We start from the raw sequence: 57671 nt of genomic DNA on the forward strand, positions 1-57671 counted from the left end.
TGTTTAATTCGTCTGATCACAGATACTTTATAAAGCATTTTAATACTTTTTTGAATCTGTCAATGCGTAAGTCCTATTGATAATACTTGAAATCTAAAAAATGAATTACATATTTTGTAAACAATTCAGTGTTAAATGCTGATGAATAAGCTCATTTTTTGATGCATATCCAGTGGAATTTATGATCATGGTGCGGTTTTAAGTTGCTAAAACCGCATCTAACACTTGTTGTTCCAACTGCGCAAATGCAATAGTTTTCTTACGTGGTCGTGGTAAATTCACTTGAAATTGATGTGCAATATGTCCTTGATCTAGCAAAATAATTCGATCTGCCAATTGTACCGCTTCACTCACATCGTGTGTGACCAAAATTGCAGTAAAACCTTGTTCTTTCCAAAGGCGTTCAATCAGGCTTTGCATTTCTAAACGTGTGAGAGCATCTAGCGCCCCTAAGGGTTCATCCAGTAATAAAATACGTGGTGCATGAGAAAGTGCTCTGGCTAATGCGGCACGTTGACGTTGACCTCCAGAGAGTTGAGTTGGCCACTGTGTGGATTTGTCTTTTAAGCCTACTTTTTCTAATAAATTTTCAGCAAGTAGGTGTTGATCTTTTGGTAAACCTAATTGTACGTTGTGTAAAATATTTTTCCATGGAAGTAAGCGTGGATCTTGAAACATAACGCGAATATCATCGTTTGTGATGCCTTCACGAAAGTTTCTTGCGGATTGAAATTTAATCTCGCCATAGCTTGGTTTTTCAAGTTGGGCGATTAAGCGGAGTAGGGTGCTTTTACCACAACCACTGCGACCTACTATGGCGACAAATTCACCTGCTTGAATATTTAAGTCTAAGTCTTCAAGCACTTTGACTTCACCATAAAACTTATACAGTTGTTCAATCAGAATATTTGCACCATTGCTATTGCTTGCAGTAGTCGATGCTTCAGATTCGCCAAGGGGTTGAATCAAGGGATTTTCATAGAAATTTAAATTTAGATTACTCATATAGTTGACCTTTTTATTTTTGATAGCCTGCATGCCAACGTAATAAATATCGCTCTAGTGCTCGTGCCAATACATCCGCTAATTTTCCAAGTATGGCGTAAAGTAAAATACCGACCAAAACGATATCGGTTTGCAAGAACTCACGTGCATTCATGGTCATATAGCCGATTCCTGCTTGAGCGGAAATCGTTTCGGCCACGATGAGCAATACCCAAACCAAACCTAAAGCAAAGCGTAGTCCAACTAAAATAGAAGGCATTGCTCCGGGTAGAATGATCTCTTTATACAATTGCCAGCGATTGAGTCCGTAACTTTTACCCATTTCAATCAACTGAGGGTCTACTGAGCGAATACCATGATAGGTATTGATGTAGATTGGGAAAAATACACCTACTGCGACTAAAAAGAGTTTGGCTGTTTCATCAATACCAAACCACAAAATTACCAGCGGAATGAGTGCTAGTGCAGGGATATTGCGGATCATTTGCAATGTGGTATCAAGTAAGGTCGATGCAATGCGTGATGAACCATTAAGTAGTCCTAAAAGTAGTCCGAGACCACCACCGACCAACAAACCAAGCAGGGCACGACTTGCGCTGACTTTGACATGGTGCCAAAGTTCACCACTGATCAGTAAGTGCCAAAAAGCACTCACTACAGCAGTTGGAGCAGGTAATACACGGCTCTGTAATAGACCTGAACTTGAAGCAGCTTGCCAAATCAGTAGCAATAAAACTGGAAACAACCACGCCAAGAGACTTTTGCCTATTTTTTGTGTTCCACGTGAAACATTATTTAGAAATGGTGTTGTACTCATGCCTCCTCCTGAACCAACGCTTTTGGTGTTTTGACCTCAGGCACATAGTTATTGGCAATGATTTCACCAAAAGGACCTGTGAGATGTGGTTGTGTCAGTTTCTCACGAGTTTTGAGTGGCAGAAGTGGAAATACTAATTCAGCAAAGCGGATCGATTCTTCCAAATGTGGATAGCCAGAGAAAATAAAGGTATCAATCCCCAAGTCAGCATATTCTTGAATACGTGCAGCAACAGTTTTTGGATCGCCGACTAAAGCTGTACCTGCACCGCCACGAACTAAACCGATACCTGCCCATAAGTTTGGTGAGACTTCTAATTGATCTTTGCGTCCGCCGTGTAAAGCCGCCATGCGTTGCTGCCCGACCGAGTCCATTTGTGCAAATTTTTTCTGCGCTGCTGCAATAGTCTCATCATCTAAATATTGAATGAGTTCATCCGCTGCAGCCCAAGCTTGTTCATTGGTTTCACGAACAATCACGTGCAATCGGATACCATAATTTAGAGTACGTCCTTTGGCTGCTGCCTGAGCACGTAAATGATTAATTTTTTCTTCCACCGCAGCAGGTGGTTCACCCCAAGTTAAATAAGTATCAACCTGTTCAGCGGCAAGTTCAGTTGCTTCTGTTGATGATCCACCAAACCATAAGGGAGGATAGGGCTTTTGCACAGGTGGATAAAGTAATTTTGCTTCATCGACACTGAGTCGTTCGCCATGAAAAGTAAAAGATTCACCTGTATGGGAGCGAGTCAGAATCTCACGCCAAATTTTGACATATTCAGAGGCAGTCTGATAACGAGTGCTGTGATCTTCATATAGACCATCGCCCTTGAGTTCCTGCTCGTCACCGCCTGTTACAAGATTGAGTAAAATACGACCATTGGAGAGGCGATCAAAGGTAGCAGCCATGCGTGCCGCCAATGCGGGGGGCGTAATTCCGGGACGTAGCGCCACCAAAAACTTTAATTGTTTGGTTGCATCAATGAGGCTGGCTGCTGTGATCCATGGATCTTCACAAGAACGACCTGTTGGAATCAATACACCAGCATAACCAAGGTTATCGACAGCAACGGCGATTTGTTTCATATAAGCATGATCGACCTGACGTGCGCCCTTGCTGGTGCCTAAGTAACGGCTGTCACCATGAGTGGGGATGAACCAGAAAATATTCATGTCGATATTCCTTATGAAGAATGAGATCATGTAAATGAGACAGATTGCATCGTGTTTTAGATTGCAATCTGCATGAGGGATAAAGCACTTTGATTGATCACAATCAAAACCAATGAGAAATTACCTAAAGTAGACTCTCAATTATTGAACTTGGTTTTTTAATACAGCATCTGCAATGACCAGTTGCTTTGGAATTAATTTCTGAGCAAAAAAGGCATCAGCTACGTACTGCTGTTCTTTTGTGACTTTTTCAGAAATTGGCTGAACGCCAAAACCCATCCGAGAAATTGAAGTTTTTAAAACATCGAGTTCAAGTGCGGTTGGTTTTTCGAGTAATTTTGCAGCATCATCAGGATGGATCTTTACCCAATCCGTGGTTTGATTCAATGTTGTCACCAGTGTTTTTAGAACTTCGGGATGTCCTTCCGCAAACTTACGATCAGCTAAATAGAATTGATGATTGCTGACCAAATGCTCGCCGTTTGCGATCACACGTGCATGGATTTGGTGCTCTGCTGCTGCGAAGAATGGATCCCATATCACCCAAGCATCGACTGCGCCTTTTTCAAATGCTGCGCGAGCATCTGATGGTGGTAAATAAACAGGCTGAATATCGTTTAAAGTTAAATTATTGGCTTCTAGTAATTTCAATAAAAGATAATGAACGTTTGAGCCTTTGTTCAATGCAATACGTTTACCTTTCAGGTCTTGTACAGATTGTATTGGTGAATCTTTTTGAACGATTAAGGCTTCTGCAGTAGGTGCTGGTGGCTGATTTGCAACATAGACCAAGTTAGGATTTGCTGCTTGAGCAAAGATCGGAGGCGCTTCACCGGCCTCACCAAATACGACACTACCTACATTTAAGCCTTCTAAAAGTTGGGGGCCGGCTGGAAATTCAACCCATTTTACATGGACGCCCTGAGCAGCAAGATTCTTTTCTAATTCACCTTTTGCTTTGACAATCGGCAAAATGCCATACTTTTGAAAGCCGATATTTAATGTGGTGGTTTCTTGTTTTGGTGTTGCTTGCTGTTCAGGTTTTTTTGCACAACCTGCAACGCCCATTACGCTAGCAATAGTTGCTGCGATGATGGTTGAAGTTGCCCATGAGCGATTGATAAAAATAGCCATGTTGATTGTACTCCCCAGAAAATTACAATATCTAAATAAGTTGAGCAATTAAGCTAAAACTTTTTTTAATGCATAAAAAATAAATAATTGGGCTTTGCTTATGATGAAAAGTGCAAAATAGAAAAATAGATAATGTTATTGAGAAGATGAATAAGCATTGAAATTTAATTAGTACTTAAGTTTCTGTTTTATATTTTTATTTTTAAAAATTCAGTGCGCTTATTTTTCTAATGAGCTGAATAAAAATAAAAATGAAAGAAGTCAAAAGATATCTTTATCAGAAATAAAGATATCTTCAGGTCAAATATAATTAGAACAAAACTTTTTTGAAGACTAAGGAATTACGCTGATAATTGTACAGCGCTTGTCGAGCATTCGGTAAATCATCAACACTTGCTGGGCTGAAACCCTGCTCTAAAAACCAATGTGCGGTACGGGTTGTGAGAACAAACAGTTGTTGAATACCTTGTTGTTTCGCTTTGGTTTCCAAAAATTGCAAAATTTGGCTACCACGGTTCGATTTACGATAACTCGAATCGACAGCGACACAGGCAATTTCAGCAGATTTAATTTCACCTGATTCAGCAGGAATAGGATAGAGCGCTGCACAGGCTAAGATCATGCCATCTCGTTCAATCACCGCGAACTGTTCTATTTCACTTTCAAGACGTTCACGTGAACGATAGACTAAAATACCTTCCTGTTCGAGTGGACGTAATAGGTTGATTAAACCGCCAACATCATGAATATTGGCAATGCGTACTTCTTCATAGTGGGCATCTGTGATTAAAGTGCCAATCCCGTCGCGTGTAAATAGTTCTTCAATTAAGGCACCATCATAAGTATATGAAATGAGGTGAACACGATGCACCCCAGATAATGAAGCTTGTTGAGCTTGTTTGAGGTGTAAGGCGAATTCTGGATATTGTGTTTGGTATTGTTGAATATAAGGTTCAAGTTGATACGAGCTTAATTCACGTAATAATTGTTGTTGCTCATTCATTAATCCTTGTTTTTCACCTAAGAAAATCAATTTATCGGCTTGTAATGCAGTTGCTGTTTTGGTCGCGACTTCTTCCGCCAATAAGTTAAATACTTCTCCAGTGGTTGAATAACCTGTAGGTCCTAGTAACACAATATTGTGATTATCTAAGTGGCGTTGAATCGCATCGGTATCAATTGAACGGACTTCACCTGTGAGCTGAAAATCAACCCCATCCCGAATGCCATAGGGTTTAGCCGTTACAAAGTTACCCGAAACGACATCAATACGGGCACCATACATGGGTGAATTGGCCAAGCCCATTGATAGAAGAGCTTCAATTTCTAAACGAATCGATCCAACTGCATTCATGATACTACGTAGTGATGCACGAGTTGTCACACGACGACTTTGATGAAAAGGCGTTTCAATTTGGCTTTCACGTAGATTTTGATTAATTTGTGGGCGTGCGCCATGCACCAAAATCAAACGAATCCCTAAAGAATGCAATAGGGCAATATCATGAATAATATGCTGAAAGTTTTGGTGTAAGACGGCCTCACCACCAAACATAAGCACAAAAGTTTTATCACGATGGGCATTAATATATGGTGCTGAGTGGCGAAACCAATGCACATAATCTTGCGTTGTGCTATGTGAAGTTTCAGTCATTTGGTTCGCCATGTTCATCTCAGATATACATCAATTTATCTGATTCTAACGAAAAAAATAAAAAGATAAATCTATTCCTAAAACAACGCTTCAACTTTGTACAGTCATCGTCCGAGAATATGTTTAGAACCCCATGATTCGGATAATACTATTATCATCAGAATTGACTAAAATAAAATCATTATTGATTTTATACCATTGCTCATTACGACCAGGGCGTGGGAGATTATTATATTTATAATCAACTTTGTAGCCGTTTCCGCGATAATGCTGTGGCATGACGTAACCTGCTTGCCAGCGATGTTGTTTTAAACGCTCAACACCACGTTCTTCACGCATACGACGTTCACGCATACGGTTTTCATCATCTGGACGATCAAAGTTACGACCTTGCCAGCCCCCACCGCGTGAGTCATCATCACGATCAAAATGTGGACCTGCAAAACTACCCATACTACTCAATAGGGTTGTTGAACCTAAAACCAAGATAATGAAAAATTTTTTCATGATGCACCTTATGGACTTCGGATGTCTCTCATGTGAAAACTGTACCTTAAAAATGCAGAGAAACTGTGAAGATCAATTCATTATTCCATTAAAAAGATGGAGATCCTTAAGCAATTTCTCTAGAAAAGTATCATCGAAGCCCGTATTTAATATAGTTTAAATTTATTATATTCAATTGGTTAAGATTGAGCGTCAATACTTTTTCCATTCATATCTAAACTATCATCACCCATCAAATAAAGATAAGCAGGCATAATACTATCTGGCGTTGGAAGAATTTTTGGATCTTCTTCTGGGTAAGCCTTCGCACGCATCGCTGTACGGGTACCGCCTGGATTAATACAGTTAAAACGAATGTTTGGATAGGTGTTTTCTGCTGCAAAGATCTTACTCATTGCTTCGGTTGCAACTTTAGAAACAGAGTATGCTCCCCATAAAGCACGAGCTTCACGACCTACACTCGAACTGGTAAATACCACTGAAGCATGTTCAGATTTTTCAAGCAGTGGTAATAATGCTTGAGTTAATGCGAAAGGTGCACGTAAATTTACAGCCATGACATCGTCCCAAACATCAACAGGGTAATCCGCTAGTTCAACTCGATCACCTAACATGCCCGCATTATGTAAAATGCCATCCAAGCGACCAAATTGTTGCTCAAGCGTATCGACAAGGAGCTCATAGTCATGACTGGATGCAGTTGAAAGCTGTAATGGCAATATTGCAGGCTGTGGTGCACCTAAACCTTCAATTTCATCATAAATGACTTCAAGTTTATTCAGGCTACGTCCATGCAAAACCACAGTTGCACCATGAAGGGCATAACTAAGAGCAGCAGCTCGACCAATTCCATCACCTGCGCCCGTGATGAGAATGATACGATCTTTGAGTAGATCTGGACGAGGTTGATATTCTGAATATTTCATTGTTATGCCTCATAGTTCTTATGTTGAATGTTTAGCTCATCATACCCTGATTTTCTGATAAAGCAGAGATTTTCTGTTTGAGCAGTTGATGTAACTCAGTCACAGTTTGGATAATTGCATCTGCTTGCCAAGCGTTCAGATCATCACGAGACTCTATTGGTAAATACCCGTAAGCTGCCAAAATGGTATACATCTCTGCATTTCGACCTGCATCAATATCACGTGGGTGATCCCCCACATAGATAATGTCTTTGGCATCCAGATTCAACTGTTTCGCCGCTAGATACATCGGTTCAGTATCGGGTTTGGTATGTGTGACATCTTCAGGACAAACCAAAACTGCACAGCGTTCGGTTAAATTTAATTCAGCCAATAATGATTCACTTAAACCACGTGGTTTATTGGTGACAATTCCCCAAGGAATCTGGTTTGCCTCAAGTTCTTCGAGCAGAGCATACATCCCAACAAATAAATCCGTATCCACCACAATATTGTCACCGTATACATCTAAAAAGCGCTGGCGATGGGCGAGAAAGATGGGATCGGTCACATCCAATTCTGGATACACCAATTTGACCATTGCCCGTGCGCCTTCAGATACTTGAGTGCGAATGGTTGCCGCATCAACAACAGGACGCTGTTCATCACGGCACATTTGTTGAATGATGCGAATAAAATCAGCAGCAGTGTCGATCAAAGTACCATCAAGATCAAATAAAACGGCTTTCATTAGGCACCTGTATTTGTGGTATGAACCATATAATTCACATCTACATTGGGTGCTAACCAATAATGCTTAGTGATAGGGTTGTAATGCAGGCCAGTCATTTCCTTTAAGGTAAGACCTGCATTGCGGATGTCATGCGCCATTTCCGATGGACGAATGAACTTATGATAATCATGGGTGCCTTTTGGCAGTAGGCGCAGCACATATTCCGCACCGATAATCGCAAACAAGTAGGATTTGGGATTACGGTTAATGGTGGAGAAGAACACATGACCACCTGGCTTGACCAAGCTTTGGCAAGCCTTGACGATGGAGGCTGGATCAGGAACATGTTCCATCATTTCCATACAGGTCACTACGTCATATTGTCCTGCATGTTGTTGCGCCAACTCTTCGACTGGGATTTGACGATATTCAATATTTTGCACATTGTCTTGCTGTGCGTGTAAACGTCCTACAGCCAGCGGTGCTTCACCCATGTCGATCCCTAAAACATCAGCGCCACGACGAGCCATACTTTCTGCCAAAATACCGCCACCACAGCCCACATCAAGTACTTTCTTACCTGCTAAGCCACCAACACGCTCATCAATCCAGTTTAAGCGTAACGGGTTGATTTGATGAAGTGGGCGGAACTCAGAATGTTGGTCCCACCATTTAGCAGCCAATGCTTCAAATTTTGCGATTTCTTGTGGGTCAACATTCAATTGTGCCATGGAAATACCTCTATATTAGGATGATTATTTCGGTTTAATCTGTTGTTAGTGTAGCGCTTCTTGAAAAAAAAGCGATAAATCCAATAAAAAACTTCACACAAGCAAAACGAATTAGTCGTGTTTGATTTATATTTAGCATATAAACTTACGAAAAATGCTTAGAGGAAAAGCAAACTCAATGAAAAAGTTAGTATTAGGTGGTTTAAGTGCAGCTGTAATGGCATTTTCGATGAATGCAATGGCTGCTGATTTTGTTGCTGGTAAAGACTATACCGTGGTTGCCAATCCGGGTAAAACAGCTGCGCCAGCGGGAAAAATTGAAGTACGTGAATTCTTCTGGTACGGTTGCCCGCACTGCTTTAAGCTTGAACCGCATATGCAAACGTGGTTAAAGAAGATTCCAAGCGATGTATATTTCCTCCGTACGCCTGCAGCGATGAATAAAGTATGGGAGCAGGGTGCTCGAGGTTACTATGTGTCTGAGGCACTAGGTGTACGTAAGAAAACCCATATTCCATTGTTCCATGCCATCCATGACGGCGGACAACAAATTTTTGATCAAGCATCACAAGCAAAATTCTTTGCCCGTTATGGCGTGCCTGAACAGAAATTTAACAGTATGTTTAACTCTTTCCCAATCACTGCAAAAGTGGCTGAGTCAAATAAATTGGCACAGCAATATCAACTTACGGGCGTACCTGCCGTTGTTGTAAACGGTAAGTATGTTGTGCAAGGTGAAGATGGAAAAGTGACACAAGTTGTTGATTACTTATTAGAAAAAGAACGTAAAGGGAAATAGTTCATACTATGAGCAATAAAAAAAGGACTGCAGTGGCAGTCCTTTTTATTTAGTTTTGATCGATTTGTAAATCTTTTAAATCGATTTGAACTTTTTGTGTCGGTAAAGACAGAGCTTGGTTTACATACAGGTTAATCAGCTTCTCACGAGAACCAATTGAACGCTGATAATAGCTTGAATTCAAGAGCAAAGCTGCGCCGTAAGTCAGAGACCAAATATAAGAAAGATAATCACGAATCGACATATCATAATTCTGTGATTTTAAATATTTTTCAGTCATATCTTTGAGCGAAATAATACGCTGTTGGCGGATTGCATAAAGCTCATCGAACAGATGTTTGAGCTTGGACTCAGTCATCGTCAGATGTTCTTCTAACTGATGCAGTAAAATCGTACGACTCGGTGAGGTTAAATGGTAAAGCATATAGCGAGGCGCATATTCTTTAACATCAGTGTTATATTTTTCTGAAATTTTTAGGATTTCTTTTTCATTTTGAATAATCAGTTCCAACAGTAATTCATTTTTACTGCGGAAATGTTTATATAAAGTACCTTTAGCAATATCTAGCTCGGCAACCAGTTCATCCAAGGTCATTTCTTGGTTGTTTTCTAATAAAAGTTTTTCTGCAACCTGCAAAATTTTTTCTTTACGAATTAAGAACTGAGTATGACGATCAGGATTCATGATGCTTATAGGCTCCTCATAGTGTTCTAAACGGCATTTGCATTAGTGTGTTATTAATCATAACGCTAAGCAATGCTTTTATATATCAAACTTTAGCTTTGATAAGATCAGGCGTTTTGTGGTTCCCAGTTCGAGATACCTCGGAAAAGTAAGCGGACTTGGGTCGCTGCATTGTCAATAAATAAGTTTTGTTGTTCTAACAAACGATCAATTGCAAATTGTTTCGGTAAGTTGATCCACGTCATTGCCCATGTAAATGACATATTAATCAGAATCGTTGATAACACTTGTAAATCTTTGGCTTCTCGAATGTGTTTAAAGGTCTCGAGTTTGCATAAATCGATTGCGAGATCTTCAATCAAAAATTCAATCTCACGTGCAATCGCAATACGAACAGTTTCGGAGCCGCCCCAACGTTCTGCAATCATAAATTGCCATTGCTGAGGGCTATGATTGACAGCCTGTACAAACAGTTCAATGCTTGTCCGTGTTTTAGCAGATCCGCTATGTTTTAAATAGCTTTGCCCCAATTGATGAATCAAGCTTTTTAAATGCAAAGACACTTGGTCAACCAGTTCTTGCCCTAATGCCTCCATATCTTGGAAATGACGATAAAATGCCGTTGGGACTAAGCCAACTTCACGTGCAACTTCACGCAAACTAATACTACTAAATGAACGCCCAGAAGTACTGAGGTGGAGCGCTGCATCAAGTAAAGCCTGACGACTCTGTTGTTTTCGTTCATCTCTAATCGACATGAATAAGATCCATTAAAACCATACGGTAGAGTCTAGCAAAAAAAACATCATTTTTTTAGCCCTAATCCAGAGCTAAATCAGACACATTTCCAATTAGACAAAGAAATATCAGCAATCGCTTTTGGCGTGGTGAAGCCTAAGAATAATTATTTTATTAATATTTCTAATTACTTATAAAAAAGCATAAAAAATTTTCAAAAAATAGTGAACAAGTGTTGACTCAGTGAACACAAATAAATATAGTGTACATATGTTCACTACAAGAACATTTGTTCACTCAAAATAAATAGCCAGATACAAAACGAGGAACGTATGAACGCAGAGTTAAGTTATCAGCCACATTGGATTCGCGAAGATTTTGTTGATTTTGTTTTGCAAAAAATAAAGCCAACGTTTGCTTGGAAACGCATTCTTGCAGAAGTTACCGTTGTAAAGTCGTTAAGCTCAGATATGGTTTTACTCACCATAAAACCAAACCACAACTTTGATTTAATTGAAGTTGAAGCAGGTAAAAGTGTTTTGATCACGCTAATGATCAATGGGGTTTATCACCAACGTAGCTATTCAATTGTCGATATTACTAAAAATGGTGAAATTCGATTAGGCATTAAAGTACAGGGCTTGGTGTCAAGCGCAGCACAACTTTTGCATGTGGGCGACAGTATTGAAATTTCGCAGGCACAAGGCGATTTTGTGCTACATCAAGGACAACAACCTGCGCTGTTAATTGCATCAGGTTCAGGGATCACTGCAATTTACTCATTGTTAAAACAGGCAGTTGCTCAAAAGCTTAAAGAAATTCATGTCGTGTATTTTAACCGCGCTGAAGTGTTCCATCAGGAAATATTGGCTTTAGCAGAACAATATCCACAACTGAAATATCACTTTTTTAATACAGCACAGCAAAAGCAGCATTTAGATACCGCTTTATTAGAAAAGTTAGTTCCGAATTTTAAAGAATTACAGGCATATGCTTGTGGGCATCACAGCATGATGCGCCAAGCACAAGAGATTTATGCTCAACAGGATGCAGCATCGAATTTTCATCAGGAATTTTTCCAACCTGTACAAATTGAGCAGTCTAACGAAGCTCAACCGATTACTTTCCGCCGTGCACAACAGAATTTTATTGCAACGACCAATCTATTAAGTAGTGCGGAGCAAGCAGGTTTACGCCCACAGCATGGTTGTCGCATGGGGGTATGTAATCGCTGTAGCTGTACCAAAGTTAGTGGTGTAACACAGAACGTGATTACGGGTGAGATTGATGATCAGCCTAATCGTGCGATCAAGTTATGTGTAAGCCAAGCCCTTAGCCCAGTCACGATTGACCTATAAAAACAAATATTGAGGATAATTGAAATGAATATGGCATTAGAATTTAAAGCAGCATCAAAGTCAGCACATTTAACGCCAGAGCAAGTTGAAGCATTTGGTCGTCGTGTCGAAGAAATTCGTCTAGCTGTGATGCAGAATTTAGGCGAAGAAGATTCAAAATATATCTATAAAGTCCGTAATTTTGTGCGTTATACCGAGATTGCATCTCGTGGCATGTTGATGTTCGGTGGTTGGATTCCGCCTGTATGGTTAGTGGGTACAGCAATGTTAGGTGTATCTAAAATCGTCGAAAACATGGAACTTGGACACAACGTTATGCATGGTCAGTTTGACTGGTTAAATGATCCAAGTTTACGTGGTGAAGATTATGATTGGGACAATACCTGTTCAGGCAATGATTGGCGTTTTACCCATAACTATATGCACCATACTTATACCAATATTGTGGGCAAAGACCATGACGTTGGCTATGGCATTTTACGTGTCACGGAAGACCAAAAATGGGAAGTTCGTCATTTGGCAAATATTCCATTGGCATTACAGTTAATGTTCTTTTTCCAATGGTATGTGGGCGTACAAAACCTACATTTAGAAGATGCTTTGGTCTACAAAACTAAAACATGGAAACAAGTGTGGGCAGATGCAGCCGAGTTTCGTAAAAAAGCGACTCGCCAAGTCCTCAAAGATTATGTGTTTTTCCCTGCGATTGCGACCATTAACTTTATCCCAGTATTGGCAGGCAATGCTGTAGCCAATGTGATTCGTAACTTATGGTCTTCGGCAGTGATTTTTAATGGTCATTTTACTGAAGATGCAGAAACCTTTGAAGCCGATAATACTGATAACGAAAGCAAGGCTGAATGGTACTTACGTCAGATCCGTGGTTCGAGCAACTTCACAGGTGGTAAGTGGATGCACTTTATGAGTGGTAACTTAAGCCATCAGATTGAGCACCATTTGTTCCCAGATATGCCAGCCAATCGTTATGAGCAAGTGGCACCACAGATCAGAGCTTTATGTGCTGAATATGGCGTGAACTATAACGAAGCGAATTTTATGAAGCAATTTTGGACAGTTTGGGTGCGCTTAGCAAAATGTTCATTGCCAAATGATACGTCGGCACAATTGGCGCAAGGTTGGACAAATTTAAAAGCGAGATTTAAATTTGCTTAAAGGATTGCTTATTCGTGGAATTGTAACGAATAAGTAAAACTGAAAGCACGTGTAATTGAGCTATACTATGGCGCAATCATATTTGTGCCATAGTTTTAAGGAATCGTTATGCGTATTGACCAAAGAGCATTAGACCAATTACGTGAAGTAAAAATCACACGTAACTATACCCGTTACGCAGAAGGTTCAGTTTTGGTTGAGTTTGGTCATACCAAAGTGTTGTGTACAGCAAGTATTGATAACTCAGTTCCACGTTTCTTGAAAGGTCAAGGGCAAGGTTGGGTGACTGCTGAATACGGTATGTTGCCACGTTCGACGCATACACGTAGTGACCGTGAGGCAGCGCGCGGTAAGCAAACAGGACGTACCCAAGAAATCCAACGTCTCATTGGTCGTAGTCTTCGTGCCATGGTGGATTTGAAGAAGTTGGGTGAGAACACGATTACGATTGACTGTGATGTCATTCAAGCAGATGGCGGTACGCGTACAGCAGCCATTACAGGCGCAGCGGTGGCTTTAGTTGATGCCATGAATGTGTTACTGAGCAATAAAAAGATTAAACAAGACCCATTAAAAGGTCTCGTAGCAGCAATCTCAGTAGGAATGTACCAAGACGAAGTCTTACTCGATTTGTGTTACGAAGAAGATTCAAATTGCCAAACGGATTTAAACGTGGTGATGACGCAGGCGGGCGAATTTATTGAGATTCAGGGAACGGCGGAAGAGAAACCGTTCACTCGCCAGCAGTCTAATGCCATGTTAGAGCTTGCAGAAAAAGGAATCGCAGAATTGATTCAGAAGCAACAGCAGGCACTCGGTTGGTAATCTCCAGTTGATAGTGTGGGCGGTCTGGTATGTTTAGACCGCCTTTTTTTTATTTATCAATTTAGATGCTAATGAAGCATAAACCTATAAATACCCAGAAAAATGAGTATAAACCAAGTCAAAAGTCCAACCATAGCATATCAACACGAACTTGTTGCCAAGGGCTGTAACAGCAAGTAACGAAATAAACAGATCAATTTATTTCTCAACATAAAATCAAACAATCTTTGCAGTTTGTCACATAACCCATTTATTTGAATCATTTTGCTTTGATAGATTAGAAAAATGAAAAATAAAGAAGGACGGGAAGCATGGTACAAGTTTTTTTGGTTTTATTAACGGCAGTGACTTTTGTTTTAATGGCTGCGGATCCAAGACCAACAGATTTGACACAAGCTAAGTCAGCATGGAGTGAAAAAGCCGAAGCATCTATCGATACTTCGACTCATAAGCATTCAACTGAGATAGATGATGTCTAAGCATTAAAACGCATAGATAAATCGACAGCTCTCACATCCTTAGTGAGTACACCCATTGAAATATAGTCGACGCCAGTTGTTGCAACTTCGCGTAAATTTTCAATGGTAATATTGCCTGAGGCTTCTAATTTGCAACGCCCTGCAACATGTTTAACCGCGTCAATCATCTGTTGTTGGCTGAAATTATCTAGCATTACAATATCTGCACCAGCTTCAAGTGCTTGGTTTAACTCGTCCCAAGTCTCAACTTCTACTTCGACAGGTTTACCCGGTGCAATGTCATGTGCCTTAGCAATTGCTTGAGCAATACCACCCGCTGCCATGATATGGTTTTCTTTAATTAAGAATGCATCAAATAGACCTAGACGATGGTTCTGTCCACCACCCACAGCAACTGCATATTTTTGTGCAATACGTAGACCGGGTAAGGTTTTACGTGTATCAAGCAATTTGGTATTTAAACCCTCAAGATGTTGCACATAATTTGCAGTTTTAGTCGCCACAGCAGAAAGAGTTTGAATAAAGTTTAAAGCAGGGCGTTCCACAGTCAGTAAACTACGTGCAGAACCTGCAAGTTTTAAAAACGCCTCATTTGCCGCTACACGTTCACCCTCTTGCTTTAGCCATGTAATTTGAACATTACTGTCATATGCTTGAATGAGTGCATTCACCCAAGGCTGACCCGCCAATACCATATCTTCACGGGTAATAATCGTTGCGGTTGCTTGCTCTTCTTCAGGGGTAAGCATTGCGGTAATATCACCATCCCCAATATCTTCTTGTAATGCTTGTTGAATATTGATTTGAATAGATTGTTCAAGCAAAGATTGAGGAATACTCATACCCGTTCCAGTAGATGTTGACCAAAAAACTTGTGCGATATATTAGCACCCTCCTCATAAAAAATAAGTATTTCATCTCGATTATTCCTGATAAAGCATGTCAGAATGCAGTAAATAAACATTAAATTGCTGATTCGGGTCATAATGCAACAGACTAAATTTACTCAAGTGCAAGATGGAAAATTAATCGGTGCGACCCAGATTGCATCACCTAATTTTAATACTCGTCCTGATGATACAGATATTCAACTAATTGTTATTCATAATATTAGTTTGCCACCTTCACAGTTCGGTGGAGGCTATATTCAGCAGTTTTTTCAAAATAAATTAGATTGGTCTATCCATCCATATTTTCAGACCATTGAAGGGATGCAGGTATCCGCACATTTGCTGATCTTGCGTACGGGAGAGGTCATTCAATTTGTAAACTTTAATGATCGTTCATGGCATGCAGGACGCTCGAGTTATCTGGCTCAAAAAGAATGTAATGATTATTCGATTGGGATCGAGTTAGAAGGCAGCGATAATTTGCCTTTTGAAATTGAACAATATCAGGCTCTCGTAGAAGTCGTATCGGTACTGCGACAGGCCTATCCAAAAATTCAGAATCATATTGCAGGTCACTCTGATATCGCCCCAAAACGTAAAACTGATCCCGGGTTATATTTTGATTGGCAATTATTCCGTCAATTACTATCTAAAAAAACTTCGTCGAATTTATGATTTCACAACGAAATCTATTTTGACTTTCATTACAATAACGCTTTTTAAAAGATAAGCCGTAGGTGAATGCGATGGCATTGTGGCGATCGACTGTCATTGTCAGTGCAATGACGATGTTATCCCGAATTTTGGGATTAGTGCGTGATGTTGTGCTACTCAATGTATTTGGTGCGGGCAAGGACTTCGATACTTTCGTTGTTGCCTTTCGTATTCCCAACTTTTTTCGGCGTTTATTTGCGGAAGGGGCATTTTCTCAAGCCTTTATTCCTGTTCTAACAGAATATAAAACCAGTCGTGCGCATGCCGAAGTTCAGATTCTCATCAGTCGAGTTTTTGGTTGTCTACTCACAGCCATGTCATTATTGACGTTTGTTGCAATGGTTGCTGCACCTGCAATTATTTATATCTACGCACCTGGATTTCATAACGATCCTGAGAAATTTGACCTTGCCGTTGATATGTTTCGTCTTACGATTCCCTATCTGATGTTCATGTCATTAACGGCTTTTGCCAGCAGTATTCTCAATAGCTATGGTTCATTTGCATCACCTGCTTTCTCGCCTGTATTACTCAATGTCGCAATGATCGCAGGGGCGTGGTGGCTAACGCCGTATATGGCTGAACCGATCATGGCATTGGGTTGGGCGGTAGTTGTGGCGGGTATTTTGCAGCTTGCCATCCAGATTCCAGAGTTATGGAAAAAGAATCTACTGATTCCACCCAAGGTTGATTTTAAACATGAAGGTGTTGACCGTATTTTAAAACTGATGTTACCTGCTTTATTTGGTGTATCAGTCACGCAGATCAACTTATTGCTGAATACGATTTGGGCTTCATTCATGCAAGATGGTTCAGTGTCATGGTTATATAGTGCTGAACGTATGACAGAGCTGCCATTGGGTTTAATTGGCGTAGCAATCGGTACAGTGATTTTACCTTCGTTATCAGCACGTCATGCCGAACAGGATCAGGCCAAATTCAGGAGCATGATTGACTGGGCTGCCAAGATCATTATGTTGGTGGGCATTCCTTCGAGCATTGCATTATTTATGCTGTCGACACCGATTATTCAAGCCTTGTTCCAACGTGGTGAATTTACGTTGGAAGATACACGAATGACAGCATTAGCCTTGCAATGTATGAGTGCAGGGGTGATTTCATTTATGTTGATCAAAGTATTTGCACCTGGGTTTTACGCTCAGCAAGACACCAAAACCCCTGTTCGTGTCGGTTTGATGGCGGTGGCTGCCAATGCGATTTTAAACGTCGTTTTTATCGGTTTCTTTAAATTAATTGATTGGCATGCAGAACACATGGCTTTAGCTTTAGCATCATCAGGCTCAGCTTTGGTGAATGCAGGCATGTTGTATTTCTATTTGCACAAACGCAATATCTATCGTTTTGGAACGCACTGGAAGAAACTAGCGCTCCAATATGCAATTGCGAACATCACTATGATTGTCGCGCTTTGGTATGGTTTAAGTTGGTATCAAGGCGATGTTTCACAATGGTTACGCATCGCTGAAGTGGCTGGTTTATGTGTAATTGGTGTGGTGGCCTATGTGATTGGATTATTGATTACAGGTTTTAGACCAAGACAACTTAAGCATTAATATAAAAAAACCTCCTGTACAGGAGGTTTTTTCTTATTTTACTTCTAGTAATTCAATATCGAAAATGAGTGTGCTATTTGGCGCAATCACATCGCCTGAACCCACTTCGCCATATGCTAAATTTGCTGGAATAAAGAAACGACTCTTACCACCCACTTTCATGGTTTGAACGCCTTCAGTCCAACCTGCGATGACTTGGTTAAGTTTGAATTCAACTGGATGATTTCGTGCAATTGAACTATCAAATACCGTATCGTCTAAGAGTCGTCCTTCGTAATTTACTTTCACTGTTGAAGTTGCTTTAGGTGATTTACCTTTGCCTTCTTGGATCACTTGGTACTGTAAACCTGATTTGGTGGTTATAATCTCAGCTTTCTTTGTATTTTCAGCTAAAAACGTTTTTCCAATTTGCTCATTTTTTTGAGCAAGTTCCTGAAATTCTATCAGTTGTTTTGCTTCGAGACGCTTTTTATATTGGCTTAATAGGTTAATCATTTCTTCATCAGTTAACGATGCAGACTTACCTTGTATCGCTTCTTCTAGACCTTGTGAGATTGTTGCAATATCAAGATCTTTTAATGTCTCTGCGTAACTCTTACCAATTAAATAACCGTAACTATATCCTAACTGATCTTTTTGTGGGCTTTTTAAAGTAATGGGTGCTGCATGTGCTGTGCTCATCATTGAGACAATTAAAATCAAACTTAGTTTTTTCATTATTTCTTCCAAAATAAAGGAGAGCGTATGCTCTCCTTGGTACTAATTATTTTACAGCGATTAATTCGACATCAAAAATTAATGTGCTATTTGGTGGAATAGAACCAGGAACACCTTGTTCTCCATAAGCAAGTTGAGAAGGGATATAAAGCGTTGCTTTGCCACCTTCTTTCATTAATTGTAAACCTTCTGTCCAACCGGGAATGACTTGGTTGAGTGGAAATTCGATTGGCTCACCACGGTCATAAGAACTGTCAAAGACCTTACCATCGGTTAATTGACCTTTGTAGTGAACTTTCACAACAGAGGTTGCAACAGGTTGTTTGCCAGTACCTTCTTTAATAATTTTGTACTGTAAACCGGAAGCCGTTGTTTTTACACCTTCTTTTTTCTCATTCTCAGCTAAAAAACTATTGTTTGTGGTTTCAGCTTTTTTGGTTTCATTAAGTTGTTTTTGTTGAAGTTCCTTTTGGAATTCCATATAAGCAGCTTGTAATTCTTCTTCGGTGTATGCAGCAGGCTTTTTGGCATGCCCATCACGGAAACCTGTGATAAATGCAGCTGTTTCCAATTCAGGTGGTGTTTGTTTTGCAACTTCATAGCCTAAGGCATAACTGATTTTTGCAACAGGTGCTGCATTCTTATCCACTTTTGATCCAAGTTCAGTCGTTGGGTGCTGGGTAGCATAGTAAACAGGAACAAGGGCTGCGCCACCTAAAACGACTGCTGCAATGACAGGTAAAGCTTTACTCATGAGATGTCCGAAGTAAGATTTTAATAAAAAATATGGTCATGATCTTAGCATGTCTAAGCTTAAGCATTGAATAACTCAGCTAAAAAATGCGTGTATTTTTTATATAGTTTCTGTGTTTATCAATAAAAAGCCAGACTATGAGATCTGGCTTTTTGATATGACTGTTATGATGGATTTTTAATCATCTTTATTTGCTTTGTAAGCATATGAATAATTGTACCCATACCCATACCCATACCCATACCCATACCCAGCACCAGCACGTTGAATATCATTTAAAATGAAGCCATTTACTTTGACATTCGCTTGTTCAAAGCGACTTAAACTTAGTTCAAGCTCTTTCATTTGTGATTTAGCATAGCGTGCTACAAGTAAGTTCACACCCGCATATTGAGAAATGATAATTGCATCGGTTACAGCAAGTACAGGTGGTGTATCAATGATAATATGATCATATTCTTGGCTTAATTGATTAAGTAATAATTCAAACTGCTCAGATCCTAACATTTCCGATGGATTCGCTGGACTTTTACCCCGTGTAATAATACTTAAGCCATCTACTTCAGTTGTATGAACTACTTGGTTTAGATCAGCTTGATGACTTAAAAATTCAGATAAACCAGGCTTTACATCTAAATTAAAATATTTATGCATATAGCCACGACGCATATCTGCATCAATCAACAAAACTTTCTTGTTAGTTTGTGCAAGAATAGTGGCCAAATTGGTTGAAATAAATGATTTACCAACTTCAGGAGAAGGACCTGCAATAACAATAATATTATTCTTCGCATTTACGAGTGCAAAATGAATCGCTGTTCGAATACTACGTAAACTTTCGATCGCAATATCATCATTATGCTTAACCGCAAGGATAGGAATACTCTTCTTTTTCTTTAAAATACTGATACGTGTCTCTTGAATCGGAGAGCGTGGTACAGTTGCGTAAACAGGTAAATTAAATTCATTTTCAATTTGCCCACTATCTTTGATACCCGTACGCAACATATTACGTAACAAAGCAATAAGTGTACCAATGAATCCACCAAAGAAAATAGCAAGAATAAGTACTTGTAATTTCTTTGGCTTAATTGGTTCAACAGGTTCAACCGCAGTATCTACAATACGAACATTACCAATTTCGCCTGCTTTGGCAATTCGAAGTTGTTGATACGAATTCAATAAAGCAGTGTAAAGTTGGGTTTTTACTTCAACTTCACGATACAGTTGCAAGTATTGTCTTTGGATGTCTGGAAGTTGTTTTAATGTACTATTTAAATCACCAATTTGTTTATTAATTGCAGCAATTTGAGCATTAATTTCTCGCATCGCTGGATGTTCAGCAGTGTATTTTGCTGCCAAATCTGCTTGTTGTTGTTGCAACTCTATTCTTTTTGTTTCTAAAGTGATGCTTTGGGTAAGGTAAAGCTCAGACTCTTTGGTGACATCAACAGTATTATGTTTTTGGCGAAATTTATTAAATTCACGTTCTGCATTATCAAGTTGTTTCTTTAACTCTGGTAGTTGTTCATCTAGAAACTTAAGCGTTTGGGCAGTTTCAGCAGAACGGCGGGCTACATTTTGGGCACTATAAGCTGATAATATTGCATTTAAAACGTTAGTAATATGTTGTTTATCTTGACCTTGATAACTTAAACCAAGAATTCCAGTCATTTTTCCTCTTTCTGCAACGGTATAATTTAAACTAATAGCATTGACAGCAGCGGGTAAAGATTTCTTATGAATTCGGTATGCACTGGTTAAAGTATCTTTTGTAAAAACACTTATTTTCCATGCGCCATATTTATTCTGAATAGAGTTTGATTGATTAATCATGCCAGTAAATATAACCTGATCATTTTTTGGATCGACTAAGAAAAAGTCCCGATTTTTGAAAGTAAGTGTAAGTCCTTTATCAATAAATTGATTTGGTATTAGAAAATCTCGGACTTCAAACTGCTTGGTATTATCTTTAAAGATGACAGATTTAGGATTATATTCGGTTGCGTAATGTGGTTTTTTCAATAAACGATTACGTAAAGTATCTTCTGTACTTGAAATATTGAGATCAAGATGAAGTGCTTGAATTACTGATCCTAAAACTAAACGGGATTTTAGAATTTCGATTTCAGACTGAGCGGGTGATTTTTGTTCAATCATTTGTGATAAATCACCCAATAAAGCAGCAGAAGCCCCTTTACTGTCTTCAACTTGAACTAAGGCATCAACTGAATAGGTATCAGGTGTTGCACGAAGGTACAAAAGTGCACATACAAGACTAAGAATAATAAATAAAGCGATTAATTTCCATTGAGCAATAAGAGAGAAAAAAAGCTCTTTCAAGTCAATTGTGTCTTCAGTATTGGTATTTTGGCTCATAATCTTAATCTAAAAGTTAAATATAATTTTTCCAATCAGTGACACACTGTTGAATAAGCTGACATGTCTCATCGAAAAAGGCCTGATCATGCTGATATGGGTCTGGCACATTTTTATTTTGCCAATGGCCTAAGCGGAAAACTTTTCCTTTAGCAAAAGGCCAAGTTTGTTCAATATGAGCTTGCTGATTTTTGCTCATAACGAGAATTAAATCCGCTTTTTTTAAATGTTCAGCATTTAATTTCTTAGCGATATGCCCACTCATATCAATACTTAAATGTTGCATACATAATTGTGCTTTGTCATCGGCAGGGTGACCTGAAAGTCCAGAAATACCAGCTGATTCTATTGATAGATGAGGGTAATCCTGTTTTAGTAGGTATTCTGCCATAGGGCTACGACAAATATTACCAACGCAAACCACTAAAATACTTCGAATCTGCATGATTACTTACCTAGCTGATCAAAGCTATAAAGTGCACTCGAGAACGGTACAATCTGGTTCATAACACGTTGCCAGCGAGTTAAGCCTGTTGCATCAATATATACAATATCATTACTACGCAAATGGAATTGATTTGCCAACCCAAAGTCACCAAGGCTCATTAAATTCAAATGATAAAGTTCAGTTCGTCGATCATTTGCGTTAGTGCGTAATACATAAATTCGGCTAGCACTTGCGGATAAAGGATTCAAACCTAAACCTTCACCTAGAGCATCGCTCAAAGTCATGCCCTGATCGCGCATTGGCAGAGCTTGGTTTTTACCAGACTCACCCATAATATATATTTTCTGATTGTCTTTAGTACTTACATAAATTGTATCGTTTGGTTGAATTAAAAGTTTGTGTAGCGAATAGCCTGCTTTTTCTAATTCAAGTGTATTGAGATTATAAGTAGTACCATTACGTACTAATTGTATATAAGTATTATCACCTAATTCAGATACACCACCAGCCATACCAAGAGCCGTATATAAATTGATAGGTTGGTCATTTAAATAAAATTGACCACCTTTTCTTACACTTCCTTGTACAGAGTAACGTTGCCCTTGATAGTTTAAGACTCTGACAATTACGTCAGGGGTTTTTAAATAATGAGCAAATTGATTTCGTAATTCTGAATTTAATTGACTTAACGTTTTACCAGATGCCTTGTATCGACCGACTAAGGGCAATTGGATGAATCCATTATAATCAATAGGGTATCCATTGGCTTGAATCGATTGATCATTCGACAGATTGTTTACAGGTGGAGTGATTTCAGGGTATGCCCAAAGTTGAATGGATAAAACATCACCAGGACTTAAACGATAAACACGCTGTGGTTGATTAAATAAAGAAGTATAGTTTTGTTGGTAGTTTAACTGGGTTGGTTTTATAGACTCTAAAGTATCTTGTGTAATTTTTATCACACTTACAGTTGTCCCAAGATCAGTCTTATAAACTCCCTCACTTGGAATGTCGTACGTTTGAAGACCAGAAGTGACAGCACATCCAACAGCACTTAAGCTAATTGCAAGGATGGAAAATAATTGATAATGCTTCACAATTTACCCTTGAATATTTATAAAATTTATATCAGCTTAGACACAAACATCTGTGTTTAGACTTAGAATTTTGCTTATTCTAGCTCAAAAAACCTAAAAAATCACCGACAAATCCGTTGGCTTTGTATGCTAAGTTTATCTCATAAAAAGTAACAGATTTGTTAATTATTGATAATATTGCATTTTAGTAAAATTTATGAATAAATCAGCTTAAAAGAAAAATACGTTATACAATTTCGTTATAGTGTATAGCAAAACTCTGCTATATTGTGCGCAGAAAAATTGATGGTTTTTATGTCTTTCATTTAAGTTTTTAAATATATTTTAGGGATTAAGGCTAATTTTATGAAACTTGCCGAATTAAAAATAGCAATTATTGGTTTGGGTTATGTAGGTTTACCGTTAGCCGTAGAGTTTGGAAAAAAGGTATCCGTTGTTGGCTTCGATATTTCGAGCAAACGAATTGAAGAACTAAAAAATGGGCAAGACCATACTCTTGAAGTCTCTCCAATTGAATTACAACAAGCCGTTCAATTATCATTTACTTGCGATTTAGAAAAATTAAAAGAATGTAACTTTTTCATTGTCACTGTTCCAACCCCTATTGATGATTACAAGCAACCGGATTTAACGCCGTTAATTAAAGCATCGACAAGCATTGGTCAAATTCTGAAAAAAGGTGATATCGTCGTTTATGAATCGACGGTTTACCCCGGTGCTACAGAAGAAGTCTGTATTCCTGTTCTAGAAAAGGTATCAGGTTTAGAATTTAATACAGATTTTTTTGCAGGTTACAGCCCAGAGCGGATTAACCCTGGTGATAAGCTTCATAGAGTAACCAATATTTTAAAAATCACCTCAGGTTCTACTCCAGAGGTAGCTGAGTTTATTGATGAAATTTATAATTTAATTATTGAGGCTGGAACTCATAAAGCTTCAACGATTAAAGTGGCTGAAGCTGCTAAAGTAATTGAAAATACCCAACGTGACGTTAATATCGCTTTAATTAATGAGTTGGCATTGATTTTTAATAAGATGGGTATCGATACTGAAGATGTTCTGAAAGCCGCTGGTACGAAATGGAACTTCTTGCCATTCCGTCCTGGTCTGGTTGGTGGTCATTGTATCGGTGTTGATCCATATTATTTAACGCATAAAGCCCAGTCTATTGGCTATCATCCAGAAATTATTTTAGCTGGCCGTCGATTAAATGACAGTATGGGAGCTTATGTTGTTACTCAACTTGTTAAGAAAATGATTAAGAAGAAGATTCAAGTTGAAGGTGCTAAAGTTTTATTATTGGGATTAAGTTTTAAAGAAAATTGTCCTGATATTAGAAATACTAAAATTATTGATATTGTGAAAGAACTTGAAGAATATCACATAGAGGTTGATGTTTATGATCCTTGGGTTGATTCAGCAGAAGCAGAGCATGAGTACAATATTCGACCTATAAATGCCCCTAACTCAGCAGAGTATGATGGCATAATTTTAGCTGTTGCCCATGAGCAATTTAAACAAATGGGGGCTAAAGAAATACGAAAGTTCGGTAAAGCTGAGCATGTCTTATATGATCTGAAATATGTACTCACACAGCAAGAATCTGATATTCGTTTATAATTTTATTGGGGTAACGTTATGACTCAATTTGTTCAAGTATGTGAAGAATTAAAAAATAATCCTAAAACATGGTTGATTACGGGTGTTGCTGGTTTTATTGGATCCAACCTTTTAGAAACATTATTATTACTCGATCAAAAAGTAATTGGTTTAGATAATTTTGCGACTGGTTTTCAACATAATTTAGATGAAGTCCAAAGTTTAGTATCAGAACAGCAATGGAAGAATTTTACCTTTTTTGAGGGTGATATTCGTTTATTAGAAGATTGTCAAAAAGTATGTGCTACTGTTGACTATGTATTACACCAAGCTGCTTTAGGGTCTGTACCACGATCAATTGCAGATCCTATTATGACAAATAGTGCTAATATTACAGGTTTCTTGAATATGTTGGTTGCTGCTCGAGATGCTAATGTAAAAAGCTTTACATATGCAGCGAGTAGCTCGACTTATGGAGATCATCCTGCGCTACCTAAAGTAGAGGAAAACATCGGTAAGCCTTTGTCGCCGTATGCAGTTACTAAGTATGTGAATGAGCTTTACGCAGATGTTTTTGCGAAGACGTATGGTTTTCAAACTATAGGCTTACGTTATTTTAATGTCTTTGGTAAACGTCAAAATCCAAATGGTGCTTATGCTGCAGTGATTCCTAAATGGACCTCGGCGATGATCCAAAATCAAGATGTTACTATTAATGGTGATGGTGAAACTAGTCGAGATTTTTGTTATATAAAAAATGCAATACAGGCTAATATTTTGGCTGCAACAACTGAAAATGCGGATGCTAAAAATCAAGTCTATAATGTCGCTGTTGGTGATAGAACAACACTAAATGATTTATTTAAAGCTATTCGTGAAGAGCTAAATGAAAATAATGTTGTTTATAATAAAGATGCATTATACAAAGATTTTAGAGCTGGTGATGTAAGACACTCGCAAGCTGATGTAAGTAAAATAAATAAAAACTTGAGTTACGATGGGCAATACAATGTACTTCAAGGGATTAAAGAAGCAATGCCTTGGTATGTTACATTCAATAATAAGGTTTCCTAATAATAATGACCATAGAAAGACCTGATGCTGACTTATTGAATAGCAGAACAAAGCAATCTGTAAAGTGGGCATATGCTTTGTTGATATTGAAGCATGCAGTTACTTTTTTAACAATGATGATAGTTGCTAGAACTGTTTCACCGCATGAAACAGGTTTAGCAAATATCATGGTCACATTTATATCATTTCTAGTGCTATTAGATTTAGGTGTTAGTTGGATTACTGTTCAAGAAGAGACCATCACAGAAAAAATTGTGAGTAACTTTTTTTGGATTGGTGCTGCTGTTGGTAGTGCTATATACCTTATATGCGTACTACTAAGTGGATATATTTCAAAACTTTATGGTTATCCTGAGTTAAAGCTGATCATTATAATTGGTGCATTAAGTCCTTTTTTTAATAGTTTAAGTACACAATTTGCAAGCGTACTTAAAAGAAAAATGTTGCAAAAGAAAAACAATATTATAGATACAGCTGCTTTTGTTCTATCGAGCTTATTGTCAATAGCTCTAGCTTTAAATGGTGCTGGTTATTGGGCTATTATATCTCAATTGGTTTTTTTTCAGTTTTTAAGGCTCATTCTTTTAATAAAAAATAAAGAATTTAAATTGATGAAACCATCCATAAACATGGATGTACTGAAATTGTATTTCAAGGGGTTGAGTAGTTCGCTGAATAACTATATAACTTTCTTTCAATTATATGGAGGAACACTTTTAATTAGTTATTTTTATTCTCCAGAAAAACTTGCATACTATTTAAAAGCAAGTGGTTTGAAAAGTTTACCAACGACTTATATCTGTATGGTTTTGACAGACATAATGATATCTAGCCTTGCAGCTATTAATATTAATAAAAATAAAGAAGAGTTTGAAAAAAAATATCATATGGCTTTATTTAAAGTGGCTTTAATAGCATGTCCTTTAAGTGCATTTCTTTTTCCACTATCAAGTGAAGCTGTTATGTTTTTTTATGGGAAAAATTGGAGTTCATCTGTTGTTTTGCTAGAGTGGATGAGTATTGTTGGGGTGATGCTTCCTTTATCGACAAGTGTGATATGGCTCTATATTTCTACTGGGAATTATAAACATCAATTAAATATTAATGTTTTAATTACACTTTTGTCATTAATTATATATTCTTTTGTGTTTGTTTTTTTTAGAAGTTTTGAAAATATAATTGCTTCTGAAATAATAATATATGCATTTATTATACCAGTTCTAACCTTGATTCACTCACATAAATTGTTAAATATTAGCCTAATAAAAACTGTTGGAATTTATACTCCTATATTGGTGTCCAGTGTAATTTCTTCAATTTTAATTAAATTTTTATTGTCCTTTAATTTTGATTTTAATTATGTTGTGGTTTCGGTTTTTTCGGTTTTTTTGGGGCTATTTTTTTATGCATTGATGATATATCCTTTGTATCGGAAAACTTATTTGAGATTAATTTGGTGAGGTTTTAATGTCTAAGTTTTTTTGTATATACTCATCGATTATTTTGACTTTAAATAACTTCTTTTTTGATGAGAGATATATCTATTTGATTATCCTTCAAATAGTATTATTTATATTTTCTTTGAAGAGAATTAATGGTTTATTTTTATTGCTAAATCCTGGATTTTGGTTTGGTCTTACTTGGGGTTTGGCATTAATATCTTATTGTTTTTTAGATGCTTATGATTATGTTCCTGTTAAAAACATGGATATGCTAAGTTGGTTGTTTAATATTGTTATTTTTTCTAATTTTTTATTTTTTGTATTTAGTGTGTTTGTTAGAAAAAAAGAAGGTACTGATTTTTTTAATAATATTAAAAATACGGGTAGTGACCAGTTTTGTATGATTATAACAATAGTTGTTTTCTTGGGAGGGCTAATTAATTGGGTTGGAGTAGGTATGCCAATCGCATATGATGATCAGTTACGCCAAAACTGGTTAACTCAGATTCCCAGAGTAACGGCTATTACATGGTATCTGATTTTCCTAATTTTCCCTTTGGCATTTTACAAAGGATTAAAATTTTTTGATGAAGTAGGTCGTAAAAGAATCATAAACATATTATCTATCGCTGTGCCCTGTATATTATGGATGTTGTCTACAGGTGGGCGGCAATTTTTCGGGTTTGTAATATTATATTATATTATTGGATTAGCTGTGGGATTGATTTTACAATCTAATAAAACTGATTTCAAAATAATAGCTAAAAAATTCTTTGTTTCTATTTTTCTAATAGTTTTTAGTTTTGGATTAATGGCATCATTAACTACAGCGGCTCGATTAGAGCAACAAAATTCTGAAAATACAAAAATGTTTGAGACTAATAAAATCTTAAGTATTTATGGTTATTTTATATACTATATGGGGGGGACTATTATGACTACCCAAGCATATGGCACTCCTACTCTTAGAGATAATAAGGCTGTTGGAATAGTTTCTTTTAACGGTGTGTTGGATATATTTGGTCCTCTATCACTATATAATGTATTTGGTGTTGAGCGAGTAACATATAAAGATACAAATCCAGAAAGAGACTGGGCTGCTTCTGGTCAGGAATTGGCATTTGGCACTAGAAACGTTTTTTATGACTTGTATGCTGATTTTGGTAAGGAAAATACTTATTTTGTGGTTTTTATATTGATCCTTTTTTCCCAGTGTTTATATATATATGTTGTAAAAAATAATAAGAGAGTAGGTTTTATTTCTTTTAGTATATTTATTTTTTTTGTGATTTATTGGATTTATAGTCAGCAGTTATCTTTATTAATGCATACTCAACTAAAGTGGACTATATATTCATTTGCATTATGGTACTTTTCTTATAAGTTTTTTAAAGGAATTGTGAGGTCTCAAAAGTGAATACACCAAAAATACTGATTATTAATGGTGAGCCATTCAATGATATCACTGCGACAGGAATAACACTAACGAAATTATTCAAAGATTACGGTGAAGATAATATTTTGTATATATATAGTGCAAATATCGCTATCAGTGAAGAAATAGATACAAAATATTTAAAGCTATCAAATAAGGATTTATTTAAAAAACAGAATTTATCATTTAATAAAGTGAGTAAAAAACTAAAAATAGATAAGTCATCTTCAAATGAAGTTGAAATTAGTGAGTATAAAAAGAAAATATCGGGAGCATTCGATCTATTCACATATTCTATATCGGAACATACGATAGAAGAAATACGAAATTTTAATCCTACCTTAATTTATAGTAATCTAGGGAGTAATCGTATAATTAATTTATGTAGCTCATTAGGGCGAGAGTTAAATATTCCGATTGTGCCGCATTTTTTGGATGATTGGCTTAGTATTCCCAATGTACATTCTTTTTCATTTATAAATTATTTATTATTCAGAAATATTAATAAAAATATTGTTAAATTGATCAGTAATTCTAAACATGGATTTTGTATTGGCCCAGAAATGAAGTCTGAATATGAAGAAAGATTTAAAATTAAATTTAGCTGTATGATGAATCCTGTGGAGAAAATCCTAGAGGGTAAAAAGTTATTAAGTTCAGATGTTAAAAAAATAGTTTTTATGGGTGGATTACATTTAGGTCGATTAGAAGCTCTTGTAGAGTTTCTAAAACAGTTGGAGAATGCAAATTTACCTTATGAAATTGAAATACATTTATATGTTGCTCCTAATTATCGAGGAAAAATTCTAGAATTTAATATTCAAGGGCTAAAGCTTATTATTCATGATTATATTAGTCCATTAGAAGTTGAGAGTGAACTTTTAAAATATGATGTAGGGCTACATTTAGAGTCTTTTGATGATAAATTCAAGAAATTTACAAGATTATCAATCTCAACAAAAATTCCTCAATATATGGGGTTAGGTTTACCAATTTTAGCTTATTCCCCCTTAGATGTTTCTTCTACTAAATATATTGATCTAAATCGTACTGGAGTGGTGGTTAATAATGATCTAGAGGATAAGATAAGATTGATTTTTGAACAATATGATTTCTTTTCTCATAATGCAGTTAATGTTGCTAGAAGAAGTCATAGTAGCGAACTACAGTTTCAGCAAATGTTATCTGTTTTTAATGAGGTTTCATAAATGTCTAGATTTTTTTACACAGGTGCATTCCGTTTTCCAAATAAAGATGCAGCGGCAGCTAGAGTTATTGGCAATGCTAAAGTTTTAGAAAAATTAGGACATGAGGTTGTTTTTTTAGGTTGGGAAGAAAGTTCAGAAAATAAAGTTATATATGATGGTTTTACTGGTTTTCCTCAAAATGAGTTTTCTTCGGGAAAGCGTGGAATTTTTAAAAGACTTTTTGATTTTATAGTTTTGGGTAATAAAACGATTACTTATATAAAAAAAAATGTGAAAGCAGGTGATTCAATTATAACTTATCATGGTGGAACATGGTTTTTAATGCAATTATGGTTGTATTGTAAATTAAAGAATGTAAATCTCTATTTCGATTGTACGGAATGGTATGATTATAACCATTTAGTAGGTGGGCTGTTTGGTCCTGTAAACTTAGACTTTCAAATAAGAATGCGGTTGGTTTATAAAGTGTTTATAACTAGAGGTATTGTTATAAGTCTATTTTTAAAAAATCTTTATAAAGATTCAATTGTAATTCCTCCTTTAATAGATTTAACAACAGATAAATGGAATTTTCCAATCTCCAACCGAAATCACAATTTTGATGAGAAAATTAATTTGGTTTATGCTGGAAATCCTGGTTCAAAGGATAAGTTAGATCAAATATTACAAGCAATTGTAAATTTTAATCAGGGCGATCACTTAAAAAAGATTTACTTACATTTTTTTGGTGTTGAAAGAGCAGTTCTAAAAAATCTTATACCTTTAGATATTTTTGATAATTCAAATAGATTTCTAATCTTTAACGATAGAATAAATCAAGAAGAAGTCCCAGAAAAATTGAGTTTATATGATTTTTCGATTTTTTTAAGACCAACTAAAAAATATGCTATGGCAGGCTTTCCTACAAAATTTGTCGAAAGTCTAGGTGCTGGTTGTCCAGTTATTACAAACTATACTTCAGATTTAGATTTGTATTTAAAGAATGGTTTTAATGGTTTTGTTGTGAAAGATTTAAATATTGAAAGTATTCTTGAAATTTTTAATACATTAGATTCACTTTCATTTGATAAATTGGATGAAATGAAAAAAAATGCTTATCAAACTGCTGAAAAGCATTTTCATTTTTCAAATTTTGAAAATCAGTTTAAACAGCTGTTGGGGCAGTAAATGAAAATCCTTTTTTATTACTTCCATGGTTCTGGTGGTGCAGTTGAAAATTTCTACCATTTATTACAGTCTTTCTGTCATATTAATAAAGATATTCAACTGATTATTTTATGTGATAAAGATTCAAAATTAAATAAACTAGGGTTAGAGAATAACGTTCAAATTATTCATACTAAAATTTATGTCTCACAAGAAGTTACTCGATTAGCATATAATTTATTCTTGTTAAGAAAAATCATTAAATTACACAATCCAGATGTTGTTTGGTCTTTAAATGTAGGTCCGTATTTTTCTACAGGTAAATTACAAGTTTTAAGTGTTAATAATGCATTTCAAGTATATCCATTAGAATTTTCTAAGTTCCATCCTAGTAGTAAATTTAAAGTATTACTATTGCGAAAGTTCTTTAGAATAGGTTTGTTTTTTTCGGATCTTGTTTTTACACAAACAGAACTTATGGCGTCTTATATTAAACAATATAATAAAAAGCAAGTTTCTGTTTATTCGAAGGCTGTGGATAAGAGTAAATTTATTTTAAATGGAAATTTAGTTAGAAATAATAATGAGTTAAATTTTCTGTATATTTCTACATTGTCTCCACATAAAAATCATATCATTTTGATTAAGCTCTTTGAAATTTTGAGTGAAATGTATACTAATAACCCTGAAAAATTTAATTCCAAGAAACCTATACTTAATATTTCAATATCTGTGGAGGAAGCAAATAGCCTTTATGCTAATGTTGAATACTTGGTTGAAAATGGTTTTATCAATTGTCTGGGGTGGGTAGATAATAATAAAATAAATTATTTGTATGAGTTTTGCGATATTTGCTTAATGCCAAGCTTTCTAGAGTGTTTAAGTTCTTCACATCTTGAAGCCTTTGCTTATTCAAAACCCCAAATAGTTGCTGATGTGCCTTATGCTCATGATTTATGTAAAAATGCAGCTTTATATGCAAATCCAAATGATGTAGATGATTGGATCAAATGTGTATTTAAATTGATCGATAATCCAGATTTGTGTGCTGATTTAGTTCAAAGAGGCAATGAAATTTTTGATCAATTCCCTATATCTTGGGATGAAATTGCACAATCAATTTTTGATGAATTTTTAATTTACTTGAAGAGAGTTTAACAATGTTTAAAGGGAAAACCTTACTAATCACAGGTGGTACTGGATCATTCGGGAATGCAGTTTTAAAGCGCTTTTTAGAAACTGATATAAAAGAAATTCGAATCTTTAGCCGAGATGAAAAAAAGCAAGATGATATGCGTAAAAAGTATCAATCATCGAAGTTAAAATTCTATATTGGTGATGTACGAGATTATAACAGTATTTTAAATGCTACTCGTGGCGTGGACTATATTTATCATGCTGCTGCGTTAAAACAAGTACCTTCTTGTGAATTCCATCCAATGGAAGCTGTTAAAACAAACGTAATTGGTACAGAAAATGTACTTGAAGCGGCGATTCAAAATCATGTTAAACGAATTGTCTGCTTGAGCACTGATAAAGCAGTCTATCCAATCAATGCAATGGGCATTTCCAAAGCAATGATGGAAAAAGTTATCGTAGCTAAGTCTCGTAACTTAGAGGGGCTAGATACAGTTATTAGCTGTACTCGATATGGTAACGTAATGGCATCACGTGGTTCTGTAATTCCTTTATTTGTTGATCAAATTCGTCAAAATAAGCCGCTAACAATCACTGATCCGAATATGACTCGTTTTATGATGACGTTGGAAGATGCGGTCGATTTAGTCTTATATGCTTTCGAGCATGGTGAAAATGGTGATATTTTTGTTCAAAAAGCACCAGCAGCAACGATTGAGGTGCTAGCAAAGGCTTTAAGAGAATTACTCAATGTTGACGAGTACCCAATTTCCATCATGGGAACTCGTCATGGTGAGAAAGCATTTGAAGCATTGTTGAGCCGTGAGGAAATGGCTGTAGCAATTGATCAAGGTGAGTATTTCCGAGTACCAGCCGATCAACGTGATCTTAATTATGAAAAATATATTGAGAATGGTGATTTAAAAATTACTGAACTCGAAGATTATAATTCGCATAATACCGAGCGATTAGATGTAGAAGGCATGAAGAAACTGTTACTTAAGTTAGAGTTTATTCGTGCACTTACACAAGGACAATATGTAGATCCAGAGGCTTAATATGAAGGTTTTGGTAACAGGTTCAAATGGTTTTATTGCTAAAAATTTGATTCAGTTTTTATCTGAAAAAACCCAAGTTGAAGTTTTAAAAGTTCATCGAGAATCATCTGAGCAAGAACTAAAAGACTCTATTTTAGCTGCTGATTGGATTGTTCATTTAGCAGGCGTTAATCGTCCATTAAATGAAAGTGAATTTATTGATGGTAACGTTACGCTCACAGAGACAATAGCCCAAATACTCAGAGCAGAACACAAATTAACACCGATTATCTTATCGTCATCTATTCAAGCTGATCGGGATAACGCTTATGGGAAAAGTAAGCTTGGTGGTGAGCAAGCTCTTGCGAAATTACATGCAGAACAAGGAAATCCAGTTTACATTTGCCGTTTAGCCAACGTCTTTGGTAAGTGGTCTCGTCCAAATTATAATTCTGCTGTTGCAACCTTTTGCCATAATGTGGCAAATGATTTGCCACTTCACATCAATGATGCAAATGCCCTTATTCGATTAGTCTATGTTGATGATGTCGTTGAGACCTTTTGGAACATGATCAATGGCTCAGTGAGCGTTGATCAGACTTTCCAAATCCAGCCTGAATATCAAATTACTGTTGGTGATTTAGCTGAAACTTTAAATGGTTTTAAAGCATCGAGAGATACGTTAATTACTGATCGAGTCGGAACAGGTTTAACGCGAGCTTTATATTCAACTTACTTAAGCTTTTTAAGACCTGAGCAGTTTGATTATAGCGTGCCTAAATATGGTGATGCGCGTGGTGTTTTTGTTGAAATGTTAAAGACACCTGATGCTGGTCAGTTTTCATATTTTACTGCACATCCGGGCATTACTCGCGGCGGACATTATCATCATACCAAGACTGAAAAATTCCTTGTAATTAAAGGTAAAGCCTTATTTAAATTTAAGCATGTAGTTTCAGGTGAATTTTATCAACTCGAAACGCATGGGGATGAGCCAAGAATTGTTGAGACAGTACCAGGATGGACACATGACATTACCAATATTGGTGATGATGAAATGGTCGTGATGCTATGGGCAAATGAGATTTTTGATCGTAGTAAGCCTGATACTTATGCAATGCCGATAACAGATTAAGAGTTGAATTGTTGTGAAAAAATTAAAGTTAATGACCGTCGTAGGTACGCGTCCTGAAATTATTCGTTTGTCTCGAGTGATGGCAGCATGTGATCAATATTTTGATCATGTTTTGGTACATACAGGGCAAAATTATGATTATGAATTGAATGAAATCTTTTTTACAGATTTAGGAATTCGCAAACCTGATCATTTTTTAAATGCTGCAGGTGGAACAGGTGCCGAAACGATTGGTAATGTGATTATTACCGTTGATAAGATTTTGGACGAAGTACAACCAGAAGCATTGCTGGTTCTTGGCGATACTAATAGTTGTATGGCTGTACTACCTGCCAAACGTCGTAAAATTCCAACATTCCATATGGAAGCAGGTAATCGCTGTTTTGATATGCGTGTTCCAGAAGAAATCAATCGTCGAATCGTAGATCATACTGCGGATATCAACTTGACTTATAGTACGATTGCTCGAGATTACTTATTAGCGGAAGGGTTGCCTGCTGATTTAGTCATCAAAACAGGTAGTCCGATGTTTGAGGTACTGAATCATTATAAAGCGAAGATTGAAGCATCAGATGTTCTTGAGCGTTTGGGTTTGAAAGAACAGCAGTACTTTATTGTGAGTGCGCATCGCGAAGAGAATATTAACTCTGATCAGAATTTCTTAGATCTTGTGGAAATGTTAAATGCAGTCGCTGAAAAGTATCAATTCCCTGTAATTGTTTCTACACATCCAAGAACACGTAAGCGTATTGAACAACTTAATATTGAGTTTCATCCATTGGTTCAATTATTAAAGCCACTTGGTTTTAGTGACTATAATAAACTTCAGCTTTCCGCTAAAGCAGCTTTATCTGATAGTGGTACCATCAATGAAGAATCTTCGATTTTGAATTTCCCTGCATTGAATTTACGTCAAGCACATGAGCGTCCAGAAGGCATGGAAGAAGCCGCTGTGATGATGGTGGGATTAAAAGATGAACGGATTCTACAAGGTCTGGAGATTTTAGAATCTCAAGCACGTGGAGATGAGCGTTTATTACGCTTGGTGGCAGACTATAGTATGCCAAATGTAAGTGATAAGGTCGTTCGTATCATCATGAGCTATACCGATTATGTTAATCGCGTGGTATGGAAAAAATATTAAGTAATGAAAATTCTTCTTTTAACGCAATGGTTTGATCCTGAGCCTACTTTTAAAGGTTTAGCATTTGCTAGGGAGCTACAACGACAAGGTCATCAAGTACAAGTTCTAACAGGGTTTCCAAACTATCCTGGAGGAAAAATTTATGATGGTTATAAATTGAAATTGTACCAACGTGAACAAATTGATGGAATTTCGGTTTTACGAGTTGCATTATTTCCTGATCATGGTAGCTCTGCGTTAAAAAGGATTTTAAATTATATTAGTTTTGCTTTTATGGCATTGCTTTTCGGTATTTTTGCAACTAAAAAAGCGGATGTTATTTATGCTTATCATCCGCCGTTAACAGTTGGTTTAGCTGCAATTTTCATTAAATTATTTAGAAGAATCCCTATTGTATATGATATTCAGGATATGTGGCCTGATACGCTTAAAGCAACGGGAATGCTCAACAATCAGAAAATATTGAATATTGTAGGTCACGTATGCCAGTTAGTTTACTCTTATGTTGACCATATTGTGGTTTTATGCCCTGGATTTAAAAAGTTATTAATTGAAAGAGGCGTATCAGAAGATAAAGTCAGTGTAATTTACAATTGGTGTGATGAAAACAGTTTGACACAAGCAGAACCAATCAAAGTTGATTATCAGAATTTATTGAAGGATCGTTTCAATATTATATTCGCTGGCAATATGGGTAAAGCCCAATCATTAGATACGATTTTGGATGTTGCAAAAGAATTAAAATTAGAATCAAAAATACAATTTGTTTTTGTGGGTGCGGGAACTGAAACCGATCGACTTAAACAAAGGGCAATTCATGAAAGTATTGAAAATATAGTTTTCATTCCTAGATTGCCAATGTCTGAAGTTGGTGGTGTCTTGGATTATGCAGATGTGCTATTGGTTCATCTTAAGCGCGATCCACTTTTTGAAATTACAGTACCATCTAAAACACAAGCCTATATGGCAATAGGCAAGCCACTATTAATGGCTGTATCTGGAGATGCAGCAGATCTTGTACAAGAAGCTCAATGTGGTCGTATAGCAAGATCTGAGGATGTTGATAATATTAAAACTGCTATTCTGGAAATATATCATTTACCTACTGATGGACAACATCAATTAGGTTTGAATGCTAAGCAGTTTTATGATGAAAAATTATCTTTAAGTTATGGGACACAGCAATTTATTGAAATTTTCAAAAGGGTGAAAGATGCTTAAACGTTTACTTGATATTGTGATTGCATCAATTGCATTGGTAATTCTATCTCCTTTATACATTTTTGTAGCTTATAAAGTGAAAAAAAATCTAGGCTCCCCAGTTCTTTTCCGTCAGGTACGTCCAGGTTTGCATGGTAAACCTTTTGAAATGATTAAATTTCGCACCATGAAAGACGCACTGGATGAACAGGGCAATCCATTACCAGATAGTGAGCGTTTAACACCTTTTGGAAAAATGTTACGTTCGACCAGTCTGGATGAAATGCCTGAGCTTTGGAATGTAATTAAAGGAGATATGAGTGTTGTAGGTCCACGTCCGTTACTGATTGAATATCTACCTTTATACAATAAAGAACAAGCCAAACGTCATGATGTACGTCCAGGTATGACAGGGTATGCACAAGTCAATGGTCGTAATGCTATTGGCTGGGATGAGAAATTCAAACTTGATACTTGGTATGTAGAAAATCAATCAGTTTGGTTAGACTTCAAAATTATGCTTAAAACCGTTAAAAAGGTGATTGCTAAGGATGATATTAATGAAGCTGGTGAAGCAACAATGACAAAATTTACTGGTTCAAGCTTGGGAAAAAGTGATGAACGGTAGTATTTTCGCAATTTATGGTGCCTCTGGTTGCGGTCGTAGCTTGATGCCTATAGCTCGGCAACATTTGCAACGTTTGGGTATTCAAGCAGATATTTATTTTATCGATGATAGTTTACAAGATTCTCAATTAGTTAATGGTCATTTGGCTGTAAACTACCAAGCTTTCAAGGCATTACCTTTCTCCAATAAATATGTACTTATTGCGATTGCAAATAGCCATATAAGAGAAAAAATTGCAAATCAGCTATCTATTGATAGCATTAACTTATGGTCAGTTCATGCTGATAATACTGTATTTATGGATCAGGTTAAAATTGGAGATGGTGCCGCATTAAGTCCTTTTGTTACGATTGCATCAAATATTAAAATTGGAAAATGCTTTCATGCAAATCTGTATAGCTATGTTGAACATGATTGCATTATTGGTGACTTCGTAACGTTTGCACCAGGTGTTAAATGCAATGGGAACATTCATATCGAAGACCATGCTTATATCGGTACTGGTGCTGTCATTAAGCAAGGTACACCAGACAAGCCTTTAGTAATTGGAAAAGGTGCGGTGATTGGTATGGGCGCAGTCGTTACAAAAAGTATTCCGGCTGGTGTCACAGTGGTTGGAAATCCTGCACGAATTTTAGAGAAAAAATAGATTTTATCAGCAATATAGAGGGATGAGAGTATGTTAAACACAGCATTTGAACCATGGCCAAGCTTTACAGACAAAGAAGCAGATGCAGTTAAAAATATATTGCTTTCGAATAAAGTAAATTATTGGACAGGGCAAGAATGCCGTGAATTTGAAAAGGAGTTTGCATCGTTTTCTGGTACAAAATATGCCGTTGCTCTAGCAAACGGGACTGTTGCACTTGATGTTGCACTGAAAGCATTACAAATTGGTGCTGGTGATGATGTGATTGTAACTTCACGTACTTTCTTAGCTTCAGCAAGTTCGATTGTTACAGCTGGAGCGAATCCAATTTTTGCTGATGTTGAGTTAGATTCACAAAATATTTCAAGACGAACAATAGAGGCTGTATTAACACCAAATACGAAGGCGATCATTTGTGTTCATTTGGCTGGTTGGATGTGTGATATGGATCCAATTATGCAGTTAGCAGCTGAAAAGGGTTTATATGTCATAGAAGATTGTGCTCAAGCGCATGGTGCTAAGTATAAAGGCAAACCTGCGGGTTCTATCGGTCACATTGCTGCGTGGTCATTTTGTCAAGATAAAATTATGACTACGGGTGGTGAAGGTGGAATGGTTACCACTAATGATGAGAGCCTGTGGAAAAAAATGTGGTCTTATAAAGATCATGGCAAAAGCTACGATAGTGTCTACAATAAACAACATCCACCAGGATTTCGTTGGTTACACGATTCTTTTGGCACAAACTGGCGTATGATGGAAATGCAAGCTGTTATTGGTCGCATTCAACTCACTTATATGCCAGATTGGACGAAAAATAGGATAGAAAATGCAGATAAAATCTTAAAAGCATTTGATCATTCTAATTATTTTACTGTAAATCGACCAACAGATGATTATTTACATGCACAATATAAATGTTATGTGCAAGTTAATATAAATGCGTTACCAAGTGGTTGGTCTCGTGATCGGATCATGCAATTTATCAATACAGAAGGTGTACCATGTTATAGTGGTTCATGTTCTGAAGTGTATTTAGAGCATGCTTTTGATAATACGAATTGGCGACCGAAAGAACGTTTAAAAAATGCCCAGCAGCTTGGTGAAACTAGTCTTATGTTTTTAGTACATCCAACACTGAGCGAAGATAATATTAAGAAAACCGTTGATGCGATTGAAAAACTAAAGAAAGTTTTAGATCATTGATAAGAGAATAGGCGATAGAGCTTAAAGCAGGTAATCATAAATTAGCTTTTTGCTTTATCGTTGTATTATTAATGCAAGATCGTCATTTCAGCTTGTGGAAGAATTGCGTATAACGTGCGCATGCTTAGTGGGATAATTAGAAGATTATTGTGAAAAAGATTATTTATCAGCTTGCATCAGCACCAAGGCTAGCAAAACAGGCTCTATTGGTATTTTTAGACTTATTCGCATTTCCTGTGATTTTATGGTTGTGTTATGTCATTCGCTTATTTGATTTAGGAGCAGAAGTTGTACCTGGACTTAACCACGGTGTAATTTTAATCACATTTCTTTCAATTATTAGCTTATTGTTGACAGGCGTTTATCATTTTATTGTTCGAACATTTGATGAAGTCTTTATCATCAAACTGGCATTTGCTGTATGCAGTATGATGATAATACTGTATGGATTTAATGCATTTAGTCATGCATATATCCCGATGTCGATTCCATTTATGTTCGGCTTTATGATGTTTGCATGGATATGGTGCAGTCGAGCATTTATTCGTTTTATTGTGAAAGCAACCTTACACACTCATAGTGCTTGTAAAAGGGTAGTAATCTATGGTGCAGGTGATGCTGGTCAGCAAATCGCAGCAGCTTTACATCGCTCAGATGACCATACGCCAGTTTTCTTTATTGATGATAAAGTTTCATTACAAGATCAAATTGTAGGTGGCTTAAAAGTTTATTCTACTGCGAAAGCACTACGGAATTTTAAAAAATATAAGATAGATGAAATCTTACTTGCTTTACCTTCTGTGGGGCGTGTACGAAAAAGTGAAATTATTCAACAATTAGAACCAGCGTTTGTGAAAGTCACAGAACTGCCAGGGCTCACTAAACTTGTTGATGGTGATATTCGAGTTTCAGATATCCGTGAGGTTGATATTATTGACCTTTTAGGACGAGATCCTGTTCCACCTATTGCCCATTTATTGGCTAAAAATATTCAAAATAAAATTGTTATGGTGACAGGTGCTGGCGGATCGATTGGTTCAGAGCTTTGTCGACAAATCATAAAAAATCAACCTGAAATGCTGGTTTTATATGAATTAACTGAGTTTGCATTATATGATATTGATAAAGAGTTAAGGCAAACTGCCAGTTGCGACATTGTTCCCATTTTAGGGACTGTACAAGATCAACAAAAATTAGAACGTATCATCGAACAATATCATGTGCAAACAGTCTACCATGCCGCCGCTTATAAACATGTTCCATTGGTTGAGTGTAATCCAATTGCTGGATTAAAAAATAATGCAATTGGAACCGCAAATAGTTTAAATGCCGCTGTAAAAAAAGGCGTGGAAACCTTTGTATTGATTTCAACGGATAAAGCAGTTAGACCGACGAATGTCATGGGTGCATCGAAGCGGATGGCCGAGCTTTATTGTCAAGCCGTGGCTGAGACGAAACCAAATACTCAGATTAGCATTGTGCGTTTCGGAAATGTATTGGGTTCTTCTGGTTCGGTTGTACCTTTATTTAGACAGCAGATTGCAAAAGGTGGCCCAATTACGGTGACTCATCCTGATGTAACACGTTATTTTATGACGATTCCTGAAGCTTCTCAGTTAGTCATTCAAGCTGGGGCATTAGGTTCAGGTGGTGATGTATTCTTACTCGATATGGGTGAACCTGTTCGAATTCAGGATTTAGCACGACAAATGATCGCTTTAAGTGGTTTAAAAGTTCGAGAAGCAAATACAACGGATGGTGATATTGAAATCGCTTATAGTGGTTTACGTCCGGGAGAAAAACTTTACGAGGAATTACTCATCGATCAAGATAACACAGGTTATACTGAGCATACTCGTATTTTACGTTCTTTTGAAAAGCATTATCCGTTACAAGAGATTCAGTCTGTATTCAGTCGAATCAATCAAATGACTGCAGCAGATCATGATGTAGATTGGGCTTTAAGTCAGTTAGAATATTATGTTGATGGCTATAAACGTAGCGGCGAAGTACGAGTTAATTAAGAGAGTATTGTATGATCAAAAAAGCAATTTTACCCGTCGCAGGTTTAGGCACCCGTTTTTTACCAGCAAGTAAATCCATTCCAAAGGAAATGGTGACGGTAGTCGATCGTCCCGCAATTGAGTATGTGGTACGTGAGGCAGTTGAGGCAGGTATAGAACAAATTATTTTGGTCACTCATTCCTCAAAAGCTTCAATAGAAAACTATTTTGATCGTAATTTTGAGCTTGAAACAACTTTAGAGCAAAAAAAGAAATTTGATTTACTCAAGGAAATTACTGATATTTTACCTAAGCATGTGAGTGTGGTGAGTGTGCGCCAACCACAACCCCTAGGACTAGGTCATGCGGTATTGTGTGCGAAAGATATCGTGGGCGATGAAGCTTTTGCGGTGTTATTGCCTGATGTACTGGTCAAGAATCAAAGCTGTGATAATGATTTGTCACTCATGATTCAGCGTTTTGAACAGTCGAAAGCAGCACAAATCATGGTAGAAGCGGTGCCTGATCATCTAGTCGATCAATATGGTATTGTGGATGTTGCAGTTACACCGAACGAAGGTGAAAGTATTACGATGCAGGGAATTGTTGAAAAGCCTGCTGTCGGCACAGCTCCTTCAAATTTATCGGTGGTGGGACGTTATATTTTACCCGCTCAGATTATGGGTCTATTAGCAGATACACCCCGTGGGGCAGGGAATGAAATCCAACTCACGGATGCGATTGCGGCTTTACAGCAAACAGAAATAGTCGAAGCCTATCGTATGAAAGGGCAGACTTTTGACTGTGGCAGTAAGTTAGGTTATCTAAAGGCTGTATTGCACTATGGTATTGAACATCCAAAACTGGGTGAAGATTTTAAGGGCTTAATTCAAGAATTAGCTCTATAAGTTAGGGCAAATATTGATGAAAGTTGCAATCTTTGGCAATACATTATATGCGGGGGTAATGTCTGCATTATTGTCTGAATCTGGACATTTTGTATATTGGTGTTCCCACCTCAACCCAAATGAAAGTGGTCAGCAATATTCTTTTCATGATGAAAATGTCAGTCGCTTACTTGAAAAACAACTCAGTAGTGGATTTTTGATTTATCGTGATCTGGATGGTATTCCTTTAGACATTGATGCCTACTTATTTAGTTTTAATCAAACTCAAGAGCAGCAAGTTTTTCAACTGTTAGCATCACTCAAACAGCGTCCGATTATTCATCCTAAACTGATGATCAATGCATCCACCTTTGGTTTACATGGGACTGAGCATTTTCAACAAATCCTTTCTGAAGATGACTGGGTCTATTTACCAGATACCATCCAAGAGGGAAATGCGTTACAGAGTCTGACCCAAGCAAAGCAGTTGATTGTTGGATGTTCCCAAGCTGAAGTTCAAGTCAAAGTCAGAGAGCTTTTAAGACCGTTTTTTCCTTTGGAACAACAATATCTATTTATGCCAATTCTGGATGCTGAGTTTACCAAACTCAGTATCTCAGGCATGTTGGCAACACGGATCAGTTATATCAATGATTTGGCCGTGGTTGCTGAGAAACTTGGGATTGATATTGCATCAGTACGTCAGGGTATGGCAGCGGATAACCGTATTGGTTCAGCTTATTTATCTCCAGGCGCAGGTTTTGGTGGGGAAAATTTCTCTCATGATATTCTGACACTCTCTAATACAGTTGCAAATACAGGCGTGAAAAGCCAATTGCTTGCACAAGTATGGCAAATTAATGAGCAACAAAAAGAAATCTTGTTCCGTAAGTTTTGGAACTATTATCATGGGGATTTACAGGGAAAATCTGTTGCAATTTGGGGTGCTTCTTTTAAAGAAAATACCTCAAGTATTCAGCAATCACCTATTCACCAAATGCTTGCAGCACTCTGGGCGCAAGGGGTAACGGTTCATCTTCATGATCCTCAAGCTTTAGATGAAATAAAGCTAATGTATGGTCAACGTGACGATCTGATTCTTTGTGAAAATCAGTATGATGCGGTAAAAAATGTGCATGGTCTTTGTGTACTTACGGCTTGGAAACAATACTGGAGTCCAGAATTTAAGCAGCTTGAACAGTTGATGAGGCATCCTTTAATTTTGGATGGTCGCAATATTTATGATCCTGACTATGTCAAAGCACAAGGTTTTGCATATATGGGCGTGGGACGTTAAAGATGATCGAGCAGATTCAGCCTTTTGCTGTAAAAGAGCAGGCTTCCGTCGTGGAGCACCTGATATCTTTACAACAGCAATTTAAAGAGGTTCATCTAAATACATTATTTGCAGCAGATTCTGCACGCTTTAAACGTTTTTCGGTTGAGTATGACCAAATTGTTTTGGACTTTAGTAAGCATCGTATTGATCAAACGATTTTAAATAGCTTAGTGTATTTAGCGCAGGCACAAGATTTAAAACGGTGGATCAAAACACTGTTTTCATCTGAGCAGATTAACTATACAGAACATCGTGCAGCGATGCATTGGGCTTTACGTTTACCACAATCGAGTCCAGATTTTTCCGAAGTCAATCAACTGGTACAGCAACAGTTGGAGCGAATGTATGCTTTAGTGGATAAAATCCATGCTGGACAGTATCGTGGTGCGACGGGTGAGGTGATTCAAGATGTGGTCAATATTGGTGTGGGGGGGTCTGATCTTGGTCCACTCATGGTGACCCATGCGCTGTCTGACTTTAAGGTCGCAACTACAAAACCTTTGAATGTACATTTTGTTTCGACTATGGATGGTAGTCAACTGTCTGAGTTACTGCATCAACTCCGCCCTGAAACAACTCTATTTATTATTTCATCAAAGTCATTTGGCACTATTGATACACTTTCTAATGCCCAAACCGTACGTCAATGGTTAGAAAAGGCATTGGGGCAAAATGAGAAGATTCTGCAAAATCATTTTATCGGGGTTTCGACTAAGCCTGACAAGATGACAGAGTGGGGCATTGCTGCTGATAAACAGCTGTTGCTCTGGGATTGGGTTGGGGGGCGTTATTCCTTGTGGTCATGTATTGGTTTACCAATTGCCCTGACCATTGGTGTTGACGGATTTAAGCAACTGTTAGCAGGTGCTTATGCGATTGACCAGCATTTTCAATCCGCACCCTTTCAGCAGAATATTCCTGTTTTGATGGGGCTATTAGGCGCGTGGAATAACAATTTTCTGGATATCCAGACCCATGCAGTTTTACCGTATGATGGTCGTCTCAAATATTTTGCAGCTTATTTGCAGCAGCTTGAAATGGAATCTAATGGGAAATCGATTCAACGTAATGGAGAAAAGGTCAGTTCAGCCACTTGCCCAATTGTGTGGGGAGAGGTTGGGCCCAATGCACAGCATGCCTTTTATCAATTGCTGCATCAAGGCACGCACTCCGTCAGTTGTGACTTTATTGCCCCTGTGAAACGCTATAATGCCAATCAGTTTACCTATGCTGAAAGTGCAGAGGCCTTGGCTGAGCAGCATCATTTGGCTTTGTCCAACTGTTTGGCACAGTCGCGCCTGTTGGCCTTTGGAAATCAAGCCTTGGCAGCAGATGAGCTAGAAGATTTACCAACCTATAAACAATATGAAGGCAATCAACCTAGCTCCACTATTTTACTCAAAGAGCTGAATCCTTATAGCTTAGGGATGCTGATTGCGATGTATGAACATAAGGTTTTTGTGCAGTCGGTGTTGTGGAATATTAACCCTTTTGATCAATGGGGCGTTGAAAAAGGCAAAGAAATTGCCAATCAGCTATTACCGATTTTGAACCGTGAACAGGATGATCTCTCTAAATTTGATGCATCAACACAAGGTTTATTGAAAATATTATTAGGAAAAACAGATGGCTAAAGTTTTAGTGACGGGTGGTGCGGGCTATATTGGCTCCCATACCTGTTTAGAGTTGCTTACCGCAGGTCACGAGGTGATTGTCTTCGATAACCTCTCAAACAGCTCTGAAGAGTCTTTGTGTCGAGTACAAGCATTAGCAAATAAAAATTTGGTGTTTGTGCAGGGTGATATTCGCAATCAGGCTGAGTTAGATTCAGTTTTCCAAGACCATCAGATTGATGCAGTCATTCATTTTGCTGGTCTGAAAGCGGTTGGTGAAAGCCAGCAGATTCCATTGGCTTATTTTGACAATAATATTACGGGCAGTGTTCAGTTGGTCAAGGCGATGGAACGCGCAGGTGTATTTAGCTTGGTATTCAGTTCATCTGCAACGGTTTATGACGAAGCCAATCTTTCGCCTTTGAATGAAGATATGCCAACAGGAATGCCAAATAACAATTATGGGTATACCAAACTGATTGTTGAGCAAATACTGCAAAAACTGGCACAGGCAGACTCGCGTTGGTCGATTGCTTTACTTCGTTATTTTAACCCTGTTGGCGCGCATAAAAGCGGTCAGATTGGTGAAGATCCACAAGGAATTCCAAATAACTTAATGCCTTATGTCACTCAAGTCGCAGTCGGTCGTCGCGAAAAATTGTCCATTTATGGCAATGATTATGACACCATCGATGGTACAGGGGTTCGTGATTATATCCATGTAGTCGATTTAGCCAAAGCCCATTTATGTGCCTTAAATAATCGCTTATCTACACAAGGCTGCCGTGCATGGAACATTGGCACAGGCAATGGTTCATCGGTTTTACAGGTGAAAGATACTTTTGAACAGATCAATGGTGTGCCAGTGGCTTTTGAATTTGCGCCACGCCGTGCAGGTGATGTGGCCATTTCATTTGCAGATAATACACGTGCTATAGCAGAGTTAGGTTGGAAGCCGCAATATACATTGCAAGATATGTTGGCAGATAGCTGGAACTGGCAGAAGCAAAATCCGAATGGGTATAAATAACTCGTATTTCAAGTAAGAACAGGGAGCGATTGCTCCCTGTTCTTTGATTAGCCCTGAATTAAATGTGTCAACTCATCCACATAGCTTTGCATTGACTGTGGGTTTTGATCAGCACGACTTTCAATATTTAAACGCAGTAAAGGCTCGGTATTCGATGCGCGGACATTCAAACGCCATGCACCAAAATCAAGGCTGACACCATCGGTACGATCAACCTGTGGATTCTGGTCGGCATAATGATCAAAAATCTTTTGAACCGTTGCTTGCGTGTCTGCTACTTTAAAATTGATTTCGCCGCTACAAGGGAATTTGGCAATCATATTTTCAACGAGTGTCGAGAGTGATTGTTCTGTTTCTGAGAGTAGAGCAATGGTGAGTAACCAAGGAATCATACCGCTATCACAATAAGCAAAGTCACGGAAATAATGATGTGCACTCATTTCCCCACCGTAAACAGCATTATGTTCACGCATCACATCTTTAATAAAAGCATGTCCAGATTTTGATTGAACTGCGATACCTTGGTATTGCTCTACGATATCAAAGGTATTCCAAACTAGGCGTGGATCATGCACAATTTTTTCGCCAGATTGTTTGATTAAGAATGCTTGTGCTAATAAACCAACGATGTAGTAGCCTTCGATGAATTGACCTTTCTCATCAAATAGGAAGCAACGGTCAAAGTCACCATCCCAAGCAATGCCCATATTTGCATTGTGCGCAAGCACAGCTTCACGGGTACTGTCTCGGTTTTCAATTAAGATCGGATTCGGAATTCCATTAGGAAAAGTTCCATCGGCTTCATGATGGATTTTCATAAATTCAACAGGAATATTCAGTTCTTGAAATTTCTGTTCAATCGCATCAATCACATGACCCGCAGCCCCATTGCCTGCATTGACCACAAGTTTAAGTGGCTTAATTTTTTGTGGGTCGATATATGTTAATAAGTGATCGACAAATTCAGGCAAAACATTATAGTTTTCAGTCGAACCTTTCTGCTCAACTTCGCTAAAAGTACCTGATTCAGCGAGAGCTTGGATGTCTTTTAAACCTGTATCAGCACTGATTGGACGTGCATTTTCACGAACCAATTTCATACCATTATAATCCATTGGGTTGTGGCTGGCAGTTACTTCAATGCCACCTTGAACATCAAGATGAAAAGCGCCGAAATAGACTTCTTCAGTGCCCGTCATGCCTAAATCTAGAACATTGACACCCGCATCATTGAGACCTCGAATGGTTGCTTGTTTTAAACCTTCGCTACTCAAACGAATATCACAACCAATCACCACTTTTTTAGGTTGATAGATCTGTCCATAGGCACGACCAATTTTGTAGGCGATTTCTTCATTCAATTCTGTGCCTAATTTTCCGCGAATATCGTAGGCTTTAAAGCAAGTCAGTTGAGTCATTTTGAGAAGAGCTATTTGTAGTTTGTTAATGTTTTGCAGTATACAAAGAGATAGAGGCGTTGAACATTCATAGATACACATTTAATGAGGAAGAGGTCTCTCTATGCTTGGGTTTAGTGGTCAATTTTTAAGTTAGATTGATTTGATTTTATAAAAAAATAAAAAAGGTTGTTTCACGTGAAACAACCTTTTTTGATCCATAAAGTCTCCCTTTTAAAAGGGAGATGAGGAGTGATTATAGCTCCGCAAGGGGATTTTAAGCTGATTTTGCTAGAACTTCAGCCATTGCTGTGGCAACTTTATAAATATTATTCATATTTAAACCAGCAACACAGATACGACCACTACGTACAAGGTAAATTGCATATTCTTCACGTAAGGTGTCGACTTGCTCGCCTGTCAAACCTGTGTAGCTGAACATACCTTTTTGGTTTACAAGGTAGCTAAAGTCACGGTCAGGGAGTGCTTTAGTCAGTTCATCTTTTAAGATGCTACGCATTTTGATAATACGCTCACGCATCTCTTTGACTTCGCCTTGCCATTGTTGATTCAGATCAGTGTCATTTAACACTTGATCAACCAACCATGCACCAGTTGTTGGTGGGCTAGAGTAGATACGACGTACCGTTGCTTTTAACTGACCGAATGTGCATTTTGCTGCTTCAGCATCATCACACACGAAAGTTAAACCACCAACACGCTCACCATAAAGTGAGAAGATTTTAGAGAACGAGTTGCTGACGATGAAGTTTAAACCAGCTTGGTCTAAAGCACGAATCGCATAAGCATCTTGTTCCATGCTATCGCCAAAGCCTTGGTAAGCGATGTCGAGGAATGGAATCAAGTTATGCTCTTTTAATACCGCAATTACTTCATCCCACTGTGCTGGATTTAGATCTGCACCTGTTGGGTTGTGACAGCAAGGGTGTAACAACACGATGCTTTGCTCTGGCAAAGTTTTTAATGTCGACAACATGCCATCAAAATCAACGCCACGTGTTTCAGCATCGAAGTATGGATAGTAGTTGCTCTTGATGCCAGCACCGTTGAAAATTGCAACATGGTTATCCCACGTTGGTTGGCTTACCCACACTTCTGAATTTGGGAAATAAGTTTTTAAGAAATCTGCACCAACTTTTAATGCACCTGAACCACCAAGCGTTTGGATAGTAGCAACACGACCTTGTTGAATTGCAGGGCTATTTACACCAAACAATAACGCTTGAATCGCATCACGGTAAGGTTTAAAACCTTCCATTGGTAGATAAAGTTTGGTTTGAGTATTTTTAGGTGCAATACGTTTTTGAGCTTCGATAATAGTTTCGAGCTGTGGAACGATACTGTCTTCGTTGTAGTACAAACCAATACTTAAATTAACCTTTTCAGCGCGTGGATCAGCGTTGAACTGTTCCATTAAAGAGAGAATTGGGTCGCCTGCATAAGGTGGGATATGTTGAAACATTAACAATGTCCTTTTATTCAACAAGGTGCATGGATGTGTCTTGTGGAGCGCTGCTCCAGATGCCCAATAATGTACCAATAAAGCGATGATGAAGCACGCTGTTATTTACATTTCTGGTGCAGTATTTACTTACAAAAATTCGTATAAAATCGATCGATTATAAGGATTGTCTACAATCAAGCTGTCATACCATGGTCGTAGCATACGTAACATAAATACTGGGAAAAATGCCTTGAATCAATCGAAATAAAGTACTTAAGTTTTAGTAAGAGTATGTTTTATATATAATTATTATATATTTTAGTACCTTTTTTAGAACATTCTATTGTGAGGCAATCGAATAGTATTGACTGGATCATTCTATTTTATTGTCGACAATCCTATTGCATTTTTTCTTCTATCTCGTTATAAAATCATAAAAACTGTAGAGATTGTCGACAATATGCAAGATACCCTTGTTCCTCAAGCCATCAGCACAAGTCAGAGTATTACCCTGACGGAACATGTATTTAAGCAAATTCAATCGGCGATTGTATTAGGACAAATTCCTGCGGGCAGTAAGATTTCTGAACCTGAGTTGGCACGTATTTATGGGATCAGTCGTGGTCCATTGCGTGAGGCGATTCATCGTCTAGAAGGCCAGCGATTGGTTGAGCGTACCGCCCATGTTGGTGCGAGAGTTGTTTCTCTTTCTCTACAACAATTTAAAGAACTTTACCAAATTCGTGCTTCACTTGAAGGCTTAGCTTGTAAGTTGGCTGCACAGCATATTGATAAAAAACAAATCTTAGCATTGCGTGATGTGTTGCGAATGCATGCTGAAGATGAAAATTTTAAAGCAGGTAAGGGTTATTACCTACAAGAAGGTCAAGACGATTTCCATTACTGCATTATCAAAAGCAGTGGCAATAGAACCTTAGAAAAAATGTTATGTGATGAGCTGTATCACCTCATCCGTATGTACCGAATTCAATTTTCAAACACCCCAAATCGACCGAGCAAAGCTTGGGACGAACATATCCGCATTTTAGATGCGATCGCAGAAGGTGACGGTGAACTTGCCGAAATGCTGATGCACCGTCACATCAATGCATCTTACAAAATTGTTGAGCAAACATTGCTGCAAACCCAAGGAGAACATCAACATGGCTAAATCTGCTGGTCAGCTATTCCGCGACGCGGTCGCAAATGAAAAACCATTACAAGTGGTTGGTGCGATCAACGCCAATCATGCATTGTTAGCAAAACGTGCAGGCTATAAAGCAATTTATTTGTCTGGTGGTGGTGTTGCCGCAGGTTCGTTAGGTTTACCTGATTTAGGGATTAGTAACCTTGATGATGTATTGACGGATGTACGCCGTATTACTGATGTCTGTGATCTCCCATTATTGGTTGATGTGGATACAGGTTTTGGTGCTTCAGCATTCAACATTGCACGTACCACTAAATCAATGATTAAGTTCGGTGCGGCAGCAATGCACATCGAAGACCAAGTTGGTGCTAAGCGTTGTGGACACCGTCCTAACAAAGCGATTGTTACGCAACAAGAAATGGTTGATCGTATCAAAGCGGCAGTGGATGCGCGTACTGATGAAAACTTTGTGATCATGGCACGTACTGATGCACTTGCAGTTGAAGGCTTACAAGCAGCAATTGATCGTGCAGGTGCGTATATCGAAGCAGGTGCGGATATGTTGTTCCCTGAAGCGATCACTGAATTGGCGATGTACAAGCAATTTGCTGACCTGACTAAAGTTCCAGTATTAGCAAACATTACTGAATTTGGTTCTACACCATTATTCACGACTGAAGAGTTGGCTTCTGCGGATGTGAGCATTGCGTTATACCCACTCTCAGCATTCCGTGCGATGAACAAAGCAGCAGAAAATGTGTATGTGACTTTGCGTCAAGAAGGCACACAGAAGAACGTTGTTGACACCATGCAAACCCGTCAAGAATTGTATGAACGCATTAACTACCATGCATTTGAACAATACCTAGATGGAACTTTCGCAAAGAATAAATAAGTCAAACAATCTCCCCTAACCCCTCTTTGGAAAGAGGGATTTAGGGAGATTAAGAACTTTATAAGTTTTACCCCAAAGATATAAAAAAGGACAATCTTATGAGCAGTAATGAAACTCCAACAGGCTTCAAGCCAAAAAAATCAGTTGCGTTAAGTGGTCAAGTTGCAGGTAACACAGCACTTTGTACAGTGGGTCGTAGTGGTAATGACTTGCACTATCGTGGTTATGACATTCTTGACCTTGCAGTGGGTAGCGAATTTGAAGAAGTTGCGCACTTGCTTGTACATGGCAAACTGCCAAACAAAGCTGAGTTGAAAGCCTATAAAGCAAAACTGAAAGCACTTCGTGGCTTACCAGCCGCATTGAAAACTGCACTTGAGCAGTTACCACCATCTGCACACCCAATGGACGTGATGCGTACAGGTGTATCAGTTTTAGGTTGTTTAACGCCTGAACATGAAGACCACAATGAAGCAGGTGCAAAAGACATCGCTGATAAATTGATGGCAAGCTTGGGTTCAATGTTGTTGTATTGGTACCACTTCAGCAACAACGGTCGTCGTATCGAAGTTGAAACCAATGATGACTCGATCGCTGCGCATTTCCTCCATTTACTTCATGGCGAAGCACCATCTGAAGAGTGGATTCAAGCAATGCATACATCACTTATTTTGTATGCTGAGCACGAATTCAACGCATCAACATTTACATCACGCGTTGTAGCAGGTACAGGTTCTGACATGTACTCAGCAATCACGGGTGGTATTGGTGCGCTTCGCGGACCAAAACATGGTGGTGCGAACGAAGTTGCATTCGTGATTCAACAACGTTATGACAACGCTGATGAAGCAGAAGCAGACATCCGTAGCCGTGTAGAGAAAAAAGAAGTGATCATTGGCTTTGGTCACCCTGTTTATACCATCTCTGATCCACGTAACGAAGTGATCAAGAAAGTGGCGCGTGATCTTGCAGATGCTCAAGAGAACACCAAAATGTACCTCATTGCTGAACGTTTAGAAGCAGTGATGAAAGAAGTGAAGAACATGTTCCCGAACCTCGATTGGTTCAGCGCGGTGAGCTATCACTTGATGGGTGTTCCAACAGCAATGTTCACTCCATTATTCGTGATTGCACGTACAGCGGGTTGGTCTGCACATGTGATTGAACAACGTCAAGACGGCAAGATTATTCGTCCAAGCGCGAACTATACTGGCCCTGAAAACTTAGAATTTAAACCATTGGCGGAGCGTGGTTAATGACAAATCAATACCGTAAACCGCTGGCAGGTACCCAGCTCGAATACTATGACGTGCGTCAAGCCGTTGAAGATATTCAGCCAGGCGCATATGAAACTTTGCCATACACATCTAAAGTGTTGGCAGAGCAGCTTGTACGTAAAGCTGATGCAGAAAACTTAACTGATTATTTAAAGCAATTGATTGAACGCCGTCAGGACATGGATTTTCCTTGGTATCCTGCACGTGTGGTATGTCATGACATCTTAGGTCAAACCGCACTCGTCGACCTTGCTGGTTTACGTGATGCGATTGCTGACAAAGGTGGCGATCCTTCTAAAGTGAACCCAGTAGTTCCAACGCAGTTGATCGTGGATCACTCTTTGGCAGTTGAATATGGCGGCTTTGATCCTGACGCGTTTGAGAAAAACCGTGCGATTGAAGATCGTCGTAATGAAGACCGTTTCCATTTTATTGAGTGGACCAAAACCGCTTTTAAAAATGTTGATGTGATCCCTGCGGGCAACGGCATCATGCATCAGATCAACTTGGAGAAAATGTCTCCAGTGATTCAAAACCGTGATGGCTTGGCTTTCCCTGATACCTGTGTGGGTACAGATTCTCACACACCACATACCGATGCGCTTGGCGTAATTTCAATTGGCGTGGGTGGTTTGGAAGCTGAAAATGTCATGCTTGGTCGTGCATCGTGGATGCGCCTACCAGACATTATCGGTGTTGAGCTAGTCGGTCAGCGTCAAGCAGGCATTACTGCAACGGATATCGTACTCGCTTTAACTGAGTTCTTGCGTAAAGAGCGTGTTGTTGGTGCTTATTTAGAGTTCTTCGGTGAAGGCGCTGACAGCATGTCTGTAGGCGACCGTGCTACGATTTCGAACATGACACCTGAATATGGTGCAACAGCGGCGATGTTCTACATCGACCAGAACACCATTGATTATTTACGCCTGACGGGTCGTGAAGATGCGCAAGTGGCATTGGTTGAGCAATATGCTAAAGAAATCGGTCTTTGGGCATCGGATATGAGCAAAGCGCAGTACCCACGTGTACTTCGTTTCGATCTTTCAACCGTGACTCGTAACATTGCAGGTCCATCAAACCCACATGCACGTGTATCGACTGCTGACTTGAAAGAAAAAGGTATTGCAGGCGTTGTTGAAAACCGTACTGATGGTTTAATGCCTGATGGCGCGATCATCATTGCTGCGATCACGTCTTGTACCAATACCTCAAACCCACGTAATACCGTGGCAGCAGGTCTATTGGCGCGTAAAGCCAATGAACTGGGCTTAGTGCGTAAACCTTGGGTGAAATCTTCATTTGCACCAGGTTCTAAAGCGGCGGCATTGTATCTTGAAGAAGCTGGCGTGCTCAAAGACCTAGAGAAACTTGGTTTTGGTATCGTGGCGTATGCATGTACTACATGTAACGGGATGTCAGGTGCACTTGATCCAGTGATTCAACAAGAAATCATTGACCGCGACCTGTATGCGACAGCGGTACTTTCAGGTAACCGTAACTTCGATGGTCGTATCCATCCTTATGCAAAACAAGCGTTCTTGGCATCGCCTCCACTTGTGGTAGCGTATGCGATTGCAGGGACAATTCGTTTTGACATCGAAAAAGATGCATTGGGTACAGACAAAGACGGTAATCCAATTTACCTGAAAGATATCTGGCCATCTGATGCTGAAATCGATGCACTGGTAAAAGAAGCTGTGAAGCCTGAACAATTCCGTAAAGTCTACATTCCTATGTTTGACCTCGGTGAAGTTGAGCAAGCGGAAAGCCCACTTTACGACTGGCGTCCTATGAGTACTTATATCCGTCGTCCGCCGTATTGGGAAGGGGCGTTGGCTGCACCACGTACTTTGACCAACATGCGTCCGCTTGCAATTTTGGGTGATAACATCACGACTGACCATTTGTCGCCTTCAAATGCGATCATGATGGATTCGGCTGCGGGTGAATACCTACACAAAATGGGCGTACCTGAAGAAGACTTCAACTCATATGCGACACATCGTGGTGACCATTTGACAGCCCAACGTGCAACATTTGCCAACCCGAAATTGTTTAATGAAATGGTGGTTCGTTCAGACGGCACGATTAAACAAGGTTCAAAAGCGCGTGTAGAGCCTGAAGGCGAAGTGATGCGTATGTGGGAAGCGATTGAAACTTACATGAACCGTAAGCAACCTTTGATCATTGTTGCAGGTGCGGATTATGGTCAAGGTTCAAGCCGTGACTGGGCAGCGAAAGGTGTTCGTCTTGCAGGTGTTGAAGCAATCGTGGCTGAAGGTTTTGAGCGTATTCACCGTACTAACTTAGTGGGTATGGGCGTGTTACCGCTTGAGTTTAAAGCGGGCACGGATCGTAAAACGTTGAAGTTAGATGGGACGGAGCTATATAGTGTGATTGGTAATATTGCACCGCGTTCGACTTTAACTTTAGTGATTGAGCGTTCAACTGCTGATGGTAAAGAAGAAATTCTTGAAGTGCCTGTAACTTGCCGTTTAGATACAGAAGAAGAAGTTTCTGTGTATGAAGCGGGTGGGGTATTACAGCGTTTTGCACAAGACTTTTTAGAAGGTTCGGTTGTGTGAGTTAATGCTTTGACGTTGTAAAAATGGAAGGAAAGCTCTATCTTAGGATAGAGCTTTTTTTATTGGGATTAGTTGATGAATAAAAAAGTAGAAAAATATGGTGTTGCTGCAGTTGAACGCCCGAGAATTCAAGCAACGAAGCAATTAGATTTGTCAGGTGAAACTGGTCGTCAGATCGTAAAGTCAGAAACAAAACTAGCGTTGCGTACACATAGTAAGACATTTAAACGCCTTGCAGATATGTAATGAATATTATTTGTTTTCCATTTGAGCGTGTGATTGAGATCAATGCCTTTATTCTAGCCACAGAAAAAGGTATGAAAGGTGCAGCAGATATTGGAAAATTGCAAGGTGCTTTAGCGCGTGTGGATAATGCGATTGTTTATGAAGGTTTAGATGATGTGTTTGAAATAGCAGCTAAATATGCTGCAAGTATTGCAAATGCTCATGCATTGTCTGATGCAAATAAACGGACTGGTTTAGCAGTTGCTTTGGAATATTTATCTTTAAATGATTATGAACTGCTACGAGATAACGAGCTGTTAGCTGATGCTGTCAGAGATTTAGTCATCGGTGAAGTCACTGAAAGCGATTTTGCAGATATTTTATATGCACATTATGTGGCAAACGGCAATTAAACTTTGATCATTTTGATGTAGAGCAGTTTCTTTTTAAGCGGGCGGTGTATTACAGCGTTTTGTACAGGACTTTTTATAAGGTCAAGTAGCTTAATACTTTAGCTAAAAGTAATTGATATTGTTTAAAAAAATACCCTACTTTAAAGTGGGGTTTTTAATATAAGAAATACAAGTTGGTTACATGATGAATATACTAGAGAAATTCATAGCTCAAGTTCAAGCTAGATCAGCCGAAAATAAGAAGTCTTTTGAATTACTTTACAAGCATGAATGTTATGGAGTATGCATTGGTATTATTAGGCAAGAATTAGATTCCTTACAGAGGGTTAGCTATTTAATCGATTGGGATAATGGTTGTCAATTTCGTCAGAATGCATTTGATTTAGTTAGCAATAATGTCCAAATAGGAGAGTGGGGATTTTTAAATGCTAATGGGAAAAAGCAGAAAGTAAGAGACATTGACATGCTTCAAACAGGAGGATGGGAAGCTGTAGTTTATAATTTTGGATGTGGTCTAGTACATTTAACAGATAAGCACTTATATCGAGATTTTGATCCTGTTGTTAAAATGAGGGATGAAGAAAAACAATTAACTATTGAATACTTAGAAAAGTATCATGGATTTGATAAACTGGAAGTGGATATGAATGATATTATTCAATATTTACCTAAAATTTATAAAAAGATTTATGAAAATATCGAATATAATTTAGAAGAAATTATTTCTATAAATAGTATGACGAAAATCTTTGATTGATTTATGAATATAGTAGAGAGAACTCTTTTTAAAAAATATTCAAGTTTCTGCTAATTTTATATTTAAAATAGTTGAAATTTTTTAGCGAGAATTTCAATTAACTCTGTTTTAAAATATTTATTAACTAAATTGCCAATACCACTTGTCGGAAAGGTCAATAAATAATCAAAACTATCACGCTATAGTATATGAACCATTTCTAAAATCTATGGAGAACAAAGATGGTTACTGCTGGCGAAAGACCTGGAACTGGCTTCTATTTTTGTGTCCAATGCGGACATCGCACCTATTTAGAAATTGGTACTGATCGTTTACCTCCGTGTACCAAATGCCTTGGCAATCAATTCAACAGTAAGAATGCCTAAGCCGCAAACACCAAACAGTTACCCACTGTTTTGATGAAAGCCCTGTCACTCGATAGGGCTTTTTTGTTACTGTAAAATATGAAATAACAAGATAGCGATATCTGACAAAAATAAGGAAAACCAAGATGGAAACAATATTAGGACTTTGTATCGGCGTAGGATTAAGCGCTGCCTGTGGATTCCGTGTCTTTGTTCCTTTATTGGTGATGAGCATTGCAACTTTGTTGGGTTGGTATGAACCTGCCAAAGGCTTTGAATGGTTAGCTATTCCATCTGTATGCGCTGCACTTGGATTTGCAACGATCTGTGAAATCGCAGCTTACTATGTGCCGTGGGTCGATAATCTTTTGGATACCATTGCCACACCAGCTGCTGTAGTGGCAGGTACACTCAGTACGATGGCAGTCAGTAGTGGAGAAATGTCACAATTTGCAACGTGGGCAGCCGCGCTAATCGTGGGTGGCGGAACAGCAGGTGTGGTGCAAATGAGCACGGTCGCTGCTCGAGGTGTTTCAACAGCAACCACTGGTGGACTGGGCAATTTTGTAGTGGCAACAGGTGAGTTGATTGGCTCAATTGTCTTGTCGATTTTGGCATTTGTGATGCCTGTTGTGATTACGGTATTTGTGATTATTCTGGTGATTGTGGTTGCACGTTGGATACATAAAAAGAGAAAAAATCAGATCAATCCGTCAGCGTGTTAATAACACTCGAAAAATCATAAGGAAGCGAGTAAATTACACACACATTTTGATGGTGCGTTGGCGTTTATGGCATTTACTTGGATTCTATTCACGATCATGGCTGCGTTTATGCAGGCGTGGCGCAACGCATTTCAAAAACAGCTCAGTACCTCAGTCGATGCTTATGGTACGACATTGGCCCGATTTATTTTTTCTCCGATTTTTGCGTTTAGTTATTTAGCATTCCTTTATCTGC

The 57671-nt window shown here is 38.1% G+C and carries 55 protein-coding genes (1 of these 55 running past the window's edge); 36 read left to right on the top strand and 19 right to left on the bottom strand.

Features of this window, described 5'->3' with window-relative positions; genetic code table 11:
* Positions 1 to 198: 198 nt before the first annotated feature.
* The 9 genes from NO346_RS12615 to ubiG form a co-directional block, all read right to left on the bottom strand.
* Positions 199 to 1005, bottom strand: coding sequence for an ATP-binding cassette domain-containing protein (locus NO346_RS12615; RefSeq protein ID WP_249570890.1), 807 nt, complete (start codon positions 1003 to 1005; stop codon positions 199 to 201).
* 13 nt (positions 1006 to 1018) lie between these two features.
* Complete coding sequence (ssuC, locus tag NO346_RS12620) at positions 1019 to 1822, bottom strand: aliphatic sulfonate ABC transporter permease SsuC (RefSeq protein ID WP_256415383.1); 804 nt, start codon at positions 1820 to 1822, stop codon at positions 1019 to 1021.
* Positions 1819 to 2994: an FMNH2-dependent alkanesulfonate monooxygenase gene (ssuD, locus tag NO346_RS12625; protein ID WP_256415384.1), complete on the bottom strand. Its 1176-nt coding sequence runs from the start codon at positions 2992 to 2994 to the stop codon at positions 1819 to 1821. Before ssuD ends, ssuC begins: the two co-directional genes overlap by 4 nt.
* Positions 2995 to 3135: 141 nt before the next feature.
* Positions 3136 to 4128: a sulfonate ABC transporter substrate-binding protein gene (locus NO346_RS12630; protein WP_256415385.1), complete on the bottom strand. Its 993-nt coding sequence runs from the start codon at positions 4126 to 4128 to the stop codon at positions 3136 to 3138.
* A 310-nt stretch (positions 4129 to 4438) separates the two neighbouring features.
* A complete protein-coding gene (gene argA / locus NO346_RS12635) occupies positions 4439 to 5794 on the bottom strand; it encodes an amino-acid N-acetyltransferase (protein ID WP_087544563.1) in 1356 nt (451 codons plus the stop codon).
* A 111-nt stretch (positions 5795 to 5905) separates the two neighbouring features.
* The gene (locus NO346_RS12640) at positions 5906 to 6289 is read right to left on the bottom strand and encodes an RcnB family protein (protein ID WP_087536667.1); all 384 of its coding nucleotides are present in this window, start codon (positions 6287 to 6289) and stop codon (positions 5906 to 5908) included.
* 179 nt (positions 6290 to 6468) lie between these two features.
* On the bottom strand, positions 6469 to 7215 hold the full coding sequence (locus tag NO346_RS12645; protein ID WP_256415386.1) for a YciK family oxidoreductase: 747 nt from the start codon (positions 7213 to 7215) through the stop codon (positions 6469 to 6471).
* A gap of 31 nt (positions 7216 to 7246) precedes the next feature.
* On the bottom strand, positions 7247 to 7945 hold the full coding sequence (locus NO346_RS12650) for an HAD family hydrolase (RefSeq protein ID WP_256415387.1): 699 nt from the start codon (positions 7943 to 7945) through the stop codon (positions 7247 to 7249).
* Positions 7945 to 8658: a bifunctional 2-polyprenyl-6-hydroxyphenol methylase/3-demethylubiquinol 3-O-methyltransferase UbiG gene (gene ubiG / locus NO346_RS12655; RefSeq protein ID WP_256415388.1), complete on the bottom strand. Its 714-nt coding sequence runs from the start codon at positions 8656 to 8658 to the stop codon at positions 7945 to 7947. The genes NO346_RS12650 and ubiG overlap by 1 nt, the downstream gene beginning before the upstream one ends.
* Positions 8659 to 8836: 178 nt before the next feature.
* On the opposite strand from ubiG, the gene NO346_RS12660 reads away from it, so the two are divergent.
* Positions 8837 to 9457 (top strand): thiol:disulfide interchange protein DsbA/DsbL, encoded by a 621-nt coding sequence (locus NO346_RS12660; RefSeq protein WP_241284060.1) that lies wholly within the window; start codon positions 8837 to 8839, stop codon positions 9455 to 9457.
* Between the two features lie 49 nt (positions 9458 to 9506).
* Here the strand turns inward: NO346_RS12660 and NO346_RS12665 are convergent, their stop codons facing one another.
* The gene (locus tag NO346_RS12665) at positions 9507 to 10142 is read right to left on the bottom strand and encodes a TetR/AcrR family transcriptional regulator (protein WP_004665358.1); all 636 of its coding nucleotides are present in this window, start codon (positions 10140 to 10142) and stop codon (positions 9507 to 9509) included.
* A 107-nt stretch (positions 10143 to 10249) separates the two neighbouring features.
* Positions 10250 to 10900, bottom strand: a complete 651-nt coding sequence (locus NO346_RS12670; protein WP_005163601.1) for a TetR family transcriptional regulator — start codon at positions 10898 to 10900, stop codon at positions 10250 to 10252.
* Positions 10901 to 11212: 312 nt separating this feature from the next.
* On the opposite strand from NO346_RS12670, the gene NO346_RS12675 reads away from it, so the two are divergent.
* From NO346_RS12675 to NO346_RS12690, 4 genes are all read left to right on the top strand, one after another.
* A complete protein-coding gene (locus NO346_RS12675) occupies positions 11213 to 12238 on the top strand; it encodes a flavin reductase family protein (RefSeq protein WP_256415389.1) in 1026 nt (341 codons plus the stop codon).
* A 30-nt stretch (positions 12239 to 12268) separates the two neighbouring features.
* Positions 12269 to 13411 carry an acyl-CoA desaturase gene (locus NO346_RS12680; RefSeq protein ID WP_256415420.1) on the top strand — a complete coding sequence of 381 codons (1143 nt, stop codon included), beginning with the start codon at positions 12269 to 12271 and terminating at the stop codon, positions 13409 to 13411.
* 108 nt (positions 13412 to 13519) lie between these two features.
* Complete coding sequence (gene rph / locus NO346_RS12685) at positions 13520 to 14236, top strand: ribonuclease PH (protein ID WP_004665354.1); 717 nt, start codon at positions 13520 to 13522, stop codon at positions 14234 to 14236.
* Positions 14237 to 14547: 311 nt separating this feature from the next.
* The gene (locus NO346_RS12690) at positions 14548 to 14715 is read left to right on the top strand and encodes a hypothetical protein (RefSeq protein WP_005163598.1); all 168 of its coding nucleotides are present in this window, start codon (positions 14548 to 14550) and stop codon (positions 14713 to 14715) included.
* On the opposite strand, the gene nadC is transcribed toward NO346_RS12690, so the two are convergent.
* Entirely contained in the window at positions 14712 to 15557 is an 846-nt protein-coding gene (gene nadC / locus NO346_RS12695) for a carboxylating nicotinate-nucleotide diphosphorylase (RefSeq protein ID WP_256415390.1), read from the bottom strand. The two genes, NO346_RS12690 and nadC, sit on opposite strands and share 4 nt — an antisense overlap.
* Positions 15558 to 15701: 144 nt before the next feature.
* On the opposite strand from nadC, the gene ampD reads away from it, so the two are divergent.
* On the top strand, positions 15702 to 16280 hold the full coding sequence (ampD, locus tag NO346_RS12700) for a 1,6-anhydro-N-acetylmuramyl-L-alanine amidase AmpD (protein ID WP_256415391.1): 579 nt from the start codon (positions 15702 to 15704) through the stop codon (positions 16278 to 16280).
* A gap of 62 nt (positions 16281 to 16342) precedes the next feature.
* The gene (murJ, locus tag NO346_RS12705; protein WP_256415392.1) at positions 16343 to 17893 is read left to right on the top strand and encodes a murein biosynthesis integral membrane protein MurJ; all 1551 of its coding nucleotides are present in this window, start codon (positions 16343 to 16345) and stop codon (positions 17891 to 17893) included.
* A gap of 33 nt (positions 17894 to 17926) precedes the next feature.
* Here murJ and NO346_RS12710 read toward each other — a convergent pair whose 3' ends face one another.
* The 5 genes from NO346_RS12710 to NO346_RS12730 form a co-directional block, all read right to left on the bottom strand.
* Positions 17927 to 18610, bottom strand: a complete 684-nt coding sequence (locus tag NO346_RS12710; protein ID WP_005163592.1) for an FKBP-type peptidyl-prolyl cis-trans isomerase — start codon at positions 18608 to 18610, stop codon at positions 17927 to 17929.
* A gap of 46 nt (positions 18611 to 18656) precedes the next feature.
* Entirely contained in the window at positions 18657 to 19364 is a 708-nt protein-coding gene (locus tag NO346_RS12715) for an FKBP-type peptidyl-prolyl cis-trans isomerase (protein WP_256415393.1), read from the bottom strand.
* Between the two features lie 177 nt (positions 19365 to 19541).
* A complete protein-coding gene (locus NO346_RS12720; RefSeq protein ID WP_256415394.1) occupies positions 19542 to 21743 on the bottom strand; it encodes a polysaccharide biosynthesis tyrosine autokinase in 2202 nt (733 codons plus the stop codon).
* Between the two features lie 16 nt (positions 21744 to 21759).
* On the bottom strand, positions 21760 to 22188 hold the full coding sequence (locus tag NO346_RS12725; RefSeq protein ID WP_256415395.1) for a low molecular weight protein-tyrosine-phosphatase: 429 nt from the start codon (positions 22186 to 22188) through the stop codon (positions 21760 to 21762).
* Between the two features lie 2 nt (positions 22189 to 22190).
* Positions 22191 to 23291, bottom strand: coding sequence for a polysaccharide biosynthesis/export family protein (locus tag NO346_RS12730; protein ID WP_256415396.1), 1101 nt, complete (start codon positions 23289 to 23291; stop codon positions 22191 to 22193).
* Between the two features lie 345 nt (positions 23292 to 23636).
* Here NO346_RS12730 and tviB point away from each other — a divergent pair, with 345 nt between their 5' ends.
* The 19 genes from tviB to galE all read left to right on the top strand — a co-directional run bounded on the left by tviB (position 23637) and on the right by galE (position 46203).
* Positions 23637 to 24911 carry a Vi polysaccharide biosynthesis UDP-N-acetylglucosamine C-6 dehydrogenase TviB gene (gene tviB / locus NO346_RS12735; protein ID WP_256415397.1) on the top strand — a complete coding sequence of 425 codons (1275 nt, stop codon included), beginning with the start codon at positions 23637 to 23639 and terminating at the stop codon, positions 24909 to 24911.
* An 18-nt stretch (positions 24912 to 24929) separates the two neighbouring features.
* Positions 24930 to 25964, top strand: a complete 1035-nt coding sequence (locus NO346_RS12740) for an NAD-dependent epimerase/dehydratase family protein (protein WP_256415398.1) — start codon at positions 24930 to 24932, stop codon at positions 25962 to 25964.
* A gap of 5 nt (positions 25965 to 25969) precedes the next feature.
* Positions 25970 to 27424: an oligosaccharide flippase family protein gene (locus tag NO346_RS12745; protein ID WP_256415399.1), complete on the top strand. Its 1455-nt coding sequence runs from the start codon at positions 25970 to 25972 to the stop codon at positions 27422 to 27424.
* A gap of 7 nt (positions 27425 to 27431) precedes the next feature.
* Positions 27432 to 28823 (top strand): hypothetical protein, encoded by a 1392-nt coding sequence (locus NO346_RS12750; RefSeq protein WP_256415400.1) that lies wholly within the window; start codon positions 27432 to 27434, stop codon positions 28821 to 28823.
* Complete coding sequence (locus NO346_RS12755) at positions 28820 to 30049, top strand: hypothetical protein (RefSeq protein ID WP_087544454.1); 1230 nt, start codon at positions 28820 to 28822, stop codon at positions 30047 to 30049. Before NO346_RS12750 ends, NO346_RS12755 begins: the two co-directional genes overlap by 4 nt.
* Positions 30050 to 31216 carry a glycosyltransferase gene (locus NO346_RS12760; protein WP_087544455.1) on the top strand — a complete coding sequence of 389 codons (1167 nt, stop codon included), beginning with the start codon at positions 30050 to 30052 and terminating at the stop codon, positions 31214 to 31216.
* A complete protein-coding gene (locus NO346_RS12765) occupies positions 31217 to 32353 on the top strand; it encodes a glycosyltransferase (protein WP_256415401.1) in 1137 nt (378 codons plus the stop codon). It begins immediately after the preceding gene.
* 2 nt (positions 32354 to 32355) lie between these two features.
* Positions 32356 to 33390 carry a polysaccharide biosynthesis protein gene (locus NO346_RS12770; protein ID WP_256415402.1) on the top strand — a complete coding sequence of 345 codons (1035 nt, stop codon included), beginning with the start codon at positions 32356 to 32358 and terminating at the stop codon, positions 33388 to 33390.
* A 1-nt stretch (position 33391) separates the two neighbouring features.
* On the top strand, positions 33392 to 34504 hold the full coding sequence (locus NO346_RS12775; RefSeq protein ID WP_256415403.1) for an NAD-dependent epimerase/dehydratase family protein: 1113 nt from the start codon (positions 33392 to 33394) through the stop codon (positions 34502 to 34504).
* Positions 34505 to 34517: 13 nt separating this feature from the next.
* Positions 34518 to 35648, top strand: a complete 1131-nt coding sequence (gene wecB / locus NO346_RS12780) for a non-hydrolyzing UDP-N-acetylglucosamine 2-epimerase (protein WP_256415404.1) — start codon at positions 34518 to 34520, stop codon at positions 35646 to 35648.
* A 3-nt stretch (positions 35649 to 35651) separates the two neighbouring features.
* Complete coding sequence (locus tag NO346_RS12785; RefSeq protein WP_256415405.1) at positions 35652 to 36869, top strand: glycosyltransferase family 4 protein; 1218 nt, start codon at positions 35652 to 35654, stop codon at positions 36867 to 36869.
* Positions 36862 to 37476 (top strand): sugar transferase, encoded by a 615-nt coding sequence (locus tag NO346_RS12790; RefSeq protein ID WP_256415406.1) that lies wholly within the window; start codon positions 36862 to 36864, stop codon positions 37474 to 37476. Before NO346_RS12785 ends, NO346_RS12790 begins: the two co-directional genes overlap by 8 nt.
* Positions 37466 to 38125, top strand: a complete 660-nt coding sequence (locus NO346_RS12795; protein WP_256415407.1) for a NeuD/PglB/VioB family sugar acetyltransferase — start codon at positions 37466 to 37468, stop codon at positions 38123 to 38125. The genes NO346_RS12790 and NO346_RS12795 overlap by 11 nt, the downstream gene beginning before the upstream one ends.
* Positions 38126 to 38155: 30 nt before the next feature.
* Entirely contained in the window at positions 38156 to 39331 is a 1176-nt protein-coding gene (locus NO346_RS12800) for a DegT/DnrJ/EryC1/StrS aminotransferase family protein (RefSeq protein WP_256415408.1), read from the top strand.
* Positions 39332 to 39480: 149 nt separating this feature from the next.
* Positions 39481 to 41355, top strand: coding sequence for a nucleoside-diphosphate sugar epimerase/dehydratase (locus NO346_RS12805; protein ID WP_256415409.1), 1875 nt, complete (start codon positions 39481 to 39483; stop codon positions 41353 to 41355).
* A gap of 11 nt (positions 41356 to 41366) precedes the next feature.
* Positions 41367 to 42242 carry a UTP--glucose-1-phosphate uridylyltransferase GalU gene (galU, locus tag NO346_RS12810; protein ID WP_256415410.1) on the top strand — a complete coding sequence of 292 codons (876 nt, stop codon included), beginning with the start codon at positions 41367 to 41369 and terminating at the stop codon, positions 42240 to 42242.
* A 16-nt stretch (positions 42243 to 42258) separates the two neighbouring features.
* Positions 42259 to 43518 (top strand): nucleotide sugar dehydrogenase, encoded by a 1260-nt coding sequence (locus tag NO346_RS12815; RefSeq protein WP_256415411.1) that lies wholly within the window; start codon positions 42259 to 42261, stop codon positions 43516 to 43518.
* A gap of 2 nt (positions 43519 to 43520) precedes the next feature.
* A complete protein-coding gene (gene pgi, locus NO346_RS12820) occupies positions 43521 to 45194 on the top strand; it encodes a glucose-6-phosphate isomerase (protein WP_256415412.1) in 1674 nt (557 codons plus the stop codon).
* Positions 45187 to 46203, top strand: a complete 1017-nt coding sequence (gene galE, locus NO346_RS12825; protein ID WP_256415413.1) for a UDP-glucose 4-epimerase GalE — start codon at positions 45187 to 45189, stop codon at positions 46201 to 46203. The genes pgi and galE overlap by 8 nt, the downstream gene beginning before the upstream one ends.
* Before the next feature lie 47 nt (positions 46204 to 46250).
* Here the strand turns inward: galE and NO346_RS12830 are convergent, their stop codons facing one another.
* Together NO346_RS12830 and NO346_RS12835 are read right to left on the bottom strand one after the other, a co-directional pair.
* Positions 46251 to 47621 (bottom strand): phosphomannomutase CpsG, encoded by a 1371-nt coding sequence (locus NO346_RS12830; RefSeq protein ID WP_256415414.1) that lies wholly within the window; start codon positions 47619 to 47621, stop codon positions 46251 to 46253.
* Positions 47622 to 47877: 256 nt separating this feature from the next.
* Entirely contained in the window at positions 47878 to 49083 is a 1206-nt protein-coding gene (locus NO346_RS12835; protein ID WP_256415415.1) for an amino acid aminotransferase, read from the bottom strand.
* A 442-nt stretch (positions 49084 to 49525) separates the two neighbouring features.
* On the opposite strand from NO346_RS12835, the gene NO346_RS12840 reads away from it, so the two are divergent.
* From NO346_RS12840 to NO346_RS12885, 10 genes are all read left to right on the top strand, one after another.
* Positions 49526 to 50236 carry a GntR family transcriptional regulator gene (locus tag NO346_RS12840; RefSeq protein ID WP_129261122.1) on the top strand — a complete coding sequence of 237 codons (711 nt, stop codon included), beginning with the start codon at positions 49526 to 49528 and terminating at the stop codon, positions 50234 to 50236.
* Positions 50229 to 51110: a methylisocitrate lyase gene (prpB, locus tag NO346_RS12845; protein ID WP_004907224.1), complete on the top strand. Its 882-nt coding sequence runs from the start codon at positions 50229 to 50231 to the stop codon at positions 51108 to 51110. Before NO346_RS12840 ends, prpB begins: the two co-directional genes overlap by 8 nt.
* Before the next feature lie 98 nt (positions 51111 to 51208).
* Positions 51209 to 52366, top strand: a complete 1158-nt coding sequence (prpC, locus tag NO346_RS12850) for a 2-methylcitrate synthase (protein ID WP_004907222.1) — start codon at positions 51209 to 51211, stop codon at positions 52364 to 52366.
* Complete coding sequence (gene acnD, locus NO346_RS12855; RefSeq protein ID WP_256415416.1) at positions 52366 to 54972, top strand: Fe/S-dependent 2-methylisocitrate dehydratase AcnD; 2607 nt, start codon at positions 52366 to 52368, stop codon at positions 54970 to 54972. The genes prpC and acnD overlap by 1 nt, the downstream gene beginning before the upstream one ends.
* A gap of 75 nt (positions 54973 to 55047) precedes the next feature.
* The gene (locus NO346_RS12860) at positions 55048 to 55218 is read left to right on the top strand and encodes a hypothetical protein (protein ID WP_019385311.1); all 171 of its coding nucleotides are present in this window, start codon (positions 55048 to 55050) and stop codon (positions 55216 to 55218) included.
* Positions 55218 to 55610 carry a type II toxin-antitoxin system death-on-curing family toxin gene (locus NO346_RS12865; protein WP_019385310.1) on the top strand — a complete coding sequence of 131 codons (393 nt, stop codon included), beginning with the start codon at positions 55218 to 55220 and terminating at the stop codon, positions 55608 to 55610. Before NO346_RS12860 ends, NO346_RS12865 begins: the two co-directional genes overlap by 1 nt.
* 181 nt (positions 55611 to 55791) lie before the next feature.
* Positions 55792 to 56367 (top strand): hypothetical protein, encoded by a 576-nt coding sequence (locus NO346_RS12870; RefSeq protein ID WP_256415417.1) that lies wholly within the window; start codon positions 55792 to 55794, stop codon positions 56365 to 56367.
* A 221-nt stretch (positions 56368 to 56588) separates the two neighbouring features.
* Positions 56589 to 56732, top strand: a complete 144-nt coding sequence (locus NO346_RS12875) for a hypothetical protein (RefSeq protein WP_004665293.1) — start codon at positions 56589 to 56591, stop codon at positions 56730 to 56732.
* A 125-nt stretch (positions 56733 to 56857) separates the two neighbouring features.
* Positions 56858 to 57436 carry a DUF4126 domain-containing protein gene (locus NO346_RS12880; protein WP_256415418.1) on the top strand — a complete coding sequence of 193 codons (579 nt, stop codon included), beginning with the start codon at positions 56858 to 56860 and terminating at the stop codon, positions 57434 to 57436.
* A gap of 66 nt (positions 57437 to 57502) precedes the next feature.
* Positions 57503 to 57671, top strand: partial view of a DMT family transporter gene (locus NO346_RS12885; RefSeq protein ID WP_256415419.1) — the 5' end (the start) only. It continues 719 nt past the right edge of the window; 169 of the gene's 888 nt are visible here — the first part of the coding sequence; the start codon lies at positions 57503 to 57505; the stop codon falls past the right edge of the window.

This window comes from Acinetobacter sp. 5862 (assembly GCF_024494585.1).
GTDB lineage: Bacteria > Pseudomonadota > Gammaproteobacteria > Pseudomonadales > Moraxellaceae > Acinetobacter.

Coding starts and splice junctions, on each gene's coding strand:
- NO346_RS12795 (WP_256415407.1), top strand. CDS start 37,466: ATGAACGGTAGTATTTTCGCAATTTATGGTGCCTCTGGTTGCGGTCGT.
- NO346_RS12720 (WP_256415394.1), bottom strand. CDS start 21,743: ATGAGCCAAAATACCAATACTGAAGACACAATTGACTTGAAAGAGCTT.
- galE (WP_256415413.1), top strand. CDS start 45,187: ATGGCTAAAGTTTTAGTGACGGGTGGTGCGGGCTATATTGGCTCCCAT.
- NO346_RS12710 (WP_005163592.1), bottom strand. CDS start 18,610: ATGAAAAAACTAAGTTTGATTTTAATTGTCTCAATGATGAGCACAGCA.
- NO346_RS12615 (WP_249570890.1), bottom strand. CDS start 1,005: ATGAGTAATCTAAATTTAAATTTCTATGAAAATCCCTTGATTCAACCC.
- NO346_RS12880 (WP_256415418.1), top strand. CDS start 56,858: ATGGAAACAATATTAGGACTTTGTATCGGCGTAGGATTAAGCGCTGCC.
- NO346_RS12790 (WP_256415406.1), top strand. CDS start 36,862: ATGCTTAAACGTTTACTTGATATTGTGATTGCATCAATTGCATTGGTA.
- prpC (WP_004907222.1), top strand. CDS start 51,209: ATGAGCAGTAATGAAACTCCAACAGGCTTCAAGCCAAAAAAATCAGTT.
- tviB (WP_256415397.1), top strand. CDS start 23,637: ATGAAACTTGCCGAATTAAAAATAGCAATTATTGGTTTGGGTTATGTA.
- NO346_RS12630 (WP_256415385.1), bottom strand. CDS start 4,128: ATGGCTATTTTTATCAATCGCTCATGGGCAACTTCAACCATCATCGCA.
- NO346_RS12670 (WP_005163601.1), bottom strand. CDS start 10,900: ATGTCGATTAGAGATGAACGAAAACAACAGAGTCGTCAGGCTTTACTT.
- NO346_RS12660 (WP_241284060.1), top strand. CDS start 8,837: ATGAAAAAGTTAGTATTAGGTGGTTTAAGTGCAGCTGTAATGGCATTT.
- NO346_RS12750 (WP_256415400.1), top strand. CDS start 27,432: ATGTCTAAGTTTTTTTGTATATACTCATCGATTATTTTGACTTTAAAT.
- prpB (WP_004907224.1), top strand. CDS start 50,229: ATGGCTAAATCTGCTGGTCAGCTATTCCGCGACGCGGTCGCAAATGAA.
- NO346_RS12860 (WP_019385311.1), top strand. CDS start 55,048: ATGAATAAAAAAGTAGAAAAATATGGTGTTGCTGCAGTTGAACGCCCG.
- pgi (WP_256415412.1), top strand. CDS start 43,521: ATGATCGAGCAGATTCAGCCTTTTGCTGTAAAAGAGCAGGCTTCCGTC.
- NO346_RS12815 (WP_256415411.1), top strand. CDS start 42,259: ATGAAAGTTGCAATCTTTGGCAATACATTATATGCGGGGGTAATGTCT.
- NO346_RS12830 (WP_256415414.1), bottom strand. CDS start 47,621: ATGACTCAACTGACTTGCTTTAAAGCCTACGATATTCGCGGAAAATTA.
- NO346_RS12665 (WP_004665358.1), bottom strand. CDS start 10,142: ATGAATCCTGATCGTCATACTCAGTTCTTAATTCGTAAAGAAAAAATT.
- rph (WP_004665354.1), top strand. CDS start 13,520: ATGCGTATTGACCAAAGAGCATTAGACCAATTACGTGAAGTAAAAATC.
- NO346_RS12875 (WP_004665293.1), top strand. CDS start 56,589: ATGGTTACTGCTGGCGAAAGACCTGGAACTGGCTTCTATTTTTGTGTC.
- NO346_RS12650 (WP_256415387.1), bottom strand. CDS start 7,945: ATGAAAGCCGTTTTATTTGATCTTGATGGTACTTTGATCGACACTGCT.
- NO346_RS12715 (WP_256415393.1), bottom strand. CDS start 19,364: ATGAGTAAAGCTTTACCTGTCATTGCAGCAGTCGTTTTAGGTGGCGCA.
- ssuD (WP_256415384.1), bottom strand. CDS start 2,994: ATGAATATTTTCTGGTTCATCCCCACTCATGGTGACAGCCGTTACTTA.
- NO346_RS12865 (WP_019385310.1), top strand. CDS start 55,218: ATGAATATTATTTGTTTTCCATTTGAGCGTGTGATTGAGATCAATGCC.
- NO346_RS12740 (WP_256415398.1), top strand. CDS start 24,930: ATGACTCAATTTGTTCAAGTATGTGAAGAATTAAAAAATAATCCTAAA.
- NO346_RS12680 (WP_256415420.1), top strand. CDS start 12,269: ATGGCATTAGAATTTAAAGCAGCATCAAAGTCAGCACATTTAACGCCA.
- ampD (WP_256415391.1), top strand. CDS start 15,702: ATGCAACAGACTAAATTTACTCAAGTGCAAGATGGAAAATTAATCGGT.
- NO346_RS12690 (WP_005163598.1), top strand. CDS start 14,548: ATGGTACAAGTTTTTTTGGTTTTATTAACGGCAGTGACTTTTGTTTTA.
- acnD (WP_256415416.1), top strand. CDS start 52,366: ATGACAAATCAATACCGTAAACCGCTGGCAGGTACCCAGCTCGAATAC.
- NO346_RS12835 (WP_256415415.1), bottom strand. CDS start 49,083: ATGTTTCAACATATCCCACCTTATGCAGGCGACCCAATTCTCTCTTTA.
- NO346_RS12760 (WP_087544455.1), top strand. CDS start 30,050: ATGTCTAGATTTTTTTACACAGGTGCATTCCGTTTTCCAAATAAAGAT.
- NO346_RS12800 (WP_256415408.1), top strand. CDS start 38,156: ATGTTAAACACAGCATTTGAACCATGGCCAAGCTTTACAGACAAAGAA.
- NO346_RS12775 (WP_256415403.1), top strand. CDS start 33,392: ATGAAGGTTTTGGTAACAGGTTCAAATGGTTTTATTGCTAAAAATTTG.
- NO346_RS12725 (WP_256415395.1), bottom strand. CDS start 22,188: ATGCAGATTCGAAGTATTTTAGTGGTTTGCGTTGGTAATATTTGTCGT.
- argA (WP_087544563.1), bottom strand. CDS start 5,794: ATGGCGAACCAAATGACTGAAACTTCACATAGCACAACGCAAGATTAT.
- NO346_RS12870 (WP_256415417.1), top strand. CDS start 55,792: ATGATGAATATACTAGAGAAATTCATAGCTCAAGTTCAAGCTAGATCA.
- NO346_RS12770 (WP_256415402.1), top strand. CDS start 32,356: ATGTTTAAAGGGAAAACCTTACTAATCACAGGTGGTACTGGATCATTC.
- nadC (WP_256415390.1), bottom strand. CDS start 15,557: ATGAGTATTCCTCAATCTTTGCTTGAACAATCTATTCAAATCAATATT.
- NO346_RS12785 (WP_256415405.1), top strand. CDS start 35,652: ATGAAAATTCTTCTTTTAACGCAATGGTTTGATCCTGAGCCTACTTTT.
- NO346_RS12640 (WP_087536667.1), bottom strand. CDS start 6,289: ATGAAAAAATTTTTCATTATCTTGGTTTTAGGTTCAACAACCCTATTG.
- NO346_RS12645 (WP_256415386.1), bottom strand. CDS start 7,215: ATGAAATATTCAGAATATCAACCTCGTCCAGATCTACTCAAAGATCGT.
- NO346_RS12765 (WP_256415401.1), top strand. CDS start 31,217: ATGAAAATCCTTTTTTATTACTTCCATGGTTCTGGTGGTGCAGTTGAA.
- NO346_RS12840 (WP_129261122.1), top strand. CDS start 49,526: ATGCAAGATACCCTTGTTCCTCAAGCCATCAGCACAAGTCAGAGTATT.
- ubiG (WP_256415388.1), bottom strand. CDS start 8,658: ATGGCACAATTGAATGTTGACCCACAAGAAATCGCAAAATTTGAAGCA.
- galU (WP_256415410.1), top strand. CDS start 41,367: ATGATCAAAAAAGCAATTTTACCCGTCGCAGGTTTAGGCACCCGTTTT.
- ssuC (WP_256415383.1), bottom strand. CDS start 1,822: ATGAGTACAACACCATTTCTAAATAATGTTTCACGTGGAACACAAAAA.
- NO346_RS12745 (WP_256415399.1), top strand. CDS start 25,970: ATGACCATAGAAAGACCTGATGCTGACTTATTGAATAGCAGAACAAAG.
- NO346_RS12675 (WP_256415389.1), top strand. CDS start 11,213: ATGAACGCAGAGTTAAGTTATCAGCCACATTGGATTCGCGAAGATTTT.